Source organism: Pannonibacter sp. SL95, assembly GCF_026672425.1.
Taxonomy (GTDB): Bacteria; Pseudomonadota; Alphaproteobacteria; order Rhizobiales; family Stappiaceae; genus Pannonibacter.
In genome coordinates this window covers 1-43,400 of record NZ_JAPPRC010000002.1, presented here as the reverse complement: position 1 = coordinate 43,400, position 43,400 = coordinate 1, and the positions used below count along the sequence as shown (strand labels likewise).

Below are 43,400 nucleotides of genomic sequence, written 5' to 3'. Positions count from 1 at the left end.
TGGGACGAAAGGCACCGTGTTTGCTCAATGGGTTAGGGGCAGGGCTGTCTCCCACTTTTTTCGGGCGTGAGAGGAGGCGTGGGGCGCCTTCGTCGGCAAGGCGCTTGCGCTCGGCAGAGCGGGTGTAGCCTTCTGCCTGGCGCAGCCGGGTCCAGCCGAACATGGACAGGAGTTGCGCGGCGGTGGCGCCGTTCTCGGCGGCGGTGACCGCGTTGGCCTTGCGGATGCCGTGGCTTGAGCAGTGGGTCAGTGCAGCCTCGTCAAACCATTTGCGCATGCGCTGGCCCAGGCCCTTTTCCTCGCTGTAGGGCTTGCCGTGGTCATTGATCAGCAGGGCGAGATGGCCGCCGTCTGCGGGCAGGGCGGCAATCGCCTCTGCGAGCGGCGGCAACACGATCATGTCGACGACAGTGCCAAACTTTCGCGCGCCGTCTTTTTCGAGCGAATGGCAAAGCCCTGGATCCGGATCTCGTTGCCGTCCGCATCCTGATCCATTGTCCAGTAGAGGTGCTGGCGGCCAGCTTTGACACGTCGGAGACGCGCAAAGATGTGTACAGTGAAAATCGGGAAGGCGAGGGCGGGCCTGGTGCGGGCCATGCGTGTCGAGATAGGCTTGCATCTCCGCCTCGGTCAGCGGGTGCTGACCGGTCGATGCGGTTTCGATCTTCTTGACCGTCTCGGCGGGATTGGCGCTCGCGAGCTTTTCCTCGACCGCCCATTGAACAGGGCCGACAGCGCCTTGACGCGGTGGTTTGCGGCCTCCGGCGCCTCGATCTTCTGGTCGCGCAATGTGGCGATGTGGGAGGAGCGCAGGCCTACAGAGGCCATTTCGGCGAGGCGCTGGCCGGACTTGCTGAGACAGGTTTCATCGCCGATGCCGTCGAGGACGCGGCGCTTTTGTTCCAGCGTGCTTTTTGCCAGCAAAGACTTGTTGCGGCGCAGGTATTCGCGCACCAGCCAGGCGTAGGTGCCCTTGCCGGCGGTTTCCGCCATCGGCTTTGGCCGGGTGTCGGCCTTGACATAGGGCTGGCCGAGGCGGGCGCAGGCCAGCTCGTCATAAAAGGCATCAGAGCCATAAGGCTCGCGCAGGCGGATCTTGGGCAGGCCGGCGCGGCGATAATAGCAGCGCAGGTTGCCGTGGCGGTCCTTGTCGAGGACGATGCCTTTCTCGCGCTTCATGGCGTCCCTGTGGTCAGTCGACAAAATCGTCATGCAGGCGGGCTGTCCGCGCCGGGGCCGGGTTGCCGTTGGCGTGGGGCAGCTCGTCAAAGTGGCGATCCAGTTCGACAATATCCCAAACGAGCCGACCTGCAAGAGCCCGCGCCGCCGGCATGACGCCCTCAGCGACCAGGCGGTCGAACAATGTGACGCTGATGCCGACATATTGTGCCGCCTGGCCCCGGTTGAGGCCGCGCGGGGCAACCGGCATGCGCGGTGTCAGCCTTGGTCAGATCGAGCGCGGCCGTCATCGGTCAGCCTCCGAGCGCTGTCATGTAGAGGTCGAGGATGGCCTCCTCCTCCTGACGTTCGTGCGGCTGCTTCTTGCGCAGGGAGATGACCTTGCGCAGGATCTTCGGGTCAAAGCCGTTGCCCTTGGCCTCGCCATAAACGTCCTTGATGTCATCGGAGATGACTTTCTTTTCCTCCTCGAGGCGTTCGATGCGCTCGATGAACGCGCGGAGTTGATCGCCTGCGGGCATCGGGACGCTGAGGGTGATCTCGCTGGTCTCGGTCATGGGGGTTACTCCGTGGGGGTGGTGATTTCGACGGGGATGTCCAGCGTTTCGCAGTTCCGACTTTCCGTGAACTGCCAGCAGCGCAGGGCGAGACGGTGGCGTTTCTGCCAATCATGGACGGTCGCGCGGATCGCTGCTTTAAGCTCGCTCTCCTGATCCGGTGAGATTTCGTCGATTGGATGCGGCAATCCCTCCACTGTTCCGCAGTCGTTGTCGTCCATGCGCTCGGCGGCGAAGGCGATCATGTCATCGATATCGAGCCACTCTGCGAGATTTTGATTGTTGTCTCGGTACTCGCCGATATGGGCTTTGAGGCGCCATCCGCCCTGATCGTCCTGGTACTCGCCGCCCCTGTCGGATCTCAGCATCCGGACCAGGTCATCGCGGCTTTTGGCGGGGCCAATGGCGAGGTTCTCGCCGCCGTCATAACTTGCCCACCAGTTCCAATCGCCGGGGCAGGGGTGTTGCTTCTCTGCGGGGGCGATCGGGTGCATCTGCGGGATTGGTGTCATGGGGGTTACTCCTTGGGATGAGGCCGCGCACGCGGGCGGCGTTGAGGATGGCGTTTGCGACGGCGCGGATGTCGGCGGCTTTGGATGGCTCGTCCATCTCCTCGGCGGCGGCGGCGTCGCTTTGCAGGGGTCGGCGGCGCAGGCGAGGAGGCGCAGGCGCGTCGGGCGCAGATCAAAGCCGCGCCCGGGCTGAGGCTCTGCCGCCGGCATGGTCCAGGCCTCATTGAGGAGCTGGACCTGCTGCAGCAGGGCTTCACGCACAGGCTCGTTGCCGGCCAGCATGTGCGCGATGGTGCGGGACAGCTCGCGCAGCTGGTGGCGCAGCTCGGTCTGTTCGGTCTCGGTCATGCTGCCTCGCGCGCTGGTGTTGCGGCGCTGACGCGCGCGCGCATCATGAAGGCGCGGAAACCAAGATCTGGACAGCTGTCGCTGAAGCGCAGCCATGCCGTGTATCTGGCCTGTGCGCGGGACTCCGCGGCGATGCTGATTTCGATGTCGTCGAAGGCGACAAGAAACAGGCGCTGCTTGTTGCCGAGCTGGAGCAGGTGGCGGGCGAGTGCGGCGCGGCCTGCGTCTGTGACCTGGTAGCAGTGCATATCGCTGCCGATGATGCGGATTTGCCTCCAGTGCGGCGGCTCAAAGCCCTCTGTCTCGTCGGTCGCATAGTGGTTGCGATAGCTCGGGCGCAATGGATCGAGCGGCCTGCCAAGCGCATGGTCGATCCGGTCCATGGTCGTGTCGTCCAGCTGGCGGTTGATGCTGGGATTGTCAGTCAGAGGCACGGGCTTTCTCCTTGATGACCTTGACCTTGGTAACGAGGGTGCGGCGCTTGCTGGCGACCTCGTTGGCGATCTTGCGGGCCTAGGCGGCGGTGGCGGCCGATATGCCCATGGTGGTGTTGTCGGTGAAAAACGCCTTGAAGGGCGTCAATGGCGGGGAGGAGCGGTCAAGCATGGCCTGGCTCCAGCGTGTCGATGTTGCCGATGTGAACGCTAAAGCTGATGGCTGCCACCCAAGGATTAACATCCCATTCGCCGGGGCCGTGCAGGCTGTCCCAGAGCGTGCAAAAGCTCTGGGCAGCAGTCGGGCAACATTGTGTGCCGGGGAATAGGTAATCCACCCACCCATTTGTATCACGCCAAACGCCCTCGGCTTTGGCATCTGCCTCGCTGATCTCCTGTAGCAGCTGGACGCGAACGTCCGTCACCAGCAACGTCAGGCGCGATGCCCAGCGGGGCATGTGGATGGATGGCTTCCACGGCGGATTATCCAGCGTGCTTTCCGTGTCCGGGTCGAACCATGTCAAGCGACTGTCAGTGGCGCGAAACCAGACTTTCTGCTCCCCGACTGGCCGGCCCAATTCGTCGTCAATGTCGTGGCCAACTACAAAGGCTTCCCGGACCCAAAGCTTGTCGCCAACAGCGTAGGGCGCTGCGCGATCAGGCTGCGTGCTGGAGCCGCAACGGCGCATCCCCTCATTTTTACGGGCGTAGATCGGCCACGTTACGTAGCCGGGTCCGTCGCTTTTGAGCGGCTTCAGCACGCGCCGCGTTTGCGTCTTCCTGCCGTCGAGCAAGGCTCGAACCATCGGCGCGCTGAAAATGATCGGACGGTCACGCATGCCCGGCCTCTCCCTGAGTCGCGGTGTGCAGGCTGTAGCGACCGAGGTCGGCGGCAATGTCGTGCCACGCGTCGGAGGCAAACTCGGCGTGGTCGATATGCAGTGCCGAACAAGCAAGGACAAAGGCTGTCAACAAACAGTACGCTGCGCTGTTTTGGCCTGAGTTTTGTGGCTGTACCAGCTGTGCGGCGCGCATCAGGGTCATCGCGCGGGTGACCGTGGTGCGGGCGTCGGCGGGTTGGGGTGTCTGGTCTGTCATCAATTCGCTCCGTGGGGGATCGCGCTCGCGGCCTCGGCCTGTGCGGTCTGGCTGGCGAGGTGGGTGTCGACGGTTGCGGTGATGACCGGCAGCAGCCAGCTTGCGGTTGTGACCGGGTCCTGATCCTCCTGACGGCAGAGCAGCACAAAGGCTGTCAGCAGGCTGACGCCGGCCTCGAACGGGGGTGCGCTGCCCGGCTGGGCGAGCCGCGCGATCCGCATTAGGGATTCGGCGCGGCTTGGGGTGTGTGGGTCGGGCGTGATCTGGGTGGCGGACATGCTTGATCCTTGTGGGGCTGGTCAGAGCAGGGAGCCGTACCAGAGGGCGAGGGCTGTGCCGGGCTTGAGGCCGTAGAGGGGTTCGGTCAGGAGGTATTCGCTGCGCCGTGAGAACGTGAGGCGGACGAGTGAGGGTGCGTGCGGCCGTGTGCGCGCGGCTCCAGTGCGGTGACCTGCGCGCTCACGTCGATCGGGGTGCGGGTCTTGCGGTCGATCAGCCGGTAGCGCGGGGCGCGGTCCGTGGCCTCAGCGTCGAACATGTCAGCCTCGAAAGCGACGTGTTCGGCTGCGCCGGACGGGTTTTCCAGCACGGCCACGCGGCGCGCCTGGCCGGTGGCGTCCAAGCGGGTTTCCTCGCGCCAATGGTCAAAGGACAGGGCGAGCGTCAGGGCGCTGCGGTAGAGGTCGTAATCATAATCGCTGGTGATGGCATTGAAGGGCAGCAGGTCAATTCCGCCGCCGAAGCTGGCGAGGCGCAGCACGGGCGTCTTGCCCTTGTGCTCCAGCAGGCGCGGCCACGGATCGCGCCGGGTCTTGATGTCCTGATAGACCGGCGCGGGGCTGGCGATCTCGGTGGCGACGGCATTGGCGACTTTGCTGGTGGCTGGGGTCATCATCTGGCTCCGGGTTGATCAGGACAGGGCGCGGTCGAACGGATGACCGAGCGCGCGGGCGAGGTATTGACAGGTCTCTGTCCTGTTGCCGCGCAGGGCCCATTCCCGCGCGATCTCCATGTCGTCCTGTCGAATGGTGAGCTGGAGCGGATCGCGCTTGCGCTGATCCGGAGTGAGGCGCGCGCGCGCCTGCAGCTCTTTAAACTCGCGCTGGTCGATGACCCGCATGGATCTCAGGGCGAGCAAAAGGTCGTCCGGGTCGAGGTCGGTCAGGTCGACTTCGGCGTCAACGGTGATGGTCGTCATCACTTTGCTCCTTGGTTGAACGGTGCCCCGGCCGCGCGGGGAGGAGACACGCGGCCGGGGGTGTGGACGACGCTCGGGAGGTGCGCGTCGTCGACGGGGATGGCGTAGGGGTCGGCCTCGCGGATGGCGGCGCGGCGGGCGCGGGTGATGCCGATGACCAGCGCGGCGACGCAGAGCGCGGCGCTGAGGGCCATGGGCGCGAGGATGATCAGGGCGGTGCGGGTCATGTCGATAGCCTCTCCTCAGGCGCCGCGATCAACCTCGGCTGGCGAGTGGGTCGGTGGACACAGCATGTCGTGGACCATCCTGATGTCATCGTCGTCCGGCACGGTGTTGAGAGCGACGGACAGAAACCTCGGGTGGTCGTTGTCACGTCCGACGCCGACAACCCGGAGCGCGCTGCTGAAAAGCGCGTGCGGCCAGCGCATCAGATGGTGCTTGATCGCGTTGCCCGCGCGAGCGGCGGCTTCGGAGTTGGCCTGGCCGAACCCGTAGGTGATAACGTGTTCGCGGCCCGGCTCGCCGACCTTGCGCGCGACAATGATGACCTGATCCCACCCGTACTTAAGCGCAATGTTGCGGGCGGTCTTGATTGGGAGGCTTGGTTGTTCGCTCATGTCACAGGGCTCCGGTGCGCAGGATGAGAAAGGCGGCCTCGCCCAGGCAGATGCCTGTGGCGAGGCCGCAGGTGGCCGCTGCCAGCATGCCCCATGCGCCGTCATGACTGACGGCGGGCGCGGCGCGGCGGGGTGTTCTGAGATCACAAAACGGGTGGCGTTGAAATCCGCTTGGCACCGCTGGCGCGGTGCACGCGGGGGCTGTAGCGTCTGGCTGCGCGGCCGGGGTGAAGCCGTCCTCGCAGGTTTTGGCTCTCACCCTGCGAAGGAGAGAACGCATGTTTGTAGTTGCCGATGGGGAACTGACCGCAGAGCTGGTCAGCGTGGTGCAAGAGGGTGACGTGGCTGTGGCCACGGTTCGCGTGACGGTGGCAGGCAGGGCCTCGGACCTGGCTGTCCCGTTTCCGGCGGAACGATTGGCAGCCGGGGAGCTGGCTGCGGCCGGTGCGCATCTCCACCGCCTGGCTGCGGCCATAGCGTCGGCCAGCGAGCATTTTGACAGCGGTGTGAGCGGATAACGCATGCATGCCTCCCAACGGATGCGCGCGGGTAATCCGCGTGCATCGGCGCACGATAGTGTTGCGTGCTTCGTTTAAAATGCACGCCAAAGCGTGCATGTCAAGCCGAGCGATTTACGCGGCGCTGTGGATGACATGGCGAGCGGGGCCGGTGCTGACGGGCTCGCTAGAAATTGCAGAGGGTTGAAGGGTGATGAGCTTGCGCAGTGAAAGTTTCAACTGGCTGGAAATGTCGCGTGCGGTCAGTGCGCTGGAGGCGGCAATTGTTGGGGCGGAGGTCGCCGAGATTCGCCTGCACGACGAGGTCATTGATTTTGAGGCGGCGGTTGATGCCTCAAACAAGGGGCGGACAGGGGAGCATTTCAGAAAGTCCCTCAATACCTTGCCGCCCAGCCGGTTTCTTGGCGTCTCGGGCTGGGCGTCGGATGGTCGCGTACTGTTCACGACTGCGAACAGATATGACGATATCGGCGGCTGGGATCTCCAGCGCTATATTCGGGAATTCTGGGGGCGTTGCTACGTTGGGGTGGATGGTGCGCCTGCGCGGCTGCATGACGACGCTGCCGCGTTTGCGCGCGGGCGGCAAGGGCCATTCGTCTACATCGGCGAGACGTTTGTAGATCCGGCGTTGTCGGGCGGTAACGTTGCAGCGCATCTGGTGCGCATGTGTATTCTAATCAGTTGCATGAAGTGGTCGCCAGCATACATCTATGGCTGGATGGTGCCTAAGCATGCATTCAAGGGCCTCGGACTGCGGTGGGGCTTCACCGAATTCTATTCCAGTGCGCTACGCTGGCAGGTGCCTCCTGCAACAGCGGCATATGAAGACTTGTGTTTTCTCGGCTGTACACCAGCTGGCGTCCGGCAGATCCTTCGCAGCCCGTTGCTCGAGTTGCAGAGGTCGTGAGGCCAAATGAGTAGCACAGGGTGTAGTTTGCGCCCTGGCCGTTGCTGTAGGGGAGCAGCAGACGGTGGTAGCGGACGCCGGATGTTGAGGTCGTTAAGGCACGTCCTGCCGAAACGATATCGAAAACGGGCATGCCGCCAATCGCGCAGTCGTAATAGCTTTGTGCGCAAAGCCCTCGATAGTCACGGCTAAGAAGGGCTTTGGCGGCATTGGCGCTTTGAGCGAATGTGCGCCCGAATTGCTGGGCTGCGAGGCTTTCGCTGCCGCACCAAAGGATGTCCGGTGTGTCGGCAGATTGCGGGGTGCCGTCGAGGATAACGAGCTGTGCGCCGGCGAGAGCCGCGTCCTCATTGAGAAGCCCTGCGCTAGACTGCCACCGCTGGAGCAGGGTGCAGGCCATCGCGTCGCCGTGGCCGCTCGTGAGGTGATCGAGAGTAAGCCGCGACGCGAATGTCTTCATGGTTGGTTCCCGGCTTTTGCTGCCGCAAGCAGGATGACCGGGCTGGCGGCGTCTATCCAAGTTAAGGCGTCTTGGCCGGACAGTGTATCCGGCCTCGAATGGCCAAACAGGTCGAAGCATATGACGCCGGCGACCAGCATGTAGACGTTATAGCGCCGCGCGGCTTCGATATACGAAGCAAGTACACGTGCGTCATCTATTGCGATTGTGTCGCTTAAGATATTCGATGCCGCGCTTAAATACAGGTCGTACGGATCTTTGTCAGGTGCAGGCATTAACTCGTAACCCGATGGGGCGGGGGTGGCAAAACGTGCCGATGCCGGACTTACGCACAATTAGATTTTGAAAGGCAAGTAAAATTCGCGGTTAAGCATGTTGCGCAGGTGGGTAATACGTGTGTGATTGTACGGCGGTTGCGCTACAATGCGGCAGGTTTCAGGGTTGTATTTGGCGGTCTTTACGCAGTTGGTCGTAGAGAAACTTTACCAGTTCCATGCGCTTCTCAGCGCTCTGCATAGTTCCGCTCAAGCGCTGCTCGTACTGGATTGCAAGATCATGGGCTTCTTTGAACAGTTCCAAGTCGATTGAACTACCTGATGCGTCTGTCTCGATGCCGTCTGCGTCGCTTTCGAAATCTGTCGTCGGAGCGGGGAGGGCCAAGCTCTTGCTGCCTTGAACGCGCATGCGGAACTGTTCGGCTGCGGCTTGCGCGTCCTGCCATTCCATACCGGTTGTGATCGTCGTCAGTTCGTCGAGTTCATTCGATGCGGGAAGGCCGGACAGGATCCAGCCTGTCGGCACATTGAGCGTCCGCGCGATGCGATCAAGATCGCCGAGCCTCGGCTCGCCTTGGGACTTGAACGCCTGGCTTAGGTAGTTGTCACCGAGCCGCGCCATCTTCGATGCCTTTCGCATCGAAAGCCCCGAAAACGCCCATGCGGCTTTAAGCCTATCTTGCCATGTCACGCCCATGCGTGAGTTATACAAAGTGGATTGCACGCTCGCACGCACGTAAATTCGTGGGGTCTCGGTTGATTTGCACGCCAAAGCGTGCATATTTGGCGTATGCATAAAGAGCTGCTGACCAAAATCGACGCGTTCTTGTCTCTGAAACATGGGGCCGGTGAACGCATGTGTGAGTGGACATTCGGGCATCGTGCCGCCTGTAACGGTCGCCTCGTGGAGCGGCTGCGGGCCGGGGGCGATGTCCGGACGAAAACGGCGCGGCGCGTTGTCGACTACATCGACGCCGAGACGGCGCGCTTGGCGACAACGTCACCCTCTCACGCCGGCGAAAAGACGTCATCCCGCAACTCAGAGGAGATTGCGGGATGAGGGCGTCAGGCAATCGGCAGGCCGGTGAGGTCCTCGGCGATGGCGTTGACGAGCGCCAGTTCGGCGCTGTGGCGTTTGCCGTCTGCGTCCATGACGGCGAGGCAGGCGACGAGGGCGCTGGTGATTTCCTGCGGGCTGCGGTTGCGCAGCATTTCCACCGCTTCGGCTATGGCTGTTTCGGGCGGGCGCAGGCGGGCGATGTAGCGCGACAGGCGCGGCATCCAGTCGTGATCAAAGGCGTGGCCGGCGCGCTCGGCAATCTCGGCGCAATGCAGCGCGGCCTCGTCTGCCTCGACCTGGATGAACCGGCGGTCGCCGCGGCCAACGGCGGCGAGCAGGATTGCGTGCGGGCTGATGTGGGCAAGTGCCTCCTGCCAGCGGGTGCGGCTGCCGGGCTGCCGCGCGGCGGGGCGCGTGAATGTAACCAGCTGCGGCGTCATGCCGAAATTGTCGGCGAGGAAGGTGGCGACATCGTCATGCACCTCGCCGTCATAATCGATGCAGCAGGCGATGCGGTCGACGCGGAAAGAGCGCATGGCCTTGCGCTCGTGGCAGCGGGCGTAGAGCAGCGGCGTGCCGTCTGCGCCCTCGCGGATCGCCCAGACCGTGATGCGGCGCGTGGAGGCCTCGCCCTTGGCGTTGACATAGTCAATGGCGAAGGACTGGCCTTCGGCATGGCCGAGATCGGCGCGGGCGTCGTCGTCCTCGTCGTCGTCCGCCATGGGCAGGCGGATGGCGCGCGGCGGTGGCGGCGCGGCCATGAGCGCGATCTCAAAGGCAATGGCGTCAATCGCCGAACGTATTCCCGTCATCCCCAGCACCTCCCGGTTTGCTTGCGTGCAGATCAGCACGCGCACGCGCGGGAGTCGAGTCCCTGTGCCGCAGGAGGCCGTCCATGAAACTGCCGAGACCATCCAACGAACACCAGCGCGCGGCCTTGAAACGCGCCTGCGCCCACCAGGTGCGGCAAGCGGGCGGGCAGGAGGCGGCGGCGGCGTTGACGCGCGTCGGCCGCCAGACCGTGCAGACCTATTGCTCGGCGGCGGCGGACCATGCCGACGTCTACATGCCGCTGGATGTCCTGCTCGACCTGACGCTGGACGCGGTGACGCGGGACGAGGCGCCTTTGCTGCTGCGCGAGATCTGCGCGCTGTCGGGCGGGGCCTATGTGGCCGGGCCGGGCGCGGGCGGGGCGGCGGCGGACTGGGGGCGGATGCTGGCCGCGGTGGCCGGGCAGCATGGCGAGGCCGTTGCGGCCGTGTGCCAGGCGCTGGCCGATGACGGGCAGGTGAGCGCCGACGAGGTGCGCAGCCTGCGCATTCGCGACCTTTTGAGCCGGGTGATCGAGAGCCTGACGGCGATGCGCGCGCGGGCGGACCAGCTTCTGGAGGATGGTCAATGAGCGGGGCGGGACAGGGTGACCGGCCGTGGCGGCAGCTGACGGCACAGGAAAAACAGGCGGCTGTGCTGCCGCTGGCGGATGCGGGCCTGAGTTACGCCCAGATGGCGGAGCGGCTGTCCGTCCGGCACGGGCCGATGCGGTTTACGCAGACGGCGGCGGCCTGCCGGGCGGCGGGGATTGTTGCGGCGCGGCGCGCGGCGGCACTGGCGCTGGTAGGGGGTGAGGCGGGCGAGGCCGGGGCGGTTGCCGGAGAGCGGCCTGAGGCCGCGTGGGGCGGATTGCGCCCGGCGGACAAGGCGGCGGCGCTGCGCCCGCTTGTCGAGGCCGGGCTGTCGGCATCGCAGATCGCTGCGGCGCTGGCACCGCGCTATGGCGTGTTGAGCCGCGAGTCTGTGATTGCCGCGTGCCGGCGGGCCGGGCTGGCTCTGCAGCAGCCGCAGGGTTCGACGTCGCGGGCAGCGGCGGCACGGCGCGGGGCGGTGGCGGCAGGCGACGGGGCAAAAACGCGGCTGGTGAGCGGCGATGCGGCCAACCGGCAGCGGCCGGACCCGGCCAGCCTGCCGACGCTTTCGGCGCTGTTGGCGCGCATGGGCGGACATTCGGCGAGCCATGCGGAGCGGGCGGGCATGACGGCGGACGAGCGGCGGGCGCTGGCGCTGACCTCCTGCCGCCCGGCCGGGCCTGTCGGGCTGCATGCACTCAATGCGCAAACCTGCCGCTGGCCGCTGACGGCGGATGACGGATCGACGGTTTACTGCGGTGAGAGCCGCACGCATGGGGCGTTTTGCAAGGGCCATGGGGCGCTGGCCTATTGCCCGGCGCCTGCGGACAAGGCGCGGCGGAAAAAGGGGAGTGCCAAGGGATGAGTGCGGCGCTTGCCTCTTTTCACGCGGATTTCACCCCGTTCGGGGCGCGGAGCCTGCTCACGCTGTTTGTCAGCGCCCAGGCGGGGCACCGGGCGCGGGGGCTCGGCCGGGCCATGCTGACGCCTGCCGATGTGGCGGGGCTGGCTAGGCTGCCGGGTGGCGGCGGCGCGGGACGTGATGTCCGGCGCGCGGCGGCGGGTGGCGGCGGATGACCTCGACCGGCTGGCCGGGTTTTGCGGGCTCACCTACGGCGATTTTCAGGAGCGGGCGCGGCACTGGTCGCAGGGAGGGGCGGGCGATGCTGCGGCTTGACCGGATTGCCCTCGGGCAGGCGCTGGCGGGCGGGCGGGCGCGGTGGCGGCTGACGGTGCGCGAGGCGGCGGAGCTGACTGGCGTGTCCTCGGCCACGATCAGCCGGGCGGAGCGGGCGAGCGAGGATGCCTATCAGTCGGCGCAGAGCGTGCTCGTTCTGTGTGCGGTCTATGGGCTCGATCCTCTGGCGTTTCTCGTCGAGTGCGGCGGGGAGGTTGCTGTGGGTGACATGATCCACGTGCAACCCCCCATGAAACAAACCTTAGCGGGAGGTTAACCGATGGGGGGCTTGCGGAAAGCGCAGCCGGCGGCGGCGCGGGCAGTGATGGCCTCGCGGGTCGAGCCGCGCGGGTCGGACGACTTCTTTCCGACGCCGCCCTGGGCGACGCGGGCGCTGTGTGCCGAGGTGCTGGGACTGGATCCCGGCGCGGCGCTGTCGGTTTGGGAGCCAGCCTGCGGCGAGGGGCATATGGCCGTGCCGCTGGCGGATTTCTTCGCCGAGGTGGTTGCCTCTGACCTGCATGACCGGGGGTTTTCGCCGCTGCATGGCTCGAAATGGGACTTCCTGTCGCTGCTGCCGCAGGACCAGTTTGAGCCCGGCCGGTTCGACTGGATCATCACCAATCCGCCCTTTGGCGACTTGCCGCAGCAGTTTGTCGAGCGGGCGATGCTGCACCGGCCGCGCGTGGGTGTGGCCATGTTTGTGCCGCTGCGCTGGCTGGAGACGATTGCCCGGGCGGTGGAGCTGTTCATCCCGCTTCCGCCGCATGTGGTTGCGGTGTTTGCCGAGCGCGTTGCCCTGACGCGGGGCGGCTGGGACCCGGATGCCGGGACGGCCACGGCCTATTGCTGGGTTGTCTGGCGCACGGACGGGGCGGCGGCGCGGCCGCTGCAATGGATCGCGCCGGGCGCGGCCAAGCGGCACAGCCGGGCGGTTGACCTGACACTGGTGCGGGCGCGCTGCCCGCAGGAGGCGGCCGGGCCGCTGTTTGAGGAGATCGAGGCATGATGAAGATTGTGACGACGGCGGGGCAGCTGCGGGCGGGTCTGGCGACGGTGTTGCCGGTGGTTGAGCGCTGGATGCGCGCGCCGATCCTCACGGGCGTGTTACTGGACGGGGCGTCTGTGACCGGAACCGACCTCGACGTCGAGGTGCGGGCCGCGTTTGCGACCGCTGAGGCCAGTGGCCGGGCCGTGGTGCCAGCGCGGCTGCTTTCGCGGCTGTTGCTCGCGTTTGACGCGGATGAGGTGCTGACGCTGTCACGCGCTGAGGGCGCGGTGGCGGTGACGCTGGATCATGCGCGCGGGCGGGTGGTGCTGCCGGGGTTTGAGCCTGCCTACTGGCCGGAGCTGCCGTTTACGCCGGAGGGTGCGCCGGTGACGGCGGGCGAGGGGTTTGCCCAGGCGATTGCGCGGTGCCTGCCCTACGTGTGCCGCGAGGAGACGCGGTTTTACCTGCAGAACGTGCTGATCGAGGGTGGTCTGGCTGTTGCGACCGACGGGCACCGGCTGGCTGCCGAGCCCTGCGGGCTGCGCGGTGAGGGGGCGCTCTCCTCTGTGCTGCTGCCGATGGGGGCGGCGGGCCGGGTGGCGCGACTGGCCGGGCCGGTCACGGTCACGGCGGGGGCGTTGCAGCGCGCTCGGTTCGAGGGTGGCGGCGTGCGCGTGACGGCAAAACTGTGCGAGGCGACCTATCCGAACTGGCGGCGCGTTGTGCCGTCGGGTGAGCCTGCCTTGCGCATGACGCTGGATGTGGCGGCGACGCTGCGGGCGCTGCGGCGCGCGTCGGCACTGCTGGGTGACGGGCCGCGATCAGTCAGGCTGGTGATGTCGCGCAGCGTGGTCGTCATCGAGGCGCGCGTGAGTGACGGCACGGCCCTTGAGGAGGTCGTGGCCGGGGCGCGGGTTGAGACAAACGGCGGGACCGGCGATGCGGTGGTGCTTGAGGTCGATGGACGTTATTTCGCGCAGCTGCTCCGGAACTGGGCCGGTGCCAGCGAGGTCGTGATCGAGAAGGGCGATTTCGTCGTCGCCGGGCAGCGGCCTAATTTCAAGGGCGGGGCGGCGGCTGGCGCGCCGCTGGTGCTGCGCGGGGAGCCGGATGCGGACGGGCTGGCGCGCATGGCGTTGCTGATGCCCATGCGTCTGGACACGCCGCCAAGTGACTACGCAATGCGCCTGCTGGCGCGGTGCGGGGAGCTGGTGGCGGCATGAGCGAGGTGGCGCTGTCCCGGTTTGAGGCTATCTCGGCGCGGCTGGGGCGGGACGATGTGTCGCGCGAGGTGCTGCGCGAGCTGTGCGAGCGGCACCAGCCGGGGCAGGCCGTGCGCGTGAGCCGGGCGGTGCTGGGCCGCGACCTGGGCCACCCCGCGCATTACGTGGCGCTGGCGCTGTTCCGGCTCGCTGCGCTGCAGGTCATTCGCGAGGTGCCGGTGGTCGGCGTTCCCTATCAGATCTCTGACTATTCCCTGAATTTTCTGGAGGAGGCGGACGCATGTCCATCCTGTTGATGTCCCGTATTTTCAAGGCGCGCATGGGGAGCCCCTCGCGCAAGCTTCTGGCCCTGCGGCTGGCCGACTATGCCGACGACGAGGGGCGCGGCATCTGGCCAACCGTTGCGACGCTGGCCGAGCAGACCGAAATGGACCGGCGCACGGTGCAGCGGCACATGGCCGACTTCGTCAAGGAGGGCCTATTGGTGGTTGTGGCGGAGGCCTCCGGGCGGCCCGGTCAGGCGACCCGATATGACATGGTGCCGGAGGCAATCGGGCGGGCGGCGGTGGGCTCTGACGGGTGTCATGGTGTCACGGGTGACATTGCGCCGCCCGTCGAGACGGGTGACACGGGTGCCGAGACGGGTGACATCCACGACAGAGACGGGCGGCACCACGCCGCCCAAACCGTAATAGAACCATCAAGAACCATTATTGAGAGAGAGCGCGCGAGCGGGAACGCGGACAGCGCCACCGATGGCGCGGTGCGTGCCGAGACGATGCGAGCCCGGATGAGGCGGGTGCACCGGGAGTGGCCGACCTTTGCAACCGACAGTGAGGTTGCAGCCGAACGAGCCTGGGTTGCACTGACCGACGAGCAGCGCGAGGCGGCGGCGACGGGGCTGGCGGCCTATGTGGCCGAGGCGCGGCGGACCGGGCGGACCAAGTTCTGCTCGTTCTCGACCTACCTCGCCGAGAAGCGCTGGGAGCGGGTGACGGCGGGTGCGGCCTCAGCTGCAGCCTCCACCCATGCGGCTCCGGCCTGGGGTAAAGCTTGGGCGGCGGCGCGGTTTGCGGCGCTGGCGGCGGACCCGGACCCGCGCTGCAACATGGCTCCGACGCGCATGCAGCAGCAGATGATCGCAGCCGGGACGCTGTCGGCGGACGAGGTGCGGCGGGCGAAACTGGCGGCGGGTGGCTGGCCGCGCGTCAACACGCTGGACGACAACGCGCTCAACCGGGCGCGCGGCACGACTGTTGACGCCGCGGTGCTGGCGCTGGCCGAGCGGACCGAGCAGGTGCACCGGGGCTCGGCCCTGTGGCGGGCGTGGGCGGAGCTGCACAGCCAGCGCGGCTGGCCGTGGTTTGCCGATGCTGGCCGCTGTGCCGAGTGGGTGTATTTCCCGGCGCGTGAGGCCGGTGCGGGCGAGACCGTCGCGGATGTTGCGGCGGCGGCGGATGCGTTTCTCGACACTGTGAGGGGGCGGGCATGACACGGCCAATCACACCGGCAAATTACGCGATGATCCAGCAGCTGGAGCTGATGATGGCGCTGGTGCGGCATGTGCCGCTGGAGTGGGTGGTGGCGTGGTGCAATCCGCGCTGCGAGCAGCGGGCGGCAACCGCGCTGGGTGACCGGGGCGTGCTGACATACCTGCCCATGGTTGCCGAGCGGCGGCAGACCGGGCGCGACAAGCGATTGATTGAGACCTACCGGCCGATGATGGTGCGGTATCTGTTCGTGGGGCTGGATGTGGCCGGCGGCGAGACGGTTGACCTGGTGCGGGCAACGGACGGCGTCGAAGGGCTGTTGTCGGTGGAGCGCGGCGGGCGGGCGGTGCGTGTGCCGGTGCGCGATCTCACGCGGGTGATCGCGACCTCGATTGCCTCGTTCAGGGGGCGTGAGATCGAGGTTGGCCACAAGTTTCAGCTGGGCGATGTGGTGCTCGTTGTGGATGGTCCGTTTGCCGGGCAACAGGTTGTTGTCAAAGGCGTTGCGGCGGGCGGTGAGGCGGTGCGGGCGGATGTTTCGGCGTTTGGCGGCGACGTGCCGGCAACGCTGCCTGTTGACAGCCTCAAGGCGTCGGCGTAACTCTCAGCGCAGGACAACTCGTCGGATCCCCCGGGGCTGCGCGGACAACGCGAACAACAGACCGACCGGGGCGGCGGACCCGGCCAGCATAGACACCGGAGCGGTGGAGCTGGCGCGGCGGGTTGCTATTGAGATCAGGATGACGACAGCAGGCTCGCGGATCGCGGGCCTTTTTTGCGTTTTGGGGTCGGGCGATGGCAGGCCGCCGGGATGATCGCAGCGCCGAGGCGGCTGAGTACCGGCGCTGGTACAACACCGCGCGGTGGAAGCGGCGGCGTCTCGCGCAGCTGGAGGCAAGCCCGGTCTGCGAGTTTTGCCTCAAGCGGGGCATCGTCAATGACGGCTCGCGGCAGATGGACGGCAGCGTCCAGACCAATCCCCGGCGGCGGTTTCTTGTGGCTGACCACATCGTCGCGCATCGCGGCGACGCCGAGCTGTTCTGGTCCGGCGCGCTGCAGACGCTGTGCCCGGATCACCACGACAGCGTCAAGCAGGCCGAGGAGGCGCGCGGCTATTCGACCGAGGTCGGCATCGACGGCTGGCCGGTCGACCCTCGGCATCCCTCGGCGGGGTAGGGGGGGGGCAAAAGGCTGAGCGCCTCGCCCCGGATACCGGCGGAAGAGGGTTTCTGTGTAGCGGGTGGGAATTGGAGGCAAAAAGCCACCAGTGAGAGGGTGAGATGAAGGGGCGCAAGCCGAGTGAGGAAACCGTTGTCCCGTTTACCGGCGACGGTGGCAACGATGAGCGGATGCGGGAGCGCGGGCGGCAGATCGCGGCCGAGCTGAAACCCGACTATCTGAGCCCTGGCGCTGCAGCGATCTATGACCGGCTCGCGCCGATCCTGTGCAATCCGACCATCAATCGCCTGCGGGAGCCGATGCTCGAGACGTTCGTCCTGATGTGCGAGGCGCGGGCGCGGCATGAACAGCTGCGACGGTTCATGGCGACGCCGGGTGTCGGCGAGACCTATGTGACACAGACCCGGAACGGCGAGCAGATCAAGTGCCGACCCGAGGTCGGGCAGCTCAATGAAACATTCCGCCAGTTCCTGACGCTCGCCCGGGATTTCGGGCTGACACCGGCAGCAGAGCGCGGGCTCAAGAACGCAGGGCCGAGTGCCGAGGCGGATCTGTTCGAGGACGATTTTACCTGACATGCGCACGGACCCGGACGTTGATCCGGTGACGGCCTGGGCCGAGGATGTCGACGCGGGCCGGGTCGTTGCCGGTCCCCATATCCGCGCTGCCGCCAGGCGGCATCTGACCGACCTCGAGGAGGCGGGCAAGCGGGGCCTGGTGTTCGACAGGGACACGGCGTTGCGGGCGGTGGAGTATTTTCCGCGCCGGTTCCGGCTCAATGGCGGTCAGTTCGAGGGCCGGCCCTTCCACCTGCATCCGAGCCAGCAGTTCCGAATCGGCTCGCTGTTTGGCTGGCTCAACAGCGACACCAAGCTGCGCCGGTTCCGCCGGTTTTATGACGAGGAAGGCAAGGGCAACGGCAAGAGCCCGATGCTTGCCGGCATCGGGCTTTACGGCCTCGTCGCCGATGGTGAGCCCCGCGCCGAGATCTATGCGGCCGCATCCAAAAAAGACCAGGCGATGGTCCTGTTCAAAGATGCGGTTGCCATGGTGCAGCAGTCGCCGGATCTGGCCCGCCGCGTGCGTCCGCACGGCGTCGATCCAGTCTGGGCCTTGACCTATCACGGCAAATCGGGCGACCGGCGCGAATTCAAGCCGATCTCGTCGGACGAGGGCAAGTCCGGGCCGCGCCCGCATATGGCGCTGACCGACGAGGTGCATGAGCATCGCAACCGCGACGTCATCGACATGCTGGAGCGCGGGTTCAAATTCCGGCGTCAGCCCCTGTTGTGCATGGCCACGAACGCCGGAACAGATCGAAAGAGCGTCTGCTTCGAGGAGCATACGCACGCAATCAATGTCGCGCATGGCATCGTCGAGGATGACACGACGTTCGCTTTTGTCTGCTCCCTCGATGAGGGGGATGACTGGGAGCGCGATCCCTCGTGCTGGGGCAAGGCGAACCCGCTGCTCGGCTCGATCCTGTCTCATGAGTATCTGGCGCTGCAGGTCGACCAGGCGGTCAAGATGCCGGGCAAGCGCAATGGCATCGCCCGGCTGCACTTTTGCGAATGGACTGACGCGGTGACGGCCGCCTTCAAGCACCAGACATGGTCGGCCTGTCTTGGCGAGGCTGATGTCGATGCGCTGATTGCCGCCGGGTATCCCTGCTATGGCGGTCTCGACCTGTCGCAGTCGCGCGATTTCACGGCCTTCACGCTGACCTGGGTGCTCGACCCGACCAAGGACGCCGAGCGGTTTGTCAGCAAGACGTGGTTCTGGACGCCGGGCGACACGCTGCGCGAGCGCGCGGCGGCGGACAAAGCGCCCTATGAGGTCTGGGCGCGCGACGGGTTCATAGAGCCGGTGGACGGTGACCGCATCCGCTATGCCTGGGTGGCCGACGCGCTGCAGCGCATTTGCGCGAGGGCGCGACCGCGCGAGGTTGCGGCGGATCAGTACGGGCTGGAGCGGCTGCGCGAACACATGCTCGACGGCGGCCAGTCCATCCCGTTCGTGATCCACCCGCAGGGGTTCAACCGGCCGGGTATTGGAGACCGACAAGGACCTGCCCGAGGGCGAGCAGGAAATCTATCTCTGGATGCCGGACAGCATCAACAAAATGGAAGCGGCGGTCCTCGAGGGCCGCATCGTGATCGAGCGCAACCCGATGATGACGAGCTGCGCGGCACATACCGCCTACACCCAAAACCGGACCGGGCACCGGATGCTGGACAAGCAGAAAGCGACGGGGCGCATCGACGGCATGGTCACGCTGACCATGTCCATCGGTGTTGCCACGTGCCGCACGCGCGCAGCTCCGCCCCCCTCGGTCTATGAGACACGCGGGATATTGATGCTGTGAAGCGACTGCTTGACCTCTTTCGCCGGGACCCGGCGCCGCGTGCCGAGGGTGGCCTGTCGCTCACGTCGCCGGAGCTATATGCGCTGATCGTCGATGCGCTCGGCCAGCGGACAACACAGTCCGGGTTGACGGTGACGCCGAAGGTTGCGCTGCGCAATCCGGCTGTCCTGCGCAGCGTCAGCCTGATCTCGTTTGCGGTCGGGCAGCTGCCGCTGCATCTGATCCGCATGGCGGACAGGACCAAGGAGCGGGACCATCCGCTGTTCAAGATCCTGCACCGTCGGCCTAACCCGTGGCAAACATCGTTCGAGTTTCGGGCGTTGATGCAGCAACGGGCGCTGACGCAGGGCAGCGCCTATGCGCGGATCATCCGTTCGCGTGGCAATGTCGTGGCCCTCGTCCCGATTGCGTCGGTCATGCCGCGACAGCGCGATGACTGGCGGCTGGAGTATGTCGTCAGCAACCGCGATGGCTCGCGGATTGTGCTGCCGCAGAGCGAGGTTTTTCACGTGCGGTTCGGCCTGTCGGATGATGGGATCACCGGCCTCTCGCTGGTACAGCAAGCGGCCGAGGCCATCGCGCTTGCGATGCAGACTGAGCGCGCGGCGGCCAACCTGTTCCGTCGCGGCGTGATGGCAGGTCTGGTCCTCGAGACAAAGGGGCAGGTAACGCCAGAGGCATTCGAACGCCTAAAGGCGAGCCTTGATGAGCGCGAGGGCGCGGAGAATGCGCACCGCACGATCATCCTCGAGGAGGGGATGACGCTCAATGCCGCGCCGACCACGGGCCGTGATGCTCAGGCACTGGAGCAGCGGGCGCACCAGATCGAGGAGATCGGTCGCGTGTTCGGAGTGCCGAGACCGCTGCTCGGCATGGCCGATACGTCCTGGGGATCGGGCATCGCCGAGCTAGGGCAGATGTTCGTGCTCTACGGGCTCAATCCGTGGTTCGAGGCCTGGGAGCAGGCCGTTGCCCGCGATCTGCTGACGGATGCCGAGGCGGACGAGCTGGAGGCCAAGTTCAACGCGGGCGCGTTGCTGCGCGGAAACATGAAAGATCAAAGCGAGTTTTTCGCGCGCGGCCTCGGCTCCGGCGGGCATCACCCGTGGCTGGAAATCGACGAGGTGCGCGAATTCATGGACCTGCCGGAGGCGCGCAACCTGCCGCCGATGCCCGGCCAGAAGGAGACACGTCAATGAGCCTGCGCACCTTGCCAAGCGTGCAGATCGAGCGGCCCCTGGCCTATGTCGGCGAACCGGCATCCAAAGCGCTGGAACGGTGGACGCCGCTTGCGGCCGAGGGCGACGAGACGCCCACGATCTCGATTTATGACGTGATCGGTCAGGACTGGTGGACCGGCGAGGGCGTGACGGCCAAACGGATTGCGGGCGCGCTGCGGCAGATCGGCCCGGTCGACGTGACCGTGAACATCAACAGCCCCGGCGGCGACATGTTCGAGGGCGTCAGCATCTACAACCTGCTCGCCGAGCATCCGGCACGGGTGACCGTGCGGGTGATGGGGCTCGCGGCCTCTGCGGCCTCGATCATCGCCATGGCGGGTGACACGGTGCAAATGGGGCTCGGCTCGTTCCTGATGATCCACAACAGCTGGGGTTCAGTTGTCGGCGGTGAAGCAGATTTTGCCAGCGCTGCTGAGGCGTTCCGGGAGTTCGATAAGGCGATGGCCGGGATCTACGCCGCCCGCACGGGCCGTGACCAAGTCGAGATTCGCGCAATGATGAAGGAGACGACTTGGCTCTCTGCAGGGAGTGCCATCGAGCTGGCCTTTGCCGACGAGACATTCACCGCGCCGGACCTCAGTCCGACGACGGACACGCAGAAAGCCGCACGCTCGCGGCTCGACATGAAGCTTGCCAAGGCGGGGGTGCCGCGTTCCGAGCGGCGCGCCCTGATGCGGCAGGCCTTCCCCGGCACGCCTGGCGCTGCCGCTGAGACCATGCCCGGCGCTGGTCTGGACGTTGGCGCCGTACAGCGCCTGATTGCCACCCTGAAAAAGTGAGACAGAAAAGATGACTATTCATACCAGCGCCGCCGGACAGCGCGGCATCCTGTTCGCTCGCGCGCAGGGCAATGGCCCTGATGCGGTTCTGGCCCAGCTGGGTCAGGCGTTTGAGGAGTTCAAAAAGACGCACGCCGAGGAATTGGCTGGCATCAAGGCGCAGTATGCCGACGTGGTGACGGCCGAGAAGCTGGAGCGCATCAACGCTCAGGTCGGCGAGCTGCAAGCGGCGCTCGATCAGCAGGCGATCCGAGCGGCTGCCCGGGATCACGGGCCGGGCGCACCGGCGGTGATGACTGAGGCAGACCGGGCCTACGCGCAGACGTTTGATGCGTTTGTGCGAGGGCGCGTCGACGAGAATGCGGTCAAGGCGGCGATGCGCGTGCAGGGGGTTTCGGCGGCCTATTCGGTCGGCTCTGACTCGGACGGTGGCTACACCGCGCCGGTCGAGTGGGATCGGACGATCACTGACAAGCTGGTGCTGATCTCTCCCATGCGCCAGTTCGCTGCTGTGCAGACCGTCACCGGACGCGGCTTCAAACGGCTTTACAACATCGGCGGGACGTCCTCGGGCTGGGTGGGGGAAACGGCTACCCGGCCTGAAACGAACAGCAGCCAGCTGGCAGAGTACGGTTTTGCGTTTGGCGAGATCTACGCTCAGCCGGCCGCGACCAACCAGATCCTCGAGGACAGCGAGATCAACATCGCGGCATGGCTTGCCAGCGAGGTTAACACCGAGTTTGCCCGGCAGGAGGGCGTCGCCTTCATCTCCGGCGACGGCGTCAACAAGCCGACCGGCTTGCTCAACTATGATGCTGCTGCGGAGGCGGCGCGTCCGGCGGCGCAGCGCCATCCACTCGGAGCGGTCGAGGAGATCAAGACCGGTGCGGCTGCGGCACTCACCTCCGATGGTCTGATCGACCTCACGACCAGCCTGCCGGCGGAGCGGCGTGCCGGTGCAGCCCTGTATGCCAACCGGCTGACGTATCGCGCGATCCGCAAGCTGAAGGACGGTGATGGCAACTATCTCTGGCAGCCGTCCTATCAGGCGGGTCAGCCGGCCACGCTCAACGGCGAGCCCGTGCGCGAGCTGTCCGGTCTGCCGAATGTCGCCGCCAATGCGATCCCGATTGTCTACGGCAATATGGCGGAGGCGTACCGGATTTTCGACCGGACCGGGGTCTCGGTGCTGCGCGATGCCTACACGCGTAAGCCATACGTGCTGTTCTACACGACCAGGCGCGTCGGCGGCGGGCTCTGGAATCCGGAGTGGATGCGCTATCACCGCGTGGCGGCCTGACGTTGATCCCGGCGGGCGCGGTGTGCGCCCGCCGCCTTTCCAAGGAGATGAGCGATGCCGATTGTGACGAAGCCGTTCGAGGGCGTCAGGGCCGGGGAAATCTATCCGGTGGTGATCGAGGCTGGCGGCGAATGCCCGCCCGAGCTGCTGGCAGCAGCCATTGCGCTTGGCTGTGTCGATGTAGCGGATGACCCGAATGCTGGTGGTGGGGATGACACGGATCAGAGCGAGCCGGACCAGGTCAGCGCTAACGACGCGCAGAACGACGAGGCTGCCGCGTCATCGCCCAAGCGGGCAGGCAAGACGGGTGTGTGATGCCGGCGGTCCGGATCGAGGCTCCTGCGGGGCCGGTCGTCAGCGTGGCCGAGTTGCGCGAGCATCTGCGGTATGAGCCAGGCGACAATGACGCAACGCTGGCGGCGCTCGAGGCGTCGGTTGTCTCCGAGCTTGAAGGGCCGGGCGGGGCGCTCGGCCGGGTGATCCTGCCGCAGCGCTGGCGGGAGGAGTTTGCCGAGGCTGGCCTGCAGCGTCTGGCGTTGCCTGACGTGACCGAGGTCAGCCTGCGCGTGATCGAAGGGGCAACCGCAACGCTGGTGGCTGGTCCTGCCTGGGGCCGTGACGCGCGCGGCGCCTGGGTCGATCTGCCGAGCCTTGCGGCGTATCAGCCCGGGGCGCTGTGGCGCGTCGACTATCTCTGTGCCCTGCCGGAGGAGCGGCTGCCGGCGGCGCGGTTGCTGGTCAAGTTGCGGGTGGGTGCGCTCGACATGCTGCGCGAGGGCGTTGTAGTGGGCGCGTCGCCGCTGGAAATGCCGGGCGGTGCGTCGGCGCTGATCCGCCAGCTGCGTTGGAGGAGCCTCTGATGCGCGCGGGGCAGATGGATCAGCGCGTGGTGATCAGTCGCCTCGACCGGGTGCCGGATGGGCTCGGCGGTGCGACCGAGGTGCCGGTGCAGATCAGCGCCTGTGCAGCCCATGTGGTTTTCGAGACCACGCGGGAGCGGCGCGAGGCGGGCCGGATCACCGATCCGGTGCGCGGCGAGGTGCGTGTGCGGCGCAGTGCCAGCACGCGGCAGGCGGCAGTCAATGACCGCGTCGTGATCGCGGGAGCGTCCTACCGCGTCATATCGGTGACGGATCGGGGACGGGCGGTTGCCGAAATTTCCCTCGGTGTGGAGCGTGTGACCACATGACCAAGTCGCAGATCAAGGGCGTTGGCCGGGTGCGGGCGGCGGTCAAGGGGATGCCGGGGCGGGTGCGGGTGGCGGTGGCGCGGGAGATCGAGGCCGGGGCGCAGGACGTGCTCGACACGATGCGCGGGCTGGTACCGGTGCGCACGGGTGATCTGGCGGCGGCGCTGAGTGCGCAGGTTGATGGCGACGGCTTACGGGCGCGGATCGGGCTGCTGTCGCGGACAGCCGCGCGTGAGCGGTTCTACTGGCAATTCATCGAGTTCGGGACCAAAGGCTCTGCGGAGCGCAACATCCCGCCGATGCCGGCGAGCCCGTTCATGGGGCCGGCGCTGGATCTCAACGCGCCGGGCATCGCGGCACGGATCGGCCGGGCGACCGGCGGCGTGCTGTCCGCCGGGGCGGCGCTCAAATCGCGGACCAGAAAATGACAACCGAGGTCAATCGCTGGGTCTACCAGCGGCTCACGGCAGCGCTCTCCGCGGTGCCGCCGCTGCCGGCTGTGCCGGTGTACGATGTGGCGCGGCCCGGCCAGGCGCTGCCCTATGTGCAGATCAGCCGGGTGGTCGCGGCCAAACAAGACCGGCTGACGGATCTCAAACGGCGCTGGCTGGTGACGCTGTCGGTCTGGTCGGCCTACAGCGGACAGGCCGAGTGCCTGCGCATCATGGGCCGCATCCGTGGCGGGCTGCACCGGCGGCGCGGCGACCTCACCGACGACAGCGGTAACGTCTCGGGCCGGGTGGTGCTGTGCACGGTACTGACCGAGGCGACGAGCCCGGAGCCGGATGGGCTGACCTTCATGGGGCAGATGAGCCTCGAAATCCTGACCGAGCAACTCTGACATACGCGGCGCCTGCCGCCGATCAATCCTCCAGATGGAGGTTTCTGCCGCCCGCGAGGCGGCTTTTTCGTGTCCACAGGAGACAACGACAATGGCAGTACAGACTGGCGCAGGGGCGCGCATTTCCATCGGCCCGACCACGGCCGCGACCACACCGACCGCGTACGCGGCGCTGACGCCCTGGACCGAGATCGGCGAGGTCGAGGATATCGGCGAGTTCGGCGACAATGTCGGCCTTGCCAATTTCACGGCGCTGAACAATCGGCGCGTCCGCAAGTTCAAGACGAGTTTTGATGCGGGCGATCTGCAGCTGACGCTGGGGCGTGATCCTGCGGATGCTGGCCAGGTGGCGCTGGCTGCAGCGGTTGCGGCTGATGCCGACTACGCGATCCGGATCGAGCTGGACGACAAGCCGACTCCGACCGGGAAAAACACCATTTTCTATTTTCACGCGGCGGTGACGAAACTGACGACGCAGGTCGGCAATGCCGACGCCATCGTCAAGGGCTCGGTCACCATGGCCATCAACACGACGGTTCTGATCGTCCCGGCTGCCGCCTGACGGTCGGCAGCCAACTGGCCGGCGGCGAGTGTGCCGCCGGTCCTTTTCCTTGAGCCACATAACAGGAGCAAATCCAATGACCGACCGTCTCAGTTCGGGCGAGGTGACCATCACGCTCGGTGGGCGCGAGCGCGTGCTGCGCCCGACGCTCGATGCAGCGCGGAAGATCAATTCCAAGTTCGGCGGCTTTACCCAGGTCTACCAGCAGTTCGTGCAACAGGACTTCGCGGCGCTGACCTATGTCCTGGCGGCCGGGCTCAACGCAAAGCGGCTGCAGGAGACGATTGACGAGATCGAGCCGCAGGTGTTCGCCGGTGGTCTGTTCACCGGGTATGGCGAGGCCGCCATCAAGTTCTTGCGCAACCTGACCGCAGGCGGGCGCGATGCGGATGCGGCTGCCGAAACCGACGCGCCGGATGACGGAGACGCAGACCCGGAGTGAGGGCGGCCGCCGTCTCCGAGTATCTGGACCGGTTGTTCGACCTCGGCACCGGGCACCTCGGCTGGACGGCGGCTCAAACGCTCGACACCAATCTCGACCACATCCGCCGGGCTGCTGACGCCCGGCATGAGCTGATCTCGTCGGTGCTGCGCGCGGTGTTCCCGCCAGCGCCGACGCCGCCCGGCGGCGACGGGGTGGCTGGCAAGCTCATGCGGTTTGCCAGCTCGCATAACGGCATGATCGCGGCGCGGGCCGCATCGGAGACGACATGACCGGTGATTCTGATCGTTCGATGGAAGTTGTGCTCGCGGCGGATATTGCCGGGTTTGAGCGCGAGCTGCGCCGGGCGGATGCCGAGATTAGCGCGTTCTCGCGAAAGGCGGAGCGTGGGCTTGCCCAGGTCGACCGGGCAACGGGCGATTTCAATCGCTCGTCGGCCCAGTCGGCCCGGGTCTGGGCTGCGAACATGCGCGCGATGCAGCAGCAGCAGCAGGCGCTGGCGGGGCTGAAGGGAGCGTTTCTCGGCGTCTCTGCGGCGATGGCGGCGCTCGGCTCGACGCAACTGATCAACGGGGTCGTGCAGACCTCGGCGTCGTTTGAAAAACTGCGGGCCTCGCTCAAGACTGTGACCGGATCGGCCGCGGCCGGCGCGGCGGCATTTGAGGAGATCAAGCGATTTGCCGGGACGACGCCGTTCTCGGTTGCGCAGGCGACCGAGGCGTTCATCAAGCTGAAGGCTCTCGGGCTCGATCCGTCGATGGTGGCGATGGAGAGCTACGGCAACACGGCCTCGGCCATGGGCAAGGACCTTATGCAGTGGGTCGAGGCCATTGCGGATGCCACAACTGGTGAGTTCGAGCGGCTCAAGGAATTTGGCGTCAAGGCCAGCAAGTCTGGCGATGATGTTGCGTTTACGTTCCAGGGCGTCACGACGACGGTGCGCAACAGCGCCGACGAGGTCGAGCGCTATCTGCGGCGAATCGGTACGGATACGTTTGCCGGGGCCATGCGCGAGCAGATGCAGGGGCTCAACGGGGCGCTGTCTGCGCTCGATGACCAGATCCAGCTGACGGCGGATGCCATCGGGCGGGGTGGGTTGTCGGACGCGATTTCGCGGCTTGCGAATGATGCGGCGTCGGCGCTCGAGGAGAGCCGGGCGTCGTTTGAGGGGTTTGGCGGAGCGCTGGGATCGGCGCTCGAGGGCGCGGCGGGTGCGATGGTGCCGCTTGCCCGCAATGCGGATATGGCCGCAATCGCGCTGGCTGCGGTGTTCGCCGGGCGGACCATCGGCGCGGTGACGGACTATGTCCAGGGCACGATGCAGGCGGTCGCGGCGTCGCGGGCCAATGCTGCGGCGGCGCTCGAGGATGCGCGGGCGCAGGGCGTCAATGCGGTGGCAACGCTGAGGGCGGCGCAGGCGCGGCGAGACCTTGCGGTCGCAAACGGGGCGGCGGCGGGTACGCTCGCCCGGCTGAACAGGGATGTGGGCACCGCCGAGCGCGCGGTCGACGGGGCGACGGCCAGCATGGCGCGCTGGTCGGACGAGCTGGCGCAGAGCACGGTGCGGGCGCGGGCGGCTAATGCGACGATGTCGGCGCTGCGCGGCACGCTGGCGTTTTTTGGCGGACCGATCGGTCTCGGCATTACCGCCATCACGGCTGGGGTGGCGATCTGGGCGACGCGGACGAGCGAGACCGAAACCGCGACGCAGAGCCTCGAGGCGGCGGTGCGCCGGCTGCGGGAGGCCTATGGCCAGACCGGTGCCGAGGTCGAAAAACTGTCGCAGGCCTCGCGCGACATGGCGGCATTCGAGGTCGGTGAGGCTCTCAAGGAACAGCGCAGCCAGCTGGAGTCGGCACGCGCGGAGCTGAATGCGGCGCTCGATGTCTGGCGCACGGCAATGGGCCGCCGGGCGGACCGGCGGGTGCAGCTCGGGATCGACGATCCGCTCAACGAATTTCTTAAACAGGGCGGCGCGCTGCGTCAGCTCGCCGATGATTTTGACCAGGGCCGGATCGGGATTGACCAGTTCCGCGACGCACTGGCGCGGCTCGGCTCGGAGAACAGCGGCAATGCGGCGCTGGTCGCGCTGGTCGAGCAGGCGCTGCGCACGACGACGCAGGTTGCCGATCTGGAGCGCAGTGTCCGCGATGGCGAGGCGGCGCTCAATTTGGTGCAGGGCGCGGCGGGCGGCGCTGGCGGGGCCATTGCCGGGGCGGGCAATGCGGCGGCGGGTGCGGCGGGGCAGTTCGCCGGGGCGGCTGCGGCGGTTGACGCCTATGCAGCCTCGATGCGGGCGCTGTCGGCGGCGCTGCCCGGGATGCAGGCGGCCATTGGTGCGCAGGAAAAGCTGGCGAAGGCGCGCGAAGAGCTGAACAAGGGGCTTGAGGCGGCGGCGTTCATGCCGGACGCGCTCGGTGCCAGCCAGGCCTTGATGGATCGCTTCGAAGAGCAGAAGCGCGAGATTACCGGCGTGGCCGGGGCCTATCGCGAACTCGCCGGCATCGAGAAAGACACACTGATCGACAAGATGCCGGCCAAGGAGCGGGCGGCGGCGCAGATCCGGCGGCAGTTCGAGGAGCGGGCGGAAGGCATCCGGGCGCTGGTTAAATCGGGCGCACAACAGGCCGAGATTGACGATCTGCTGGCGAAGAACAGCCGGGCGCTGGAAAAGGCGCTCGGCAACAGTGCGGCAGCGTTCGAAGACAAGGGCCGCAAGGCGGGCGGAGCGGGGAAAAAGGTCAAGGACGCGGTCAAGTCGGTTGACGACTATCGGCGGCTTGTGGAGCGCACGGCGCAGCAGGAGATGCCCTGGCTGCGCGCGGCGGAAGAGGCGCAGGAGCTGCGCGAGGCGTTGGCAGCGCTGATTGCCACGGGCGAGGATCTGCCGCCCGAATATGTGATCGCCGTGCGGGCGCGGATCGACGAGCTGGAACAGGGCGGTGTGCTCTCAGGGCTTGGCGCTGACATGGGCCGGGATTTCGGCGACGCGTTTTCGTCCGGGTTCGGGGATGTGTTCCGCGACCTGATGGAGGGCGGGTTCGACTCCTTCGACGAGTTGCTCGACAAGGTGACGAGCAAGTTTGCCGATATCGGTTATCAGAACATCGACCGGCTGTTCTCGGGCGAGGCGTTCAAGGATATGGGCTCGGCGCTGAAGGGCTCGCCGGGGGCGGCGCTGACCGATGCCGTCGAGGCCGGGGCGATGCGTGGCACGCGCACGGGCGCGGCGACGGGTATTTTCGGGGCGCTGGCGCAGGGCGGGGCTGGCGGGCTGATGTCGGCTGGTGGCCAGGCGCTTGGCGGGGCGCTTGGCGCGTTCAGCATGGGCTATCAGTCCGGCTCGCCGCTCATGGGCGGGCTGGGCGGTGCGCTGTCCGGGCTGTCTGCAGGTCTTGCCTTCGGGCCGGTGGGCGGGGCGATTGGTGCGCTGGTCGGCGGCGGGCTTGGGCTGTTCGGCGGCATTCTCGGCGGCAATGCGCAGGCCAAGCAAAAACGGCTGCAGGCGCAGCGCGAGCTGGCGACGTCGATGGGCGCCATCAACCAGTTCAAGCAGATGAGCGCTGGCCGGGGTATCGGCGAGTTCCGCGACGGGCATACGGAATACACGGACCAGTCGGTCAAGTACCAGATCATGGCGCGCGATGCGGGCAACAAGGGGCTGCAGCGCGAGCTGGAGCAGCTGCACAGCCAGTATTTCGCGCTGCTGGAAAAGACGTTCCGCAAGGAGCGCGATGTTGCGCTCGGCAATCTCAACCTGGGCTTCGGGTTTGATACCGCGTTCTTCGATGCCGTCGACAACATGGAGCAGGCGCGCGACCAGCTGACCGGCTGGGTCGACGATGCACGCTACATGTTCGACCGGCTGCGGGACTATGGCAACGATCTCGATCCGGATGCGGTCAACACCTACATCTCCGAAATGGAGCATGCGGCGCAGCGCTACGCGATCTCGCTGGTGACCGGCGTCGAGCCGATGAGCGATGTCGCCGAGCGGATCAACGAGATCAAGGGCTCGGCGGTCGGCCTCGAGGAGACACTGATCAGGCTGGCGATGTCGGCGGACGAGGCCGCGGCCTCGGTGGACCATGCGGTCAAAACGGCGATGGACAAGCTCCGCGGCGAGTTCGCTGACGAGATCCGGCGCTCGATCAATGACCTCACCGACCAAGGCTACATCAACCAGCTCAATGATGCGGTCAAGACGCTCGGCGAGCGGCTGGCGGATACAAAGCTTCTCGGCCTCGACAGCGCGCTTGCGCTCGAGGAGTTCGACGCGGCCATCGCCTCGATCACCAAGGGGGCGGCGGACAGCCTGCCGCATGGCGGAGCGGGCCGAGGTCTATCGCAATGCGCTCAAGGCCGTCTCCTCGGCGAGCGGCGAGGCGGCCGGAGTTGTGGACGGGCTGCTCAAACGCGCTCTGGAAAGCCTGACGGAAGCGGCGGCAGAGGCCGCGACGCAACTGGGCGAGGGCGCGCGCGGGCTCTATGCTTAAGCATCCGGGGCAGCATCTCCGGCGCCATGGGGATCGGCTATTACAGCGAGATCGAGGAGGCGCTGACGCTCTATAACGAGCGGCTGAAAACGGCGGCGGATCTGGGGTTTGAGGCGACCGGGGCGCTGCGGGCGCTGGAGCTGTCGCTCGGCCAGATCTCGGCGACCTCGGGTCTCACGGAAGCGCAGCTCGAGGCGCTGGCCGAGGTGTTCCCGGCGGTTTCCGACACGCTGCGCGGGCTGATAGGGGCGGGTGGGTCGAACCAGGTGGCGGATGCGCGCTCGGCGGCGGATCAGGCGCGGGCGGCGCTGCGGGCGGCGTATGAGGCCGAGCGCTCGGAGCTGGAACAGACGATTGCGACGCTGGGCGGTTTTGCCGAGCAGATCAAGGCGTTCCGGACGCAGTTGCGGCTGGACGCGCAGCTCTCGCCGCTGTCGCCCTTGGAAAAACTGCAGGCGGCGGCAGCGGCCTATCAGGACACGCTGGCCAAGGTCGGGCAGGGCGACAAGGATGCGCTCGGCAGGCTGGAGCAGGTCAGCCGCGATTACCTCAACGAGGCGCGAGCTTACTATGGCTCGACCGAGGCTTACACCACAATCTGGCAATCGGTTGACCAGCAACTGGCAGCGGCGCTGGCGAGTGCGGAAACGCAGGTCTCGGCGGCAGAGCAGCAGCTTGCGACCCTGAAGACGCAGGTTGGCGCGCTGATCGACATCAATGACAGCGTGCTATCGGTCGGCGCGGCGATCACCGGGCTCAATGCGGCGATGGCGGCGCTGGCGAGTGCCGAGGGTGCGCAGGCGGCGGCGATCCGCGAGCTGGCGGCGATGCAGGCCGCCCAGAACACGGCCACGATCCAGGCGCTGTATCAATCCCTGCTCGGGCGGCAGGCGGATGCGGGCGGGCTGGTAAGCTGGCAGCAGCATCTTGCCGGGGGCGGCTCGATCAAGGACGTGGCGTCGGGCATCGCCAACTCGCGCGAGGCGGCGATCCGCAATCTCTATCTGTCGGTGCTGGGGCGCGAGCCGGACGCTGCGGGCCTTGCGGGCTGGCTCGATTACCTCGGCAAAGGGGGCGATATGGCCGGTGTGCAGGCGGGTATCGTCAACTCGCCGGAAGCGGCGCGGTTGCGGTTGCCGGGCATGGCGGCGGGCGGGCTGGTCAGTGGCGGGGTTGCCGGTGTTGACAGCGTGCCGCGCATGCTGATGCCGGGCGAGTTCGTGATGCCGGTGCTGGCGACGCGCAACTATGCCAGCGAGCTGGCGCAGATGCGGGCCGGGACATTCCAGGCCAATGACAACTCGGGCGCGGTGGCGGCCGAGATCCGTGGGCTGCGGCAGGACGTGGACCGGCTGGCCGGGGTCGTGGCGGCCGGGGCCAAGGCCAATGTTGACGCAACGCTCGAAACCACGCGAGCGGTGCAGGATCAGCGGCGGCTGGCCGGCATGGGCAGGGCGGCTCGATGAGCGAGTATCTGATCACGCTGGACGCCTGGTCTGATGCCGGGTCGGGTGGCTCTGTTGTCACCCGCTATCTGTCGACGCATGGCCGGGCGAGCGGTCCTGCCGAGGTGCCGGCCAACACGCTCTATGAGCCACGGATCTCCGATCCCGGCTTTATCGAGGCGAGCCTGTTCGGGGCGGGGCGGACGTTCGGCGCGGGGTCGGTGACGGCGGGCGAGGTGGTGCTCTCCAATGCGGACGGCGCGTTGGACGGCTGGCTTGATGACGGATTTGACGGGCGCGCGATCCGGATCGACCGGATTGCCGATCCGCGTCTCGGGCTCGCAGCGGCGGAGCGGCTGTTTACCGGCACGATGGAGGCGGTGGACGCGACCAGCGATGCGCTCACCAGCCTGCGGCTGCGGCTCTATGACCGGCGGCTCGATCTCGACCAGCCGATCCAGAGCGCGCGCTACGGCGGCACGACGGCGGCGGCGGGGGCAAGCGCGGACGGGGGGCGGATCTGGCCGGCAAGGTCAGGCCGCTGGTGTTCGGGCGGGTGTTCAAGGTGCCGGCGGTCTCGGTCAACCCGCATAATCTCATCTATCAGGTGCATGACGGGGCGGTGGGCGCGATCAGCGTTTTTGACGCGGGCGTGCCGCTCACCGATGACGGCGACGTGGCAAGCCTCGCCGCGCTGGCGGCAGCGGTGATCCCTGGCGGGCGCTATCGCACGTGCCGGGCGCTCGGCCTGTTCCGGCTGGGGGCTGCGCCGTATCGCACGGTGACGGCGGATGTGGTGGAGGGCGCGGCGCTGGCGGATCGGTCGGCGGCGCGCGTGGTCGAGCGGATGCTCATCCGCATGGGGCTCGGCGCGTCGGTCGACGCGGTGTCGGTCGCGGCGCTGGCGGCGGCAGCTCCGGGCGAGGCCGGGATTTTCATTGGCGACGAGCGGTCGGGACTGGCGGCGATGCAGGACGTGCTGGCGAGCGTCGGCGGGTGGCTGCTGACCGCGCCGACCGGGGCAATCGAGGTCGGGCGGCTGGCGGCGCCCGGTGTGCCAGTGATGCAGATCGGTGAGGGGCAGATCGAGGCGCGATCGCTGCGACTGTTGCGCGTCAGCGATCCGGGCGAGGGGCTGCCAGCGTGGCGGGTGGTGCTGCGGCACCGGCGGCACTGGCATCAGTACCAGGCGGGCGATGTCGCCGAAATGCTGTCGCAGGAGCTGCGGGCAGATCTCGCGCGCGATGCGCTGGACGTGATTGCCGAGGCGCCTGCGGTGCGCAGCCGGCATCCTCTGGCGCCGGAGCTGACATTTGACACGCTGCTGACGGACGTGGGGGCTGCTGCCGCCGAGGCGGCGCGGCGGCTGGCGCTCTACAGCGTCCGGCGTGATCTGGTCGCGCTGGATGTGCTTAGCGGAGATGGTCGGCGCGGCGCGGCTGGGGGTGAGCGTCCGGCTCGTCCTGTCACGGCTCGGCTATCAGGCCGGGCGCGACATGGTTGTGATCGGCCGGCGCGAGCAATGGCGCGACGGGCTCGTGACGCTGACGCTGTGGGGCTGACGACATGCCGGACATCACCATAACGAGCCTGACGGCAGCCGGCGGGGCGCAGCAAATCACGCTGGCGGTGGCGGTCAGTGACGGCAACGTGCTGCCCTATCTGCAACTGGCGGCCGTCGAGATCTGGGCGGCGAGCGTCAATGACCGGGCGAGCGCGGCGAAAGCCGGCTGAGGGCGCAGGGGGCAGCTGACGCATACGGGCCTGCCGACCTCGGCAACGCGGTTTTACTGGGCGCGGGCGCGCGACCGCAGCGGCAATCTCGGGCCGTGGTTTCCGGCCTCGGCGACGGCGGGGGTGAGTGCGGCGACAACCTCGACCGCGCTGGCGCCCGGATCTGTCGGCAATACCGAGCTGGCCAATGGCGCGGTGACCGGGGTCAAGATCGCGGCCTACTCGGTGACGGCGGACAAGATGAGTGTGTCGAGCCTGTCGGCGCTGACGGCCAATCTCGGTACGGTCACGGCGGGCTCGCTGACCGGCGTCACGATCACGGGGGCCACGGTGCAGACCGCGACGAGCGGGCGGCGCGTGACCATGTCGGCGAGCGACAATTATCTGCGGGTGATCAGCGCGTCCGGCTCGCAGGTGGCGGCCATCGGCGAGACCTATTCGGGCGATGTGGTCATGTCTGTCGCGCGCGAATCCGGCACGCCAGCGGTGCGGCTCCAGAACAGCTCCTCCGGCGGGGCGTTGCAGCTGACCGGATTTGCGGACATTTCGTCCAGCTACGCATTCCAGCCGGCGCTGATCGTGACCGGGTCCAGCGGCTCGGGCAACAATCACGGCATTCGTGGCCGGGCGAGCGGCGGCGGGTCGGGGTTGATCGGCGTGCCGCATGGGCATCGGGCGGGTTTGCGGTTTACGGCGAGGTGGGGTCCATCGCACCGTTTACCGGGTCGCATGACGGTTTCCTCGAGCGCGCGTCGGCGGGCGGACCGGGTGACATCGTCATCGACACGGGTCGCATCCTGATGCGCAGCGGCCTTGACGATGCTGTCGGCGTCAATGCGCTGGCCGATACGGTGGCCGATCCACGTGTTTATGGCGTGATCAGCCGTCGCGTACCGTTTGAGGCGGGGGCCATGATGGCCGCATTCCCGCAGCAGGCGGCGGCGCTGCGCGACTATTGCGCGGAGCGGTTTGACCGGCTGGTGATCAACTCGCTTGGCGAGGGGCTGATCAATGTCTGCGGCCGGGGCGGGGATATCGCGGCGGGTGATCTCCTCTGCGCGTCGAGCCTGCCCGGTGCCGGCCAGCGGCAGGGCGATGGCGTGATGCGGGCCTTTACCGTCGCCAAGGCGCGCGAGGCGGCGACGTTTTCCAATCCGGACGAGGTGCGGCGGATCGCTTGCACATACCACTGCGGGTGACAAATGATCCTGACCTATGATCCCTGGTCGGACGGCGCGACGCTGTCCGGCGGCTCCTGGGCGGCCGCGTTGCCGCTTGCCAACCTGCAGCGGCTGCCGCTGGCGGCGGTGGCGCGCAGCACGTCGGCGGCCGAGGCGGCAACGCAGATGACCGTCGATCTCGGGCGCCCGCGCAAACTCTCGGCGTGGCTGCTCGGCCCGACCAATCTGACGGCGGCCTATCGATACCGGCTGCGCGGCTATGCCGGGGCGCTCACCGACGAGGTGTTTGACAGCGGCTGGCTGCAGCCGATGGCGGCGGACCGGGCGGGGCTCGGCTGGGATGCGCCGCGTTATTGGTCCGGGCTGACGGATGGCTCGGCGCTGCCGCCGCTGTGGCTGGTGCATGTGTTTGCCGCGCGGGTCAATGCTCGCAGCTGGCGGCTGGAGCTGTCGGACGTGGTCAACCCGGCGGGCTATGTCGAGGCCGGGCGGCTGTTCCTCGGACGGTCCTGGCGTCCGTCGACCGGGGTCGCGGTGCAGGGCAATGGCCATGAGGTCGAGGATGCCACGTGGCGCTCGCCGCTGCTCGGCGGTGGGCAGCATGTGCGGGCGCGGCGCGGCGCGCGGATCTGCCGTTTCGGCTTTGATCATCTGCCCGATGATGAGGCGTTCGGCGACGTGCTCGATGTGATGGCGCGGGCGGGCTATGCCGACGAGGTGCATGTGATCTCCGATCCGGCTGACGGGCCGGTGCGCATGCAACGTCGGGCGATCCTTGGCCGCATCACGCGCATGGACGCGCTGACGCTGGCGCACTGGCGCCGCGCGGCGACCGGGTTTGAGATAACGGAGATCCTGGCATGACGACACCTGCAGCCGTGGCGGGCGCGCTGACGCGCCTCGCGCAGTACAATTCCGGCGACTATGAGCCGGCGAGCAACCCGCGCGGCTTCGATGACGGCGGGCATGTGATCAATTTCCCGGCTGCGCTCGCCGACATGGTGACCGTCAGCAACTGGATTGCCGGCACGTTTGCGCCGGTGGCCGTGACAGAGGGGCCGCGGTGACGCTGGACTTATCCTCGGGTCTCAACTTCGCGCTTACACTGACAGGGTCGCGGGCGGTGATGGACCCCACCGGGGCGGCGCTTGGCCAGTCCGGCCTGTTGATCCTGACGCAGGGCGGGGCCGGGGGGCATCAGCTGAGCTGGTCCGGCGCGTGGCGGTTTGCCGGCGGCGCGCCGATCCTGTCGCCTGCGGCCGGGGCCATCGACACCGTGTCGTTTTTCGTCGTCTCGACCGCGCCGCTGGTCATCCTGGCGGCCACCACATTCGATTTTCGCACCTGAGGAGCTGACCGATGAGTGATCCGTTTGAAAGCTATTCCCTGGCGCCGGACAGCCCGGCGACCAATGCGGCGGCGGTGGTGCCGCATGACGCAAACGCGCTGGCTGTGCCGTCGCGCGCGCTGTGGGTTGGGTCGGCTGGCGACCTGGTGGTGACGATGCTGGGCGGCCAGACGGTGACGCTGGCCGGGGCCAGCGGGTTGCTGCCGATCCGGGTGCGGCAGGTGCGTGCGACCGGCACCACGGCTGCGGCCATCGTGGCACTGTGGTGAGCGGCATGGGTGCGATCAAACTGGGGCTCGGGCCGCTGGCGGTGACGCGGCAGGCGCCTGCCTGGATGGGTCCGTTTCAGCTGGCGCTGGATTTCCGGGCCGGGCGCTATCAGCTCAACCGGCAACAAGTTGGGTTGTCGCGGATTGACAGCCTGTATCACTCGCGTGCGTCTGCGCGTCGTGCTGAGGACAGCGCCGGGGTATCCCGTGAGTTCGCTAACGGCGTGATGGCCGTGACTGATCGCGGTTACGACAGCCGGGAAGGCTGGACGAACCTGATCCCTAACCCACTCGGGACAGGCGCTGTTGTCGGCGTTGTTGGTTCGGGCGGTGCGTTGCCGACCGGCTGGTATGTAAACACGTCGCACGGGATGACGACGCAGATTGTCGGCGTCTCCACCGTCAACGGGCTGCCGGTCATCCGGTTTCGAGTTTCGGGCACGTCGAACGGGGGCTTTTATGAGCTGAATTTACAGCCCGGAGCCGCATCTTCGCCTGCGATCCTGCCAAGCGCGGCGTACAACGTGTCCGGCTACATGGGTGTGGTGGCTGGAGCGTTCCCGGCTTCCGGCGAGTTCGGGTTCACGCAACGCAGGGCCGACCAAGCTCAGGCCGTGTCTGTTACATTGGCCAACACAGTCACGCTCAATGCGACGCCAGTTCTGACTCGGTTCAATGTCAATCTAACCAGCGCAGCCGATGCGGCATTCGGGCGGATGAGAATTACCATGTCGCCCTCAAATGGGGCGGCGGTCGATGTGACATTCGATATCGCCGCGCCGCAGCTAACCCAGACGGCATATCTGATGCCCTTCGGGTCTGGCACAGTCGCGCCGGACAGTATTGTCGTCCCAGCTGCGGATGCGGGGCTGGCTGTTAATCCGCCGCTTACGGTGGTTTGGCGCGGCGTTCCGCTGTCTTCTGCGCCATCGTTCGCAACGCTGCTTGAAATTCGTGCGGCAGCCAACAGGCGTGTCTCAATGTTCTTGAGGGCGAATGGCACATTGGGGATAGGTGTTCTTGAGGGGGGTGGAAACAACACAATTACAAACACGGGGAGTGTCTGGGCAGGCACAGAGACAACCGTTGTTTCGACAATTCGCCCCGACGGCACGACTTGGACGAAAGTGGGTTCTGACGCACATGTGACAAGATCAGGCGTCGTCGTGCCGCTGCCGGGGGCCAGCCAGTTTGCTCTCGGGAGCGACACAGCTAGGACGACACAGTGCAATTCACAAATCCGCATCGCCGCAGTCGGGGCCTTTGCCCTGTCCGACGCTGAAGCGCTCAACCTCTTTATCGCGGTGGCCGCGTCATGATCACGATTGACCACATCCTGCATTACTCCGGCCCGGACGCGGTGGACCTTGCCGCGCTCGGGCTCGTTAACGAGGGTCAGCCGGTCACTCTGGCTGACCTGTCCATCCGTCCGCAGTCTGGAACGTTTGACGGCGCACAGATCACGGCTGTTCGTGTCACGGTCTACGCTCAAGATGCGACGTTTGACGACGAGGGCTACGAGCTGACGCCTCAAATCATTGTCCCCGGCGTCTGGCTGGCGGTGCGTGCGGATCATCTGTTGACCGGCCTGCCGGAACTGGTGGCCGCTGCGGATGCGGATCTTGCCCGGCAGGGGCTGCCTTATGTCGTCTACCTCAATCCGAGCTATCCGCTCGACAGCCTGCGCAAGCGGGTGTTCCCCCAGTGGATGGGGGATGACTACGATTTGCGGACGCTGACCGAGGTGGACATCGTCGCCTGATTATCCCGCACACAATGTGACCTTCTGGCTCGCTTCGGCGGGCCTTTTTTTATGGAGATCGAGATGGACTGGAAAGAGATCCAGCGGGCGCTGGAGGCCAAGGGCTTTCGGCCCGGGGCGATTGACGGCATTCCCGGGCGGCGCACGCGCGCGGCTGTCGTGCGGTTTCAGGCAGCGCATAACCTGACGCCGGACGGGATCGTCGGGCCGGTGACGCGTCGTGCGCTGCTGGGGCCGGTGTCTGGCGATCTGGAGCCGTCCTGGCTGACCGTCGCCCGCTCCAAAATGGGGCTGCATGAGCGGCGCAACCGGGGCGGGCTGATGGCCTGGCTGCGGTCGGACGGCAAAACGCTGGGCGATCCGTCGCGGCTGCCCTGGTGCGGGGATTTTGTCGAGACCTCGCTTGCACTGGCGCTGACAAATGAGGTGCTGCCCACCAATCCGTATCTCGCCCGCAACTGGCTCACGTTCGGCGTGAAGCTGGCGCGGCCGTCTGTCGGCGCGGTGGCAGTGTTCTGGCGCGGCTCGCGGACGGGCTCGTCCGGACACGTCGGGTTCTATGTCGGCGAGGACGCGACGCACTATCACATTCTCGGCGGCAATCAATCGAACATGGTGAGCATTGCCCGCATCGCCCGCGATCGGCTGCTCGGCTTCCGGTGGCCGGCCTCGGTGCCGCTGCCGCTGACCGGTCCTGTCGCCCTGACCGCTGAGGGTCAGGTGACCACAAACGAGGCGTGACGCCTCGCAATCCCAGGAGACTGACATGCGCATGATGATGACGCTGGCGCTCGGCGCTGGCCTGCTTTTGCTTGCCCTCAACCCGGCTGCGGCCTCGACCGTGGTCGACCTGTCGCCGATGGCGGCGCCCGTGATCGAGATCGGCCTGACGCTGCTGGCCGGCGCTTTGCTCTGGCTGTTGCGCCGGGCGATTGCCGTGTTTGAGGATCGCGCGGACATGCAGCTCGACGAGCAGATGCGGGCTCGGTTGCAGGACGCGCTGTTTTACGCGGTGGATTTCGCCCGGTCCAAGGTTGGCAGGGTGACGGCCGGGCCGCTGACGGTGGATCTCCGCAACGAGATGGTGGCCGAGGCCGCGCGCTATGCGATGGCGGCGGTGCCGCAGGCGCTGACCTATTTCGGGATCGACCGGGGGCGGCTCGTCGAGATGATCGAGGCGCGGCTCGGTGCGGATCTCAACGGCGACGGTGTTGTCGGGCGGTCTCAGGGCTGAGCCGATGGCTACGGTGTGGGCGATTCTAGCCGAGGTGCTGGCCGCGTTTGCTAACCAGCTCCTCGATCGCTGGCGGTTGATCCGTCTCACCCGGGCCGAGGGCCGGGGGCAGGCCGCGCAGGCTGTGCGCGAGGAGGTGCGGGATGCGAGATGGACGGTTGATCAGATGGTGGCTGGTGGCGGGGGCCTTGACGCTCTGCGCCAGCGGCTGCGCGAGCGGGCCGCCGCTCGTCAGCACGGCAGCCGCGCGGCGCTGACCGGGCGCTGGCCTGCGAACAGCTGCGGCCGTTGCTGGCGGCTGTCAGCTGGGAGCCGGAGGATATGGACCACGCGAGCGACCGGCTGGTGCTGTCGCTGGCGCGAATTGACACTTTACAGGAGCGATGCGGTGAAACTGATTGATCTGATCGGGCAATGGCTTGCCCACGCGTCGCTGACCAAATGGCTGATGATACTCGCCTTTGCCGTTCTCGGCGCGTTGATGCAGCGGGACCTGTCCCTGTGGGGGCGGCTGCTGGCGGTGGCGGCAGGGCTCGGCGCGGCGGTGATTTTCGCCGAGCCGATCCGGCAGTTTTTGTCGCTCGACCCGACCTGGTCGGACGCGGTGGCGGCGGGGCTGGCGCTCACGGGGCGCAACTGGGCTGCGTTCGCGCTGCGGGCAAGCAGGGACCCGCTGGCGACAGCGCGCGATGTGTTGGGGCTGTGGCGGGGGCGGAGTTGACACCGCGCAAACTGCGCGCATAGGATGCGGCATCCCCTCACGCGAGGGGATGATCCGTATCTGGTTGTGGGTCGGACTAAGTTCCTCGCACACGCGGGGATGATCCGTATCGCATCACAGCGCGGACTAAGTTCCCCGCACACGCGGGGATGATCCGTATCGAATGGTGGTGCGGACTGCGTTCCTCGCACACGCGGGGTTTTGCGCCTAGCGCCGTCAGGCCTGAGATTTCTCAGCCCGGCGGCCGCAGGCCAGCGCAGCGGGTTTGTTGCCCCCCCCTGTGAGAGGAGGGCTTTTCGGTTGGTTAGCTTACGATTCCGGGCCATGAGGTCGGCGAGGAAATTGCAAAGTGCCGGAACGAATTGGCGCGGGATCGTGATATCAGCCGTCGCCCGTTCGCTGAACATTTCAAACTCGACAGTCGCGCTGGCTCGGTTCGGTGATCCCGGCCGGCCAGCTTTGACGACCCAGCACGAACTCACGTTATGGCCGGAACCGCGCCGCAGAAATCCGAGAGCAGCGAGGTCGGCATCAATAGCGTTAACAGCGCCGCGCTCTGCCTCGACGTGGGATTTGCGCTCGTTGATCTGCCGCATGCAGTCGTGGCACGCGCCGAGGGCCGCTTCGACGAGGCCTGCCGCCAGTTCTGCCGTCGAGGACTCCGACCAGGACGGCGCAATCGACGCGCCAAACGTGTTCTCGCCCAGCCAGTCAGCCACCGACATGGGGCGGCCGTGATCAGCCGGGGGCGTCAGATAGAGGCCGACGGAGCGTTTGTTGGCGTCATGGACGGCGGTGAACACAATCCCGTCGGGGCTGTTAACCTGCCCGTAGTGCGGGATTTCGGCATCAATCGTCCACCCCCAGCCGTCGCCGAGCGCGGCGCACAGGGTGCTGAGATGATCTGCGAAGCGGAACGCGGTTTCGTTGGTCAATTTCGTCTCCTCTGACATTCGGCCCAGGCGTCATCGCCTTGCCATGGTCAGAATATAGAGCGGAAATCCCGCATTGTAAAGGGGCGATTTGTGGATGCGGGAGTTTTTCGCCCGCGATGCTCAATCCGCCAGCGCGGCATCCCGGAGTGTTTTCCAGATCGGCCAGTCAACGGCGCCGGCCGAGCGGGCGAGCAGGTCCCGGCCCCGCGTGGGCTTGATGCCGATGGCCTCCCAGGCGGATTTATAGCCGTTGCCTCCAAGGCGCTGCGACAGCGTCTCCAGAAGTGTGGCGACCAGGTCGGTCGCCGGGGGCATGTCGCAAACGCCGAGGCTCCTGATCTCCTGCCGTACCGCATCGGCGGTCAGGGCTGCCGGGTGGTCGGCGTGTTCGCCGACGGCGACCTGCTTGGCGCAGGGCGGCGAGGGGGCGCCGATCAGAGCGCGCTCGGCGTCTTCGCGGGCGATGGCGCGGATGATCAGCGCCTGGGCGAGGTTGGAATGCATGGTCATGTTGCTCGCGTGTTGACGGGGCCTGAGGTGCATCGTATGGTTGAGGGGTCAGCGCATGGGGCTGGCGGTGTCGCGGTGGTCCTGCCTGTCGCGCTGGATCGAAACTTAGTTGTTCTTTAGTATGTGCCTTGGCACATGCCAATGTCGCGGTGGCTAACGCTGTCGTGTTGGATCGAAACCTAGTTTTTCTTTAGGTTGGGCTCATGCCCAAGCGAACAGCCCGCCCGGAAACAGCGGGCTGTTTTGTTGTCAGTGCCTGGTCACTGCGACCATGTGCGCGGAATGCCGAACAGCCTCAACCAGCCAGCCGTGGCCATAGAAGCCCATCCGCGTATGCCGTGGCGCATGAGGCGCTGCACCATGGCCGCGCAGGGCGCCTCGTAGCGCCGTTTGGCCACCCGGTGAGTGGGACGGGACGGTAAACCCTGTCGCCTTGCTTGGCAAAAAGGCACCGTGGGTGTTGCTGTCGCAGTAGATTTCGACCTTGTCTGTCATGGCTTTGGCCTCGCAGTATGTTTGGACATGGTGCCCGCCGCCGTTTTGGCGGGCACCGGGCCAGTCAGGCGCCAGCGGGGCAGGTCGCTGGGAGACGCCGCGCTTGGCGTCCCAGACGCGGCCGGATTCGATGGCCTCGCGTGCGGCAATCGCCTTCGCATCGCCTGCAGGTCCAGAGCGCGTCATCTCGGCCAGCTGGGCGCTGGTCAGGGACTGATGACGCTGTCAGGCAGGTACTCGGCCATGGCCGCGAAGCTGCGCGGGGTGCTGCCGATCTGCCCCCCCCCCCCCCTTTTCCCCCCCCCCCCCCCCCCCCCCCCCCCCCCCCCCCCCCCCCCCCCCCCCCCCCCCCCCCCCCCCCCCCCCCCCCCCCCCCCCCCCCCCCCCCCCCCCCCCCCCCCCCCCCCCCCCCCCCCCCCCCCCCCCGGACCGATGGCCTGAATACATCGCCCCGCGATCCAGACCCGTGGGTCTGATTCTGCTGACCACAGATCGCGCGCATCAGGAAGGCCAATACATGTTTGTCAAATCTCTTTGGGGGAGCCTCGTCTCTCCCGTTGCGCCTGGATCGGGGTAAGCGTGCTCGCCGGCTTACGGCTGATCATGCCGTCGAGCACAGCCTTTATGCAGGCATTCGTGGGCATGGGCGGCGTGTTCCTGCGGCGGCGGGTGTTGCCGAGTGCCGGGTGATCAATGATTTTTCCGGCGAGGTGACGACCCTGTTCCGGATCTTGCAGCGGCAGCTATCCGCAGTTTCTCGATTGCCTCCGGTTTCAGATCACAAGTGCCGGCGCGAGTTCGAGCGGCTCACCCGGTCGATCCGTCGACGCTGACGGATCTCGAGCGCTGCCCGGTTTTTGTACCGCGGACGGCCTTCGGCAGCAAAGTTCGTGGGCGGACCTTCGGCGTCGACGGTCATTTCGCCTGACGACGCTGGCACACATGCTCGAGCGGTTGCATGGCGAGCGGCTCTCGGGCGTCATCATCAGTACCTGCCGTTTCAGGAGTTCATCCCGCGCTATGACCGGCCGGGTACGCTGGCTACTGTGATCCGCCGTATTCCGGCGCGGTGCCGACTACGGCAAGGACATGTTCGCCTGTGACGTTACGCGCCTGGCTGAGTTGATGGCCGGGCTGCAGGGATGAGTAATTCTGTCGATCCAGCTTACTGATACGCCGGAGGTGCGCGAATATTCGGCCGGTTCACGATGCCGGTGACCGTAACCTATTCGATTTCGGAGGGTGCGCCGCCGGGCGGGGTTGGCAGCTGATCATTGCCAATTTTGAGCACCCGCTTTGGCGAGCCCGGCGGCGCCGTGAGGAGGTGCCGCCGGGGCTGTGTCAGGCTGCGTCGTGGTGCCAGCCGACCAGGGTGGCGTACTCGGCGGACGGGGGCAAATCCGGTGACGTCGCCTGTCGGCACGTCCGGTGTAGAGGAGGTCCAGCCATGCGCTGGATTTCCTCGACTCTGCAGCTTGCGGTGGCTGCGTGTAGAGCCGTTGCACGATGACTGATGGCGTGCCGCGAGCCCTGTGTGACGGCAAACTCCACGCTGGCGGCAAACGCGTCGGCGACGCTGTAGAGGGTCCAGCTGGCCGGATGTGTGATCAGGTCGATGTGATGGGCGAGGCCTGCCGCGGGCGGGCGGTGAATGCCGCGTCATAGAGCGCGGTGTTGCTGCTGCAAGGTCAGGGCCATGTGGCTCTCCAGTTCGGAGGGCCTGTGCGACGCGGAATCAGCCAGCCCGGCGCGGGGGTGGACGGAACGCACGGTGGTCTCCGATTCATGCGCCGGGATAGGGATTGCAGGTCGTGCCCGGGAACGGCAGGCGAACAAAAAGTCCCACCTTTTCCGGCGTGGAAAAAAGGTGGGACCAAACGAAAAAGCCTTTGTTTCAGCGTCAAAGGCTGGAGGCATAGCCCGGA

At 66.8% G+C, this 43,400-nt stretch carries 58 protein-coding genes; 40 read left to right on the top strand and 18 right to left on the bottom strand.

Going from position 1 to position 43,400, the window contains the following annotated elements; translation table 11 throughout:
- The 13 genes from OVA12_RS00570 to OVA12_RS00510 form a co-directional block, all read right to left on the bottom strand.
- On the bottom strand, positions 1–400 hold a 400-nt coding region (locus OVA12_RS00570; protein ID WP_326493874.1), incomplete at its 3' end, for a tyrosine-type recombinase/integrase.
- Between the two features lie 230 nt (positions 401–630).
- Positions 631–1,212 (bottom strand): hypothetical protein, encoded by a 582-nt coding sequence (locus tag OVA12_RS00565; RefSeq protein ID WP_268133712.1) that lies wholly within the window; start codon positions 1,210–1,212, stop codon positions 631–633.
- Positions 1,193–1,429 (bottom strand): helix-turn-helix transcriptional regulator, encoded by a 237-nt coding sequence (locus OVA12_RS00560; protein ID WP_268133711.1) that lies wholly within the window; start codon positions 1,427–1,429, stop codon positions 1,193–1,195. Before OVA12_RS00560 ends, OVA12_RS00565 begins: the two co-directional genes overlap by 20 nt.
- Before the next feature lie 43 nt (positions 1,430–1,472).
- Entirely contained in the window at positions 1,473–1,736 is a 264-nt protein-coding gene (locus tag OVA12_RS00555) for a DUF2312 domain-containing protein (protein WP_268133710.1), read from the bottom strand.
- A 5-nt stretch (positions 1,737–1,741) separates the two neighbouring features.
- Positions 1,742–2,596: a hypothetical protein gene (locus tag OVA12_RS00550; protein ID WP_268133709.1), complete on the bottom strand. Its 855-nt coding sequence runs from the start codon at positions 2,594–2,596 to the stop codon at positions 1,742–1,744.
- On the bottom strand, positions 2,593–3,030 hold the full coding sequence (locus OVA12_RS00545; protein WP_268133708.1) for a hypothetical protein: 438 nt from the start codon (positions 3,028–3,030) through the stop codon (positions 2,593–2,595). Before OVA12_RS00545 ends, OVA12_RS00550 begins: the two co-directional genes overlap by 4 nt.
- 164 nt (positions 3,031–3,194) lie before the next feature.
- On the bottom strand, positions 3,195–3,869 hold the full coding sequence (locus OVA12_RS00540) for a hypothetical protein (RefSeq protein ID WP_268133707.1): 675 nt from the start codon (positions 3,867–3,869) through the stop codon (positions 3,195–3,197).
- Positions 3,862–4,128, bottom strand: a complete 267-nt coding sequence (locus OVA12_RS00535; protein ID WP_268133706.1) for a hypothetical protein — start codon at positions 4,126–4,128, stop codon at positions 3,862–3,864. Before OVA12_RS00535 ends, OVA12_RS00540 begins: the two co-directional genes overlap by 8 nt.
- Positions 4,128–4,406, bottom strand: coding sequence for a hypothetical protein (locus OVA12_RS00530; protein WP_268133705.1), 279 nt, complete (start codon positions 4,404–4,406; stop codon positions 4,128–4,130). Before OVA12_RS00530 ends, OVA12_RS00535 begins: the two co-directional genes overlap by 1 nt.
- Before the next feature lie 86 nt (positions 4,407–4,492).
- A complete protein-coding gene (locus tag OVA12_RS00525) occupies positions 4,493–5,020 on the bottom strand; it encodes a hypothetical protein (protein ID WP_268133704.1) in 528 nt (175 codons plus the stop codon).
- An 18-nt stretch (positions 5,021–5,038) separates the two neighbouring features.
- Positions 5,039–5,326, bottom strand: coding sequence for a hypothetical protein (locus tag OVA12_RS00520; protein WP_268133703.1), 288 nt, complete (start codon positions 5,324–5,326; stop codon positions 5,039–5,041).
- Entirely contained in the window at positions 5,326–5,553 is a 228-nt protein-coding gene (locus OVA12_RS00515; protein ID WP_268133702.1) for a hypothetical protein, read from the bottom strand. The genes OVA12_RS00520 and OVA12_RS00515 overlap by 1 nt, the downstream gene beginning before the upstream one ends.
- A gap of 15 nt (positions 5,554–5,568) precedes the next feature.
- Positions 5,569–5,943, bottom strand: coding sequence for a hypothetical protein (locus OVA12_RS00510; RefSeq protein ID WP_268133701.1), 375 nt, complete (start codon positions 5,941–5,943; stop codon positions 5,569–5,571).
- Positions 5,944–6,221: 278 nt separating this feature from the next.
- Between OVA12_RS00510 and OVA12_RS00505 the strand changes: the two genes are divergently transcribed.
- Together OVA12_RS00505 and OVA12_RS00500 are read left to right on the top strand one after the other, a co-directional pair.
- The gene (locus OVA12_RS00505) at positions 6,222–6,461 is read left to right on the top strand and encodes a hypothetical protein (protein ID WP_268133700.1); all 240 of its coding nucleotides are present in this window, start codon (positions 6,222–6,224) and stop codon (positions 6,459–6,461) included.
- 193 nt (positions 6,462–6,654) lie between these two features.
- Positions 6,655–7,368, top strand: coding sequence for a hypothetical protein (locus tag OVA12_RS00500; protein ID WP_268133699.1), 714 nt, complete (start codon positions 6,655–6,657; stop codon positions 7,366–7,368).
- A 456-nt stretch (positions 7,369–7,824) separates the two neighbouring features.
- Here the strand turns inward: OVA12_RS00500 and OVA12_RS00495 are convergent, their stop codons facing one another.
- The 3 genes from OVA12_RS00495 to OVA12_RS00485 all read right to left on the bottom strand — a co-directional run bounded on the left by OVA12_RS00495 (position 7,825) and on the right by OVA12_RS00485 (position 9,975).
- Complete coding sequence (locus OVA12_RS00495) at positions 7,825–8,103, bottom strand: hypothetical protein (RefSeq protein ID WP_268133698.1); 279 nt, start codon at positions 8,101–8,103, stop codon at positions 7,825–7,827.
- 160 nt (positions 8,104–8,263) lie between these two features.
- Positions 8,264–8,983, bottom strand: coding sequence for a helix-turn-helix domain-containing protein (locus tag OVA12_RS00490; RefSeq protein ID WP_268133697.1), 720 nt, complete (start codon positions 8,981–8,983; stop codon positions 8,264–8,266).
- 185 nt (positions 8,984–9,168) lie between these two features.
- The gene (locus OVA12_RS00485; RefSeq protein WP_268133696.1) at positions 9,169–9,975 is read right to left on the bottom strand and encodes a WYL domain-containing protein; all 807 of its coding nucleotides are present in this window, start codon (positions 9,973–9,975) and stop codon (positions 9,169–9,171) included.
- 83 nt (positions 9,976–10,058) lie between these two features.
- On the opposite strand from OVA12_RS00485, the gene OVA12_RS00480 reads away from it, so the two are divergent.
- The 38 genes from OVA12_RS00480 (at position 10,059) to OVA12_RS00295 (ending at position 40,485) form a co-directional block, all read left to right on the top strand.
- Positions 10,059–10,565, top strand: coding sequence for a hypothetical protein (locus OVA12_RS00480; protein ID WP_268133695.1), 507 nt, complete (start codon positions 10,059–10,061; stop codon positions 10,563–10,565).
- Positions 10,562–11,431 (top strand): GcrA family cell cycle regulator, encoded by an 870-nt coding sequence (locus OVA12_RS00475; protein ID WP_268133694.1) that lies wholly within the window; start codon positions 10,562–10,564, stop codon positions 11,429–11,431. Before OVA12_RS00480 ends, OVA12_RS00475 begins: the two co-directional genes overlap by 4 nt.
- Positions 11,428–11,643 carry a hypothetical protein gene (locus tag OVA12_RS00470; protein WP_268133693.1) on the top strand — a complete coding sequence of 72 codons (216 nt, stop codon included), beginning with the start codon at positions 11,428–11,430 and terminating at the stop codon, positions 11,641–11,643. The genes OVA12_RS00475 and OVA12_RS00470 overlap by 4 nt, the downstream gene beginning before the upstream one ends.
- Before the next feature lie 86 nt (positions 11,644–11,729).
- Positions 11,730–12,020, top strand: coding sequence for a helix-turn-helix domain-containing protein (locus OVA12_RS00465; RefSeq protein ID WP_268133692.1), 291 nt, complete (start codon positions 11,730–11,732; stop codon positions 12,018–12,020).
- A gap of 3 nt (positions 12,021–12,023) precedes the next feature.
- Entirely contained in the window at positions 12,024–12,752 is a 729-nt protein-coding gene (locus OVA12_RS00460; protein ID WP_268133691.1) for an SAM-dependent DNA methyltransferase, read from the top strand.
- Positions 12,749–13,957: a DNA polymerase III subunit beta gene (locus OVA12_RS00455; RefSeq protein WP_268133690.1), complete on the top strand. Its 1,209-nt coding sequence runs from the start codon at positions 12,749–12,751 to the stop codon at positions 13,955–13,957. The genes OVA12_RS00460 and OVA12_RS00455 overlap by 4 nt, the downstream gene beginning before the upstream one ends.
- Entirely contained in the window at positions 13,954–14,253 is a 300-nt protein-coding gene (locus tag OVA12_RS00450; RefSeq protein ID WP_268133689.1) for a hypothetical protein, read from the top strand. Before OVA12_RS00455 ends, OVA12_RS00450 begins: the two co-directional genes overlap by 4 nt.
- Positions 14,238–15,449 (top strand): helix-turn-helix domain-containing protein, encoded by a 1,212-nt coding sequence (locus OVA12_RS00445; protein WP_268133688.1) that lies wholly within the window; start codon positions 14,238–14,240, stop codon positions 15,447–15,449. Before OVA12_RS00450 ends, OVA12_RS00445 begins: the two co-directional genes overlap by 16 nt.
- Complete coding sequence (gene nusG / locus OVA12_RS00440) at positions 15,446–16,048, top strand: transcription termination/antitermination protein NusG (RefSeq protein ID WP_268133687.1); 603 nt, start codon at positions 15,446–15,448, stop codon at positions 16,046–16,048. The genes OVA12_RS00445 and nusG overlap by 4 nt, the downstream gene beginning before the upstream one ends.
- 194 nt (positions 16,049–16,242) lie before the next feature.
- Positions 16,243–16,623 (top strand): HNH endonuclease, encoded by a 381-nt coding sequence (locus OVA12_RS00435; RefSeq protein ID WP_268133686.1) that lies wholly within the window; start codon positions 16,243–16,245, stop codon positions 16,621–16,623.
- A 104-nt stretch (positions 16,624–16,727) separates the two neighbouring features.
- On the top strand, positions 16,728–17,201 hold the full coding sequence (locus tag OVA12_RS00430; protein ID WP_268133685.1) for a P27 family phage terminase small subunit: 474 nt from the start codon (positions 16,728–16,730) through the stop codon (positions 17,199–17,201).
- A 1-nt stretch (position 17,202) separates the two neighbouring features.
- Complete coding sequence (locus OVA12_RS00425; protein WP_268133684.1) at positions 17,203–18,966, top strand: terminase large subunit; 1,764 nt, start codon at positions 17,203–17,205, stop codon at positions 18,964–18,966.
- Positions 18,967–18,987: 21 nt separating this feature from the next.
- Entirely contained in the window at positions 18,988–20,190 is a 1,203-nt protein-coding gene (locus OVA12_RS00420) for a phage portal protein (protein ID WP_268133683.1), read from the top strand.
- Positions 20,187–21,011: a head maturation protease, ClpP-related gene (locus OVA12_RS00415; protein ID WP_268133682.1), complete on the top strand. Its 825-nt coding sequence runs from the start codon at positions 20,187–20,189 to the stop codon at positions 21,009–21,011. Before OVA12_RS00420 ends, OVA12_RS00415 begins: the two co-directional genes overlap by 4 nt.
- A 10-nt stretch (positions 21,012–21,021) precedes the next feature.
- A complete protein-coding gene (locus OVA12_RS00410; RefSeq protein ID WP_268133681.1) occupies positions 21,022–22,311 on the top strand; it encodes a phage major capsid protein in 1,290 nt (429 codons plus the stop codon).
- Between the two features lie 54 nt (positions 22,312–22,365).
- Complete coding sequence (locus tag OVA12_RS00405) at positions 22,366–22,626, top strand: hypothetical protein (protein ID WP_268133680.1); 261 nt, start codon at positions 22,366–22,368, stop codon at positions 22,624–22,626.
- On the top strand, positions 22,626–23,171 hold the full coding sequence (locus OVA12_RS00400; RefSeq protein WP_268133679.1) for a hypothetical protein: 546 nt from the start codon (positions 22,626–22,628) through the stop codon (positions 23,169–23,171). The genes OVA12_RS00405 and OVA12_RS00400 overlap by 1 nt, the downstream gene beginning before the upstream one ends.
- Complete coding sequence (locus tag OVA12_RS00395) at positions 23,171–23,500, top strand: phage head completion protein (RefSeq protein WP_268133678.1); 330 nt, start codon at positions 23,171–23,173, stop codon at positions 23,498–23,500. The genes OVA12_RS00400 and OVA12_RS00395 overlap by 1 nt, the downstream gene beginning before the upstream one ends.
- On the top strand, positions 23,497–23,928 hold the full coding sequence (locus OVA12_RS00390) for an HK97 gp10 family phage protein (protein ID WP_268133677.1): 432 nt from the start codon (positions 23,497–23,499) through the stop codon (positions 23,926–23,928). The genes OVA12_RS00395 and OVA12_RS00390 overlap by 4 nt, the downstream gene beginning before the upstream one ends.
- Positions 23,925–24,341, top strand: a complete 417-nt coding sequence (locus OVA12_RS00385; protein ID WP_268133676.1) for a DUF3168 domain-containing protein — start codon at positions 23,925–23,927, stop codon at positions 24,339–24,341. The genes OVA12_RS00390 and OVA12_RS00385 overlap by 4 nt, the downstream gene beginning before the upstream one ends.
- A 91-nt stretch (positions 24,342–24,432) precedes the next feature.
- Positions 24,433–24,903 (top strand): phage tail tube protein, encoded by a 471-nt coding sequence (locus tag OVA12_RS00380; protein ID WP_268133675.1) that lies wholly within the window; start codon positions 24,433–24,435, stop codon positions 24,901–24,903.
- 76 nt (positions 24,904–24,979) lie between these two features.
- Positions 24,980–25,345 carry a GTA-gp10 family protein gene (locus tag OVA12_RS00375; RefSeq protein WP_268133674.1) on the top strand — a complete coding sequence of 122 codons (366 nt, stop codon included), beginning with the start codon at positions 24,980–24,982 and terminating at the stop codon, positions 25,343–25,345.
- Positions 25,342–25,617 carry a hypothetical protein gene (locus OVA12_RS00370; protein ID WP_268133673.1) on the top strand — a complete coding sequence of 92 codons (276 nt, stop codon included), beginning with the start codon at positions 25,342–25,344 and terminating at the stop codon, positions 25,615–25,617. Before OVA12_RS00375 ends, OVA12_RS00370 begins: the two co-directional genes overlap by 4 nt.
- Positions 25,614–31,307, top strand: a complete 5,694-nt coding sequence (locus OVA12_RS00365) for a DUF4214 domain-containing protein (protein WP_268133672.1) — start codon at positions 25,614–25,616, stop codon at positions 31,305–31,307. The genes OVA12_RS00370 and OVA12_RS00365 overlap by 4 nt, the downstream gene beginning before the upstream one ends.
- A 535-nt stretch (positions 31,308–31,842) precedes the next feature.
- Complete coding sequence (locus OVA12_RS00360; protein ID WP_268133671.1) at positions 31,843–32,871, top strand: hypothetical protein; 1,029 nt, start codon at positions 31,843–31,845, stop codon at positions 32,869–32,871.
- The gene (locus tag OVA12_RS00355; RefSeq protein ID WP_268133670.1) at positions 32,853–33,020 is read left to right on the top strand and encodes a hypothetical protein; all 168 of its coding nucleotides are present in this window, start codon (positions 32,853–32,855) and stop codon (positions 33,018–33,020) included. The genes OVA12_RS00360 and OVA12_RS00355 overlap by 19 nt, the downstream gene beginning before the upstream one ends.
- A 123-nt stretch (positions 33,021–33,143) precedes the next feature.
- Entirely contained in the window at positions 33,144–33,821 is a 678-nt protein-coding gene (locus tag OVA12_RS00350; RefSeq protein WP_268133669.1) for a hypothetical protein, read from the top strand.
- Positions 33,821–34,219 (top strand): hypothetical protein, encoded by a 399-nt coding sequence (locus OVA12_RS00345; RefSeq protein WP_268133668.1) that lies wholly within the window; start codon positions 33,821–33,823, stop codon positions 34,217–34,219. The genes OVA12_RS00350 and OVA12_RS00345 overlap by 1 nt, the downstream gene beginning before the upstream one ends.
- Before the next feature lie 3 nt (positions 34,220–34,222).
- Positions 34,223–35,065: a hypothetical protein gene (locus tag OVA12_RS00340; RefSeq protein WP_268133667.1), complete on the top strand. Its 843-nt coding sequence runs from the start codon at positions 34,223–34,225 to the stop codon at positions 35,063–35,065.
- On the top strand, positions 35,062–35,268 hold the full coding sequence (locus tag OVA12_RS00335) for a hypothetical protein (protein ID WP_268133666.1): 207 nt from the start codon (positions 35,062–35,064) through the stop codon (positions 35,266–35,268). Before OVA12_RS00340 ends, OVA12_RS00335 begins: the two co-directional genes overlap by 4 nt.
- A complete protein-coding gene (locus OVA12_RS00330) occupies positions 35,265–35,549 on the top strand; it encodes a hypothetical protein (RefSeq protein WP_268133665.1) in 285 nt (94 codons plus the stop codon). Before OVA12_RS00335 ends, OVA12_RS00330 begins: the two co-directional genes overlap by 4 nt.
- Before the next feature lie 11 nt (positions 35,550–35,560).
- Positions 35,561–35,818, top strand: coding sequence for a spike base protein, RCAP_Rcc01079 family (locus OVA12_RS00325; protein ID WP_268133664.1), 258 nt, complete (start codon positions 35,561–35,563; stop codon positions 35,816–35,818).
- A gap of 5 nt (positions 35,819–35,823) precedes the next feature.
- Positions 35,824–37,137, top strand: coding sequence for a hypothetical protein (locus OVA12_RS00320; RefSeq protein ID WP_268133663.1), 1,314 nt, complete (start codon positions 35,824–35,826; stop codon positions 37,135–37,137).
- Positions 37,134–37,580, top strand: a complete 447-nt coding sequence (locus OVA12_RS00315) for a hypothetical protein (RefSeq protein WP_268133662.1) — start codon at positions 37,134–37,136, stop codon at positions 37,578–37,580. Before OVA12_RS00320 ends, OVA12_RS00315 begins: the two co-directional genes overlap by 4 nt.
- A gap of 63 nt (positions 37,581–37,643) precedes the next feature.
- Entirely contained in the window at positions 37,644–38,321 is a 678-nt protein-coding gene (locus OVA12_RS00310; protein ID WP_268133661.1) for an NlpC/P60 family protein, read from the top strand.
- Between the two features lie 25 nt (positions 38,322–38,346).
- Complete coding sequence (locus OVA12_RS00305; protein WP_268133660.1) at positions 38,347–38,814, top strand: inadl protein; 468 nt, start codon at positions 38,347–38,349, stop codon at positions 38,812–38,814.
- Positions 38,815–38,818: 4 nt separating this feature from the next.
- Positions 38,819–39,535 (top strand): hypothetical protein, encoded by a 717-nt coding sequence (locus OVA12_RS00300; protein ID WP_268133659.1) that lies wholly within the window; start codon positions 38,819–38,821, stop codon positions 39,533–39,535.
- Positions 39,536–40,020: 485 nt separating this feature from the next.
- The gene (locus tag OVA12_RS00295) at positions 40,021–40,485 is read left to right on the top strand and encodes a hypothetical protein (RefSeq protein WP_268133658.1); all 465 of its coding nucleotides are present in this window, start codon (positions 40,021–40,023) and stop codon (positions 40,483–40,485) included.
- Between the two features lie 105 nt (positions 40,486–40,590).
- On the opposite strand, the gene OVA12_RS00290 is transcribed toward OVA12_RS00295, so the two are convergent.
- Both OVA12_RS00290 and OVA12_RS00285 read right to left on the bottom strand, forming a co-directional pair.
- Positions 40,591–40,980 carry a hypothetical protein gene (locus OVA12_RS00290; RefSeq protein WP_268133657.1) on the bottom strand — a complete coding sequence of 130 codons (390 nt, stop codon included), beginning with the start codon at positions 40,978–40,980 and terminating at the stop codon, positions 40,591–40,593.
- A gap of 249 nt (positions 40,981–41,229) precedes the next feature.
- Complete coding sequence (locus OVA12_RS00285) at positions 41,230–41,661, bottom strand: hypothetical protein (RefSeq protein ID WP_268133656.1); 432 nt, start codon at positions 41,659–41,661, stop codon at positions 41,230–41,232.
- Positions 41,662–43,400: the final 1,739 nt, after the last annotated feature.

Coding starts and splice junctions, on each gene's coding strand:
- OVA12_RS00500 (WP_268133699.1), top strand. CDS start 6,655: ATGAGCTTGCGCAGTGAAAGTTTCAACTGGCTGGAAATGTCGCGTGCG.
- OVA12_RS00400 (WP_268133679.1), top strand. CDS start 22,626: ATGCCGGCGGTCCGGATCGAGGCTCCTGCGGGGCCGGTCGTCAGCGTG.
- OVA12_RS00445 (WP_268133688.1), top strand. CDS start 14,238: ATGTCCATCCTGTTGATGTCCCGTATTTTCAAGGCGCGCATGGGGAGC.
- OVA12_RS00490 (WP_268133697.1), bottom strand. CDS start 8,983: ATGCCCGAATGTCCACTCACACATGCGTTCACCGGCCCCATGTTTCAG.
- OVA12_RS00320 (WP_268133663.1), top strand. CDS start 35,824: ATGGGTGCGATCAAACTGGGGCTCGGGCCGCTGGCGGTGACGCGGCAG.
- OVA12_RS00285 (WP_268133656.1), bottom strand. CDS start 41,661: ATGACGCGCTCTGGACCTGCAGGCGATGCGAAGGCGATTGCCGCACGC.
- OVA12_RS00455 (WP_268133690.1), top strand. CDS start 12,749: ATGATGAAGATTGTGACGACGGCGGGGCAGCTGCGGGCGGGTCTGGCG.
- OVA12_RS00460 (WP_268133691.1), top strand. CDS start 12,024: ATGGGGGGCTTGCGGAAAGCGCAGCCGGCGGCGGCGCGGGCAGTGATG.
- OVA12_RS00310 (WP_268133661.1), top strand. CDS start 37,644: ATGGACTGGAAAGAGATCCAGCGGGCGCTGGAGGCCAAGGGCTTTCGG.
- OVA12_RS00450 (WP_268133689.1), top strand. CDS start 13,954: ATGAGCGAGGTGGCGCTGTCCCGGTTTGAGGCTATCTCGGCGCGGCTG.
- OVA12_RS00540 (WP_268133707.1), bottom strand. CDS start 3,869: ATGCGTGACCGTCCGATCATTTTCAGCGCGCCGATGGTTCGAGCCTTG.
- OVA12_RS00315 (WP_268133662.1), top strand. CDS start 37,134: ATGATCACGATTGACCACATCCTGCATTACTCCGGCCCGGACGCGGTG.
- OVA12_RS00485 (WP_268133696.1), bottom strand. CDS start 9,975: ATGACGGGAATACGTTCGGCGATTGACGCCATTGCCTTTGAGATCGCG.
- OVA12_RS00510 (WP_268133701.1), bottom strand. CDS start 5,943: ATGAGCGAACAACCAAGCCTCCCAATCAAGACCGCCCGCAACATTGCG.
- OVA12_RS00365 (WP_268133672.1), top strand. CDS start 25,614: ATGACCGGTGATTCTGATCGTTCGATGGAAGTTGTGCTCGCGGCGGAT.
- OVA12_RS00345 (WP_268133668.1), top strand. CDS start 33,821: ATGCGCAGCGGCCTTGACGATGCTGTCGGCGTCAATGCGCTGGCCGAT.
- OVA12_RS00430 (WP_268133685.1), top strand. CDS start 16,728: ATGAAGGGGCGCAAGCCGAGTGAGGAAACCGTTGTCCCGTTTACCGGC.
- OVA12_RS00435 (WP_268133686.1), top strand. CDS start 16,243: ATGGCAGGCCGCCGGGATGATCGCAGCGCCGAGGCGGCTGAGTACCGG.
- OVA12_RS00325 (WP_268133664.1), top strand. CDS start 35,561: ATGAGTGATCCGTTTGAAAGCTATTCCCTGGCGCCGGACAGCCCGGCG.
- OVA12_RS00335 (WP_268133666.1), top strand. CDS start 35,062: ATGACGACACCTGCAGCCGTGGCGGGCGCGCTGACGCGCCTCGCGCAG.
- OVA12_RS00415 (WP_268133682.1), top strand. CDS start 20,187: ATGAGCCTGCGCACCTTGCCAAGCGTGCAGATCGAGCGGCCCCTGGCC.
- nusG (WP_268133687.1), top strand. CDS start 15,446: ATGACACGGCCAATCACACCGGCAAATTACGCGATGATCCAGCAGCTG.
- OVA12_RS00530 (WP_268133705.1), bottom strand. CDS start 4,406: ATGTCCGCCACCCAGATCACGCCCGACCCACACACCCCAAGCCGCGCC.
- OVA12_RS00565 (WP_268133712.1), bottom strand. CDS start 1,212: ATGACGATTTTGTCGACTGACCACAGGGACGCCATGAAGCGCGAGAAA.
- OVA12_RS00405 (WP_268133680.1), top strand. CDS start 22,366: ATGCCGATTGTGACGAAGCCGTTCGAGGGCGTCAGGGCCGGGGAAATC.
- OVA12_RS00300 (WP_268133659.1), top strand. CDS start 38,819: ATGGCTACGGTGTGGGCGATTCTAGCCGAGGTGCTGGCCGCGTTTGCT.
- OVA12_RS00465 (WP_268133692.1), top strand. CDS start 11,730: ATGCTGCGGCTTGACCGGATTGCCCTCGGGCAGGCGCTGGCGGGCGGG.
- OVA12_RS00410 (WP_268133681.1), top strand. CDS start 21,022: ATGACTATTCATACCAGCGCCGCCGGACAGCGCGGCATCCTGTTCGCT.
- OVA12_RS00290 (WP_268133657.1), bottom strand. CDS start 40,980: ATGACCATGCATTCCAACCTCGCCCAGGCGCTGATCATCCGCGCCATC.
- OVA12_RS00425 (WP_268133684.1), top strand. CDS start 17,203: ATGCGCACGGACCCGGACGTTGATCCGGTGACGGCCTGGGCCGAGGAT.
- OVA12_RS00340 (WP_268133667.1), top strand. CDS start 34,223: ATGATCCTGACCTATGATCCCTGGTCGGACGGCGCGACGCTGTCCGGC.
- OVA12_RS00555 (WP_268133710.1), bottom strand. CDS start 1,736: ATGACCGAGACCAGCGAGATCACCCTCAGCGTCCCGATGCCCGCAGGC.
- OVA12_RS00385 (WP_268133676.1), top strand. CDS start 23,925: ATGACAACCGAGGTCAATCGCTGGGTCTACCAGCGGCTCACGGCAGCG.
- OVA12_RS00470 (WP_268133693.1), top strand. CDS start 11,428: ATGAGTGCGGCGCTTGCCTCTTTTCACGCGGATTTCACCCCGTTCGGG.
- OVA12_RS00520 (WP_268133703.1), bottom strand. CDS start 5,326: ATGACGACCATCACCGTTGACGCCGAAGTCGACCTGACCGACCTCGAC.
- OVA12_RS00560 (WP_268133711.1), bottom strand. CDS start 1,429: ATGCCGGTTGCCCCGCGCGGCCTCAACCGGGGCCAGGCGGCACAATAT.
- OVA12_RS00550 (WP_268133709.1), bottom strand. CDS start 2,596: ATGACCGAGACCGAACAGACCGAGCTGCGCCACCAGCTGCGCGAGCTG.
- OVA12_RS00515 (WP_268133702.1), bottom strand. CDS start 5,553: ATGACCCGCACCGCCCTGATCATCCTCGCGCCCATGGCCCTCAGCGCC.
- OVA12_RS00535 (WP_268133706.1), bottom strand. CDS start 4,128: ATGACAGACCAGACACCCCAACCCGCCGACGCCCGCACCACGGTCACC.
- OVA12_RS00395 (WP_268133678.1), top strand. CDS start 23,171: ATGCGCGCGGGGCAGATGGATCAGCGCGTGGTGATCAGTCGCCTCGAC.
- OVA12_RS00375 (WP_268133674.1), top strand. CDS start 24,980: ATGACCGACCGTCTCAGTTCGGGCGAGGTGACCATCACGCTCGGTGGG.
- OVA12_RS00525 (WP_268133704.1), bottom strand. CDS start 5,020: ATGACCCCAGCCACCAGCAAAGTCGCCAATGCCGTCGCCACCGAGATC.
- OVA12_RS00475 (WP_268133694.1), top strand. CDS start 10,562: ATGAGCGGGGCGGGACAGGGTGACCGGCCGTGGCGGCAGCTGACGGCA.
- OVA12_RS00355 (WP_268133670.1), top strand. CDS start 32,853: ATGCCGGACATCACCATAACGAGCCTGACGGCAGCCGGCGGGGCGCAG.
- OVA12_RS00495 (WP_268133698.1), bottom strand. CDS start 8,103: ATGCCTGCACCTGACAAAGATCCGTACGACCTGTATTTAAGCGCGGCA.
- OVA12_RS00505 (WP_268133700.1), top strand. CDS start 6,222: ATGTTTGTAGTTGCCGATGGGGAACTGACCGCAGAGCTGGTCAGCGTG.
- OVA12_RS00380 (WP_268133675.1), top strand. CDS start 24,433: ATGGCAGTACAGACTGGCGCAGGGGCGCGCATTTCCATCGGCCCGACC.
- OVA12_RS00390 (WP_268133677.1), top strand. CDS start 23,497: ATGACCAAGTCGCAGATCAAGGGCGTTGGCCGGGTGCGGGCGGCGGTC.
- OVA12_RS00305 (WP_268133660.1), top strand. CDS start 38,347: ATGCGCATGATGATGACGCTGGCGCTCGGCGCTGGCCTGCTTTTGCTT.
- OVA12_RS00480 (WP_268133695.1), top strand. CDS start 10,059: ATGAAACTGCCGAGACCATCCAACGAACACCAGCGCGCGGCCTTGAAA.
- OVA12_RS00295 (WP_268133658.1), top strand. CDS start 40,021: ATGGCCGGAACCGCGCCGCAGAAATCCGAGAGCAGCGAGGTCGGCATC.